Raw genomic sequence first — 56,824 nt, forward strand, 5'->3', positions numbered from 1 at the left:
ATGAATCACTTCATAAACCTGACTTACTTTAGTGTGAGACTCTTGATACTTTTGCTTTCTGATCCGAGGATCAGCTCGCTGCCATCAAGCGCCCACACTTATCGGCTGTTAATTTTTAAAGAGCATTCCTGCGAGGAACTTCGCGTTTCCCGGCAGCGCTGCGTTTTCAGCAGCAGAGAAGCGAGATTATGAACCGCCTTTCTTCGCTCGTCAACAACTTTCTGAACTGCTTCGTTGCGACCGCGAGGGGTTCAGCTTCGTGTGCCCAGGGCCGCTACCGCTGACCCAATCGCACCGCTTCCCTTCTTCCTCCGCGCCGCGTTTCCGTTGGCGCGAAAGAGGCGTGATTCTAGGCATCGTTCAGCGATCGCGCAAGGGGTTTCCGAAAAAATTTAAGGCCCCCGCACGCTGCCGCGTGCGGGGGCCTTAAATAGACACGGTTCAATCGTCAGGCCACACGCACCTGGCGCGCCACTATCTCCATATAGTGATCGAGACCGGGCGTCACCTTGCCGGCCTCCTTCGCCGCGTCGTCCCAGCGGCGCAGACGCAGCGCGTCTGCCGCGAACGGACGCCGCAGGAACGCCGCCGCTTCATCGTCACTATAGATGCCGCCCTGCAGCGCAAGGCTGCGCGCCGAATCCGCCGACAGGCTCTCGACATACCCGGCATCCGTACGGCACAGGCAACGCTTCGCGTCGACATGCAGCCGGATTGGCTCCAGCACCGCGTCGCCGAACAGCGGCCGCACGAACGGCAACACGTAATACTGATGCAGATCGTCGATCCCGCGCGCGCTCGGCGTCTCCCCCTGACAACTCAGCAGATGGCCGAGATCGTGGAGGAACGCCGCCGCGACCAGTGCGTCGTCGGCGCCCGATTCTTCCGCCAGCAAGCCGCTCTGCAACGCGTGCTCCAGTTGCGTGACCGGTTCGCCGCTATACGCGACGTGGCCGTGCTCGCGATACAGACCGTGAATCTCTTCCACTGTCAGTGCCATCCGCTTACTCCCACGGCAACGAAAACGTCTTCAGGTTCGTGAAGCTCTTCATCGCTTCCTGAACGCCCTCCTTATAGCCGAGCCCCGAATCCTTGATCCCGCCGAACGGCGACAGCTCGATCCGGTATCCAGGCACCTCCCACACGTTCACCGTCCCGACTTTCAATTCGTTCACGAACCGTACGACCGCGGCCGTGCTGTCCGTGCAGACGCCCGACGACAACCCGAACGCGGTGCCGTTGCTGATCCGGATTGCATCGTCGATCGTGTCGAACGCGATGATCGGCGATACGGGACCGAATGTTTCGTCGCGTACGATCGTCATCGACGGATCGACGTTGTCGAGCACGGTCGGCGCATACAGCGCACCACAACGTACGTTGCCGATCAGCAGGCGCGCGCCCCGCGCAACAGCGTCGTCGACTCGCGCTTCGAACAGCCGCGCCGCTGCATCGTCGATCACCGTCCCCATGTCGTTCGCGGGATCGAACGGATCGCCGTACTTCCATGCGCGCGTCTTCTCGACGAGCAACTCGGTAAACGCCGGCGCAATCGAGCGCTGTACCAGAATCCGCTTCACGGCCGTGCAACGCTGCCCCGAATTCCGATACGAGCCGAGTACGGCGAGCGACGCCGCACGTTCCAGATCGGCATCGTCGAGAACAATCAGCGGGTCGTTGCCGCCCAGCTCCAGCACGATGCGCCGATACCCGGCCCGCGCGGCGATCGCCTTGCCGATCGACACGCCGCCCGTAAAGGTAATCAGCGACGCATGCGGATGCGTAACGAGTTCATCGGCAATTTCGCGCGGATCGCCGGTCAGCACCTGCAGCATCGGTTCCGGCAAGCCGGCCTCGTAGAGCAGGTCCGCCAGATAAAACGCCGACAGCGGCACCTTCTCCGACGGCTTCACGATCACGCGGTTGTTGGTCGCGATCGCCGGCGCGATCTTGTGCGCAACCTGATTCATCGGGTGATTGAACGGCGTGATCGCGACGATCACGCCGTCGAGCGGCTGACGCTGCGAGAACACGCGCCGCGCTTTGCCGTGAAGCGTCAGGTCGCATGAGAAGCTCTGCGCGTCGTCGCGCAACGCCTCGGCCGACGCGAACTTCAGCACGTCGGCAACGCGGCCGATCTCGTAACGGGAATCCTGTTTCGACAATCCCGACTCGAGCGTGATCAGATCGGACGCTTCGTCGGCTCGCTCGCGCAGCAGCGCGGCCGCGCGCTCGAGGATCTGCGAACGCTCGTAACGCGTCAGCGCCGGCCGATACGCGATCGCGTAGTCGAATGCAGCGCGCACGTCCTCGACGCTCGCAAGCGGCGCCGTTCCGACGCGCGTGCCGGTGTACGGATCGGCGACGTCGAACACACGGTCGCGCAGCGCGCGCGTGCCGCACCACCGCAGCGCCTCGGCGCGGAACGCGGGGTGATCTTGCCGGGGATGAGCCATCATGTCGCGATCCGGTTCAACACGAAATCGAACACGTCGAAGTTGCGCGGACGGCGCACGGGATCGCCCCGCTCGATCCGACGATTGAACAGCAACGGCACTTCCTGCTCGGACACGCCGCCATGCGAGCGCAGCGGCACGGTCAGGCCGGACAGATCGTGTTCGCGCTCCCGCGTGCCGAGCGTCGTGTCCCGCCGAGCGATCACGACGAGATCGCCGATCCGGTCGGCCGGCAATTCGAAGCGCGCGGCGGCTTCCGCGTTGTCGAGCACGAGTTCGACGCCGTCGAGCCGGCCGATGCGCCACATCGCTTCGGCGCGGTCGGCGCCCGGCGCCAGATAAACCGTGGCAAACGAGCCGAGCGCGCCGTGATGCACGACGTACGGATCGGTGATCGGCAGGATCACGCGCGCGGCGCGCGCACCGAACCAGCCGTCGAACGCGTCCTGCAGGTAGATGACGTTCGGGCGTCCCGTCGCGGGATCGTGCTTCGCGTTCATCCCGTGGTCGGCGGTGAGCCCGATCGCCCAGCCGAGCCCGTCGAGCTGCGCCAGGTAGCCGTCCATCATCGCGTAGAACGCGTTCGCGCCCGCGCTGCCCGGCGCGCATTTGTGCTGCACATAGTCGGTGGTCGACAGGTACATCAAGTCGATCTGGCGTGTCTGCGCAAGGCGCACGCCGGCCGCGAACACGAACTCGGACAGCGCCGCGCTGTACACGTCCGGCGACGGCAGCCCGACCCAGTCGAGCACGTCGACAATCCCGTTCTCCGCGAGATTCGCCTGCGCAGCCTTCTCGGCGGAGAAGCAGATACCGTTCATCCGCCAGCCGAGCAGCCGCCGCAGCTTGTCCTTCGCGGTGACGACGGCCACGCGCGCGCCGGCGTCGGCGGCCGCCGCGAGCAGCGTGCCGGCACGCAAGTAGGCCGGGTCGTTCATCATCACTTCGGCGCCGCGTCCATCGTCGGCGGCCGGATCCCAGAAGTAGTTGCCGCAGATCCCGTGCACTGACGGCGGCACGCCGCATACGATCGACAGGTTGTTCGGGTTCGTGAAGGTCGGCACGACGCAATCGGCGCGCCATGCGGTGCCTTCGGCGATGATCCGGCCGATGAACGGCGCGACGCCCGCTTCGACCGCGCGCTCGAGATAGTCGTACTCGCAGCCGTCGACGCAGACGACGACGGTCGGTTCGACCGGCAGCCGGTAGCGCCGGCCATTGACGTCGACGCAGCGCCCGGCGAGACGGGTCGAATCCGTGCCGGCGTCTGGCTGCTCGCCGGGAAGCCGCAACGCGAACGCGGCGTTCATGATGCGGCCCGCTTGCCGCGCGGCACACGCGCGGCGATCAGCAGCAGCGCCGCGAGCGACGCGCCGAGCATCAGCAGCGACAACGCCGATGCGGGAAGGTAGTAGCCGCGCTCGACCTGGCCGATGACGACGATCGGCACAGTCGCGAACCCCGGCGGATACACGGTCAGCGTCGCACCGAGTTCGCCGAGCGACAGCGCGAAGCCGAGCGCAACGCTCGCGCGCAGCGCCGGCACCAGTTGCGGCAGCAGCACGCGGCGCAGCACCATCGCGGGCGGCGCGCCGAGGCTCGCGGCCGCTTCGCGCAGCACGGTCAGCTCCGGGCGCAGCGCGGCGGCCGCGCACCGATAGCAGAACGGCAAAATCAGCGCGAGCTGCACGAGCACCACGATCGCCGCGGAACTCGACAGGTCCAGCGGCTTCTGGTGATACGCGATCAGCACCGCGAGCCCGAGCACGACGCTCGGCATCCCGTTCGGCACCATCACGAGGGCGTCGACGAGCGCGCCGAGCCCGCGGCGGTCGCGCCCTTCGAGCGCGAGGGCGAGCCACAGCCCGAGAACCGTGCCGAGCGCCGACACGCCGAAGCCGATTTCGAGGCTCGTCAGCAACGCATCGTATTCCGGCGACCCGAGCCGCTCGAACCAGCGCAGGCTGTAACCGGCTGGCAGAATCGTGCCCGACCACTGCGTCGACACGCTCGACAGCGCGACCACGATCACCGGCAGCACGAACAGCCAGAAGCACGTGAATGCGGCCAGCGCGAGCGCCGCGCGCGACGCATGTTTGCGCAGCGTGTCGCCCCAGCCGATCTGGTGACGCGGCACGGCTTGTCCGATACGGAATTCAGCGGACATCGTTCCCTCCCATCGCGCGCCGGTTCACCCGGCGATAAACCGCATAGAGCGCCAGCGACAGCGCGAGCATCACGACCGCGCCGGCCGACGCGGTCGGCAGATCGAGATCGACGGTCGAGCTGCTGTAGATCGCGACCGGCAGTGTCACGAGCCGTGCGCTGCCGAGCACCAGCAGGATCCCGAATTCGTTCAGCGTCAGCAGGAAGCACAGCACGGTGCCGGCCGCGATGCCCGGCCACGCGATCGGCATCACGATGCGACGCGCGAGCATCCACCCGGATGCGCCGAGACTGCGCGCCGCCTCGACCAGACGCAGGTCGAGCGTCGCGAACGATGCCAGCGTCGGTCGAACCACGAACGGCGTGTAAAACACCGTCTGCGCAAGGATCACGCCACCGGTACCGAACAGGAAATCGAGCGGCGGATTCTCGAGATGGAGCAGATGCTGCAGCGCGATGCTGATCGAGCCTTGCGACCCGTACAGGAAAATCAGCGTGAACGCGACGAGGAACGACGGGAACGCGACGTACAGTTCCAGGAAACGCGTGACGAGCGACGCGCCCGGGAACGGTTTGAAGAACAGAAGCGCGGCGAGCAGCACGCCGAGCACGGACGCGCTGCCCGCGCTTGCGAACAGCACGCCGACGGTCGTCATCATCACGTTGCGCGTATCCGGGTTGCCGAAGAACGCGCGGTACGCGGCGAAGCTGAGCCCGTGATCGCCGGATACGCTCAGCAGCACAAGACGCACGAGCGGATAGATGACGAGCGGCCCCAGCACGACCATCGCGAGCGCGGCGATGTGCAGGTCGCTCATGCGCTGGCGGCGTCGCGCGGCCGCGGCATGCTCGGCGGCCGATGCGTGCAGCCGCGGCGTCAGGCCGGCTTCAGGGCTCGATAAGGACGACATCGTCTGCCTCGCAATGCAGGGACACGCGCGCGCCGCGCTCGGGGGCCGCGCCGCGGCCGCGTTGCATCGTCACACGCACGGGTTCGTCGGGCGCCGCGTCGATCACGACCGCGACCGACAGGTCGGCGCCCTGCCATTCGACGGACGACACCGTGCCGTGCAGCCCGCCCGCCGCGGGCGGCATCACGGTCAGCCGTTCGGGGCGCACGCACGCGACCTTGTCGCGCACGTCGTGGCGCGGATCGCCAAGCGGGAAAATCGCATGCGGCGGCAGCAGGTTCGCCGGGCCGAGATAGCGCGCGACGTAGCCGTCGCGAGGCGCGTCGTACAACTGTTGCGGCGTGCCGAGCTGCGCGATGCGGCCGTCGCGCATCAGCAGCGCGCGGTCGGACAGCACGAGCGCGTCGTCGCGATCGTGCGTCACGCAGACGACGGTCAGGTTCGGCAGCCGCTCGTGCAACGCCTTCAGTTCGCTGCGCACCGACGCGCGCAGATTCGCATCGAGCGCCGACAGCGGCTCGTCGAGCAGCAGCACGTCCGGCTCGATCACGAGCGCGCGGGCCAGCGCGACGCGCTGCTGCATCCCGCCCGACAACTGCGCTGGCAGGTGATGGCCGGTATCGCCGAGCTGCACGAGCTTCAGCGCGTCGGCGACGCGGCGCGTCACTTCCGGCGACGCCATCCTGCGCGCACGCAGCCCGAATGCGACGTTCTCGAACACCGACAGGTGCGGGAACAGCGCGTAATTCTGGAACAGCAGCCCGAGATTGCGCTTGTGCGGCGGCACATAGGTGAGGTCGCGTCCGGCTACGGTCAGCGTGCCGGTCAGGCCATCGGCCTTCACGAACCCGGCGATGAAGCGCAGCAGCGTGGTCTTGCCGCAGCCGCTCTTGCCGAGCACGGTCAGAAATTCGCCGGCGGCGATCGACAGCGACAGATCGTCCAGCACCGTGCGCGCACCGTAGCGCACGCTCAGGTGTTCGATCTGCACGCCGCCTGGCGCGCCGGACCGCAACGTCGCGTGCGGCCCGGCGGCGCCGAATGCGCCGGGATGGGTCAGGGTGGTGTCCACCGGGTTCATCCTCTTGCTTTCGAATTCAGGCGGCGTGCACCGGTCATTTCGGCTTGACGACGTCGAGCTGCTTGCCCGAGCTGCCGATCACGTCCTTCTTCCAGCGCTCGATCCACTGCGGCTTCTTCTCCATCACCTGCGCCCAGTCGACCGGAATCAGCTTCACGCCCGCGATCGCCTTCTTCACCGCTTCACCGTTCTTGCCGGCAAGCGGCACGTCAGTGCGGCCCGGAATCCCGTACATGTCGGGCACCTTCGACTGCACTTCGGTCGACATCAGGTAGTCGATCAGCTTCTTGCCGGCGTCCTGGTTCGGGCCGCTCTTGATCAGGCCGATGCCGTACGGCAGCTGGAACGTGGTCGGCTGGTCGCCGGCCTTCGCTGCCAGGAAGATCGGCTTGACGGACAGCGCGCCGTGGTCGGCATCGTCGAGGTCCATCTGCAGGTCGCCGTTCGCGACGCTGATTTCGTTGCGCGACAGCAGCACGTTCAGGTAACCCGTGCCCTTCGTGTGGAACTTCACGCTCTGCGACAGCTTCGCGAGGTAGTCGAACGCCTTGTCCTCGCCCATCAGCGTGGTCGTCAGGATCAGCACGGCCATCCCGTCGCCGGCGGTTGCCGGGTTGGAGTACGCGACCTTGCCGGCATAGCTCGGCGACAACAGGTCGGCGAATGTCTTCGGCTGGTTCTTCACGACGTCCGGGTTGATCGCGAACGAGAAGTAGTTGTTCACGAACGTCGCCCACGTGCCGTCTTCCGCCTTCGCGATCGCCGGCACGTTCTTGTAGTTGACGCTCTGGTAAGGCTGAAGCAGCCCCATCTGGCCGGCTTGCTGGATGAACGGCGGCAGCGTGACGATCACGTCCGCCTTCGGCGAATTCTTTTCGATGTTCGCGCGGTTGACGACCTCGCCGCTACCCGCCGTCACGATGTTGACCTTCACGCCTTCCTTCTTCTCGAACGCAGGCAGCACATCGCGGTAGAGGTTCTCCAGACCGTCCGCCGTGTACAGCACGACCGCATTCGCCGCATGCGCGGGCATCGACGCGGCTTGAAGCAGACCGGCGGCGCAAGCGGCCAGCGCGAACTTCAGGAACGCGCCGCGAGCGGCGCGCGAGGAATTCTGCAGTGTCATCTCACTTCTCCGTAGGCGGAACACCAAGCGGCCGGGGCACGATCCGGCTCCTTCCAGTCGGACAAGCCGCGAACCGGCCTGCCTCGCTGCCGCGCTGCAGGTGGCTTCGCGCGGCAACCGAAGGATCACAGCGTTCGATGACAACCCCGTGACGACTGCCACAATTGCCACAAAATGACATATTTTGCCAATATCCTGCAAGTCGCACAGGCTGCTGTCCCGGAATTTCTCCCGCCCTTTCCTGAGGAAAAACATGCCCGACCCGATTCTGCTCACGCCCGGTCCGCTCGCCACGACCGCCACAACACGCAACGCAATGCAACATGACTGGGGCTCGTGGGACGCCGCTTTCAATCAATTGACGGCCGGCGTCTGCGCGGATCTCGTCGCGATCGCGCACGGCGGCAACGAATACGTGTGCGTGCCGATGCAGGGTAGCGGCACGTTTTCCGTCGAGGCCGCGCTGGGCACGCTGGTGCCGCGCGACGGCGTCGTGCTGGTGCCGGACAACGGCGCGTATTGCGCGCGCATCCTGAAGATCCTCGGCCGGCTCGGCATCGACGCGATCGCACTGCCGTTCGGCGAGGACACGGCGGTCGACCCGGCCGCGGTCGACGCCACGCTCGCGCGCGAGCCGCGCATCACGCACGTCGCGCTCGTGCATCTGGAAACGAGCGCCGGCATCCTGAACCCGCTCGACGCGATCGCCGCCGTGTGCCGGCGGCACGGCAAGCGGCTGATCGTCGATGCAATGAGTTCGTTCGGCGCGGTGCCGATCGCGCTGGAGGACAGCGGCATCGACGCGCTGATCTCGGCGAGCGGCAAGTGCCTGGAAGGCGTGCCGGGGATGGGTTTCGCGATCGTGCGGCGCGACGCGCTCGACGCGTGCGCAGGCAACTCGCCGTCGCTCGCGCTGGACCTGCACGATCAGTACGCGTACCTGCGCAAGACCGGCCAGTGGCGCTTCACGCCGCCGACGCACGTCGTCGCCGCGCTGCGCGCCGCACTCGACCAGTACCTTGCCGACGGCGGCCAGCCGGCGCGCGGCGCGCGTTATGCGCAGAACTGCCGCACGCTCGTCGACTCGATGTGCGCGCTCGGCTTCGTGCCGTTCCTCGATGCCGCCGTGCAGGCGCCGGTGATCGTCACGTTTCACGCGCCGGATCATCCGGACTACGATTTCCGCCGCTTCTACGACGCGGTGCGCGATGCGGGATTCATTCTTTATCCGGGCAAGCTGACGCAGGTGGAAACGTTTCGCGTCGGCTGCATCGGCGCCATCGATGCCGACGTCATCCGGCGCGCGGTAGCAGCGATCGCAGGGGCGGTCGAATCGCTCGGGATTACGGTGCAACGCGCATGACTGCACGCGCATAAACCGGCCCGCGACCGGGCCCGCAAACAAAAACGCCCGGCGACCCACGGGCCGCCGGGCGAACGCACCGAGAGTGCGTGGAGCCGATGCTTAAAGCTCGATCCGCTTGATGTCGCCGACCACGAAGATGTAAGACAGCGCACCGATCAGGGCGATCACGCCGATGAACACCAGCGCGCCGACGAACGAACCCGTGGATGCGACGATAAAGCCGACGACGAGCGGCGTGATGATCCCCGCGAGGTTCGCCGCGAAGTTGAAGATGCCGCCCGTCACGCCGAGCAGGCCGTCCGGCGCGATGTCGGACACGAGCGTCCAGCCGAGCGCGGCCATCCCTTGCGCGAAGAACGCCACCGACATGATCGCGATCACCGCTTCGTTGCTCTGCACGTAGTTCGCGAGAATGATCGTCGACGCGAGCAGCAGGCCCGCAATGATCGGCAGCTTGCGCGCGAGGTTCGCCGACTTGCCGCGACGCAGCAGCCAGTCCGAGAAAATGCCGCCGAACATCACACCGACCGACGCGGCAATGAACGGCATCACCGCGAAGAAGCCGATCTTCAGCCAGCCCATGTGGCGCTCGGTCGCGAGATAGGTCGGGAACCAGGTCAGGAAGAACACGAGCGTCGAGTTGCCGGCGAACTGGCCGAGGCAAATACCCGCGAGCTGACGCTTCTTCACCAGCCGGCCAACCATCGACCAGCTGAACTTGGCCTGCGCCGACCTGGCGCCCGCGTCGCCGTGCTTGCGCGCACCATGAACGAGGCCGCCGCCTGCTTCGATGTACGCAAGCTCCTCCGAGTTCGCGGCCGGATGATTGCGCGGCTCGTGATAAAGCTTCCACCAGACCAGGCCGAACACGATGCCGACTGCGCCGACCACCCAGAACAGCGAGCGCCAGCCGAACGCGCCCATCAACGCGAACAGCACGGGGCTGAAGAACGCAAGGCCGATGTACTCGCCGACGGTATACGTGCCCGTCGCCATCGCGCGCTCGTTCTGCGGGAACCAGGTCGCGACCACGCGGCTATTGGTCGGAAAGCACGGCGCCTCGGTCACGCCGAGGCCGAGCCGGCACGCGAGCAGCGTTGCGACACCGGGCACGAAGCCTTGCAGGAACGTGCACAGCGACCACAGCGTCATCGACCAGTAATAGGTGACCTTGCTGCCGAAGCGGTCGAGAAACAGACCGCCGGGCACCTGCATCGCGACGTACGTCCACGAGAACGCGGAAAACATGATGCCCATCACCGCCGCATTGATGCCGAGCTCCTTGGTGAGCTGCGGCGCAGCCACCCCCAGCACCGTACGGTCGAGGTAGTTGATCATCGTGCCGATCGCGAGCAGCGCAAGGATCTTGTAGCGCGCCGATGTCCGCCGGACCGTGCCGGCCGCCTGCGCCGGCGCGGCGTTGGTATGGGTGGTGTGCTGCATGGTTGTCTCCTGGTCTCTTTTTCGAGCTAGTAGGTAGAAAGGTCAGCGCGCGACGAGCGACTGAAAGTGTTCGAACATCCGCTCGTCGTCGGGCGTGCGGCCGGTGAAGATTTCGAACGCATCGACGGCCTGGTACACGGCCATCCCGCCGCCCGGCAGCGTTGCGCAGCCAGCCGCGCGCGCCGCGCGGAGCAGTTCCGTTTCGAGCGGGAAGTACACGATGTCGGCGACCCACATTCCGGCGTGAAGCTGTTCGGCGGGCAGCGGCAAGCCCGGATGCTTGATCATGCCGGTCGGCGTTGCGTGGATCAGCCCGGTTGCGGCTTTCACCGCGGCCGCGAGGTCGTCGCCGGCCGTGACTCGCGCGGCCGGGAAGCGTTGCTGCAGTTCGCCCGCGAGCGTGACCGCACGCGTGCGGTCGACATCGAAAATCGTCAGTTCGGCCGCACCCATTTGCAGCGCCGCATGCGCGACGGCTGCACCCGCACCGCCCGCGCCGAGTTGCACGACACGCTCGAGCGACGCGGACGGCAGCCCGCGGCGGAACGATTTCGCGAAACCGGACCAGTCGGTGTTGTGGCCGATCCGCTTGCCGTCCCTGAACAACACGGTGTTCACCGCGCCGAGGGCGCGCGCGTCGTCCGACAATTCGTCGAGATGCTCGATCACGCGCTGCTTGCACGGATGCGTGATGTTCAGGCCGTTGTAGCCCATCCGCTGCGCGGCGTCGAGCAATTCGGGCAGCGCGTCGGCGGTCAGCCCGAGCACGTCGAGATCGATGCGGCGATAGACGTAGCCGAAACCCTGGCGGAATCCCTCTTCCTCATGCATCGCGGGCGACAACGAACCGCCGATGCCCTGGCCGATCAGGCCGATCAGAAAGGACGGGCGGCTCATTGCGCGGCTCGCTGGGCAAAAAGGGTCGACAGGCGCTGCAGCGCGAACACGTAGCCTTCGGTACCGCACCCGCAGATCACCGCTTCGGCAATGGCCGCTATATATGAGTGGTGACGGAATGCCTCACGGCGGTGCACGTTGGAAATGTGCACCTCGATCACGGGCTTCGCGATCGCGGACAGCGCATCGGCCAGCGCGACCGACGTATGCGTATAGGCAGCCGGGTTGATCACGATGCCGTGCGTGTCGTGACGCGCTGCATGCAGCCAGTCGATCAGCTGGTGCTCGGCGTTCGACTGGCGGAAGTCGATCTCCAGACCGAGGCCTTCGGCGGCGCTACGGCAACGCTGCTCGACGTCCGCAAGGGTCTCGGCGCCGTAGATATGCGGCTCGCGGGTGCCCAGCAGATTCAGGTTCGGGCCGTTCAGCACCAGCACCTTGTGCTTGCTCATGACGATTTCTGCTCCAAAAACGGGGGCGGAACGTTATCCGATCCGCCCCGTGACAATCAGGATGTGGCGCTAGTGTGCGCCGGCGCGAGCCCGCTGTCTTTTCGGGTTTTCGCTTATTTGTACCATCTAGTTAGTTTGTATAATCTACGTCACTTCCCTAGTAAATTGGGGATATGGCATCCGCAACGAATTCAACGACTGGTTCATTCCCGCCCCATTCGGCCGACGCCACATCCCGCTCACCCGCAGGATTCGCCCATGCAGCGCTCGATCGCCACGGTGTCACTGTCCGGCACGCTCGCCGAGAAGCTCGCAGCCATCAAGGCCGCCGGTTTCGACGGTGTCGAAATCTTCGAGAACGACCTCGTGTACTTCGACGGATCGCCCGCCGACGTGCGGCGCATGGCCGCCGATCTCGGCCTGGACATCGTGCTGTTCCAGCCCTTTCGCGACTTCGAGGGCGTGAGCGCGGCGCAGCTCGCGCGCAATCTCGACCGCATCCGTCGCAAGTTCGACGTGATGCACGCGCTCGGCACCGATCGCATCCTGGTATGCAGCAGCGTGTCGCCCGACGCGATCGCGGACGACGCGCTGCTGGTCGACCAGCTCGGCACGCTCGCCGAAGCGGCGCGGCAGGCCGGCGTGGTGGCCGCGTACGAGGCGCTCGCGTGGGGCAGCGTCGTGAAACGGTACGGTCACGCGTGGCAGCTCGTGAATGCGGTCAACAGCCCGCACCTCGGCCTCGCGCTCGACAGCTTCCATACGCTGTCGCTCGACGACTCGCCTGACGCGATCGCCGACATTCCGGGCGACCGGATCGCATTCGTTCAGATTGCCGATGCGCCCAAGCTCGCGATGGACGTGCTCGAATGGAGCCGCCACTACCGCTCGTTCCCCGGCCAGGGCGACTTCGACCTGGCGCGCTTCACGGCCCGCGTGATCGAGTCCGGTTATACGGGGCCGCTGTCGCTGGAGATCTTCAACGACGGCTTCCGCGCCGCGCCGACCGCGATCACGGCCGCCGACGGCCACCGCTCGCTGCTCTATCTGGAAGAACTGACGCGCGCGCGACTCGCGCAGGACGGCCGCACGCCGTCCGCCGGGCAACCGCTGTTCGCACCGCCGGCGCCGCCCGCGCACGTGGGGTTCCAGTTCATCGAATTCGCGGTCGACGCGCAGGCAGCGGCCACCGTCGGCGAATGGCTCGGCCGTATGCGGTTCCGGCTCGCGGGTCGCCACCGGTCGAAGGACGTGACACTCTTCCAGCACGGCGCGGCGTCGATCGTGCTGAACGCCGAGCGCGATTCGTTCGCCGATGCGTTCTTCCAGCAGCACGGGTTGTCGCTGTGCGCGTCGGCGTTCCGCGTCGACGACGCGAATGTCGCGTTCGAACGCGCGGCCGGCTTCGGCTATGCGCCGTTTTCCGGGCGCGTCGGCCCGAACGAGCGCGTGCTGCCGAGCGTGAAGGCGCCGGACGGCAGCCTCGAATACTTCGTCGACGAAGCGCCGAACGCGCCGACGCTGTACGAATCGGATTTCGTGCTCACCGACATCGACGGCCCGACCGAGGTCGGCCCGCTGACGGGTATCGATCATGTCTGCCTCGCGCTGCCGGCCGACGCGCTCGATACCTGGATCCTGTTCTTCAAGACCGCTTTCGGCTTCGAGGCAGAGCGCAGCTGGCTCGTACCGGATCCGTACGGCCTGATGCGCAGCCGCGCGGTGCGCAGCGCCGACGGCTCGGTGCGAATTGCACTGAATGCATCGGTCGACCGTCATACGGCCGTTGCCGAATCGCTCGACCGCTATCACGGCACGGGGCTGAATCACGTCGCGTTCCGCACCGACGACATCGTGAAGACGGTCGCCGCGTTCGCGGCCGACGGCGTGCCGTTCCTGCGGATTCCGCCGAACTACTACGACGATCTGGCCGCACGCTACGCACTGCCCGACGAGATGATCGACACGCTGAGCGCGCACCATCTGCTGTACGACCGCGACGAGAGCGGCGGCGAATTCCTGCACGCATACACGGAACTGGTCGACGGCCGGTTCTCGCTGGAAATCGTCGAGCGGCGCGGCGGTTACGACGGCTACGGCGCGGCGAACGCGGCCGTGCGCCTCGCCGCGCAGGCGCAGCGCAAGAAATAAGAGGGGTATGAATCGGATCGGGCGCAGGCGGAACCGGAACACCGGCAGACGCCACACCGCGCGGCGGGCAGACGCACCATCGTGCGCAACGCCGCCGCAGAGAGCCGCCCGGCAAGGCTCGGCGCGCGGGCGCGCGGAACGCGCCCCGCGCCGGCGTTACATCCGGTAACGGACGCCGCACCGCACCATTGGCCTGCCCGCCGCGCGTTTAAGAATCGCTTAAGTCTTCGACGGCACCATCCGGAACCAACCACCCGATGGATATCCCGAAAAGGAGGACAGCGATGAGCGCCGTAGATGCACCCGCGGGCCGCCCGGCCGCCCCCCCTGCGAAAAAGACGATGCTGCGCCGCTTGCTCAGCCATCACGAGATCGCGACGCTGCTCGTGCTGCTGCACGCACCGATCGGCGCGAATGCGAAGCCCGAATTGCCCGCGCTGCAGGAAGCCGGACTCGTCGAGATGATCAAGCTCGACGCCGACACCTCGCCGAGCTTCCGCCTGACGGAAGACGGCACGGCCGTCTTGAAAGGCCTCGGCTACCGCTGAGCCATCGCTTCCCCGTTCCCGCACCACCCCGATCATCCGATGCGCCGGCCCCAGGCCGGCGCATCGCGTCAACCTGCCCGATCCTGCAGCATCAGCCGGTATTCGGTCGGCGTCACGCCGACCGTCGCCTTGAACTGGCGCGTGAACGCGCTGTGATCCGTATAGCCGCATAGCGCCGCGACGTCCGTTACCTTGTCGTGCGTGACGAGCAGCGCCGTAGCCGCCTCGAGCCGCGTCTTCAGCAGCACCTGGCGCGGCGTCAGGTGAAACACCTTGTGGAAGTAGCGCTCGAGCTGCGCGACCGACATCCCCGCCATCTGCGCGAGGTGCTTCAGGTTCAGCGGCTGCACGTAGTGATCCTGGATGTGCTGCACGACGTCGGCAAGCTTGCTGTATGCCGGATGCGAACCCTCGTGCGCCTTCAGGTCGCGCGAGATCCCCGCGAGGCCGACCACCTTGCCGGCCGCGTCGCGCAGCGGCTCCTTGCAGGTCAGGCACCAGCCCGGCTGACGGCCCGGATACAGGTGCAGCTCAAGCTGATCCATCAACTGCTGGCCGGCATTGATCGTCGCCATGTCCTGCTCGAAATAAGTCCGGCCGAAGCGGCGCGGAAACACTTCGTCGGTCGTCTTGCCGAGCAGGTCGCGCTTGTCCTTGTAGCCGCAGCGCATTGCGAGCGTGCGATTGACGAGTGCGTAGCGGCCGTTCGCATCCTTCACGAAAAACGCGACGTCGGGCAGCGCGTCGAACACCGGCTCGAGCAGGCGGAAATGCGCAAGCATCGCACCAAGATCGGTGTTGTCGGGCTGGTAGCGCAACGTTTCGGACAGGGTCATGGGCGGTGCGGCAAGGAAGGTCGTCATCCCGGCGTGTGCGGAGGGAGTGGCTGATGGCGTCGATTATAGAAGCGCCCCGCGGACGCGGCGCGGCGTTCGTCGGAACGCGATCGGGTGCAGCGGGTAACGCCGCTCACGCTATCGCGCGGCCCGACGATCGTGCAATACGAGCGCTGCGCAGCCGATGGGCGATGCTCTGCTCCGTGCATACGGCGGTGCGCGATGTGCGCGCCGCCTTGCGGTTGCGCGCGCAACGACCGCAGTGCGCGTGTCCGGCGGGACGGCGTCGCGTCCGGCCGCCGCCTGTCACGCGCCTGGGCGGCCACGACGGCGTATCGCGCCGGCATCGCCATCGTCACGCCACGCCAGGCGCTCGGACCCGCCATCGTAAAAATGCCGCCGCGCCGCGTCTTGGCGGGTTTGCGCATTCAGGATGACGATTTGAGCACATATCAGGGTTATCGACGATATGCCGAAATCGTCGCCACCCGCGCACCGAACGCGCAAGACGCGCGTATTTTCGTTGCCTAGACTTCGCTCAACGGTCACGAGACGACATCCCGCCGCCGCCACGCACGCGGATTCCGGCACAACCCGCACGGCGCGCGGCACATGCGGCCCGGCTTCTGCGGGCGCCGCACAAGCGATACGTCTCGCCCGGTTTACCGCAGCGGCCCGCTGGCCGGCCGCGGCCCAACCACGCCATCAAGGGGAAGTGAAAGTGAAGCTGAAGGTATCGCACGTCGCGCTGGCTGCTGCCTGCGCACTGTCGGGCGCACACGCCATCGCCGCGGACGTCGTCAAGATCGGTTTCGCCGCACCGCTAACGGGGCCGCAGTCGAACTACGGCACGGACATGCAAAAGGGCGTACAGCTCGCGATCGCCGATTTCAACGCGACGCATCCGACGATCGGCGGCAAACCGGTCACGTTCCAGCTCGACTCGCAGGACGACCAGGCCGACCCGCGCACCGGCACGACGGTCGCACAGCGGCTGATCGACGACAACGTCAGCGGGATCATCGGCCACTTCAACTCGGGCACGAGCATCCCGGCGTCCGACCTGTACGATCGCGCAGGGCTGCCGCAGATCTCGATGGCGACGTCGCCGCAGTACACCGCGCGCGGCTACAAGACGACCTACCGGCTGCTGACGAGCGACGCGCAGGCCGGCCGCATCGTCGGCACGTACGCGGTGAAGACGCTGCATTTCAAGCGCATCGCGATCATCGACGACCGCACCGCCTATGGGCAGGGCATCGCCGACGAATTCGCGAAAGCCGTGCAGGCCGCGGGCGGCACGATCGTGAAGCGTGACTTCACGAACGACAAGGCGCTCGACTTCTCGGCGATCCTGACCAACCTGAAGGGCATCAATCCCGACGCGATCTTCTACGGCGGCGGAGACGCACAGTCTTCGCCGATGATCCGCAAGATGCGCCAGCTCGGGATGAAATCGGCGTTCGTGACCGGCGAGATGTCGCGTTCGCCGACGTTCCTGAAGGTCGGCGGCGAAGCGGCCGAAGGCGCGATCGTCTACATGGGCGGGCTGCCGAAGGAAAAGATGCCGGGCTACGCCGGCTACGCATCCCGCTACAAGGCGCGCTTCAACGAAGACGTGATCACGTATTCGCCTTATTCGTACGACGGCACGATCGCACTGCTCACCGCGATGAAGCAGGCGAACTCGACCGACCCGAAAGTCTATACGCCGTATCTCGGCAAGGTATCGATCAAGGGCGTGTCGGCGCCGAGCATCGCGTACGACGCGAAGGGCGACCTGAAGGATGCGCCGGTGACGATCTACAAGGTCGAGCGCGGCACGTTCAAGCCCGTCGACACGATCGCCGGCAACTGATTACGTCGCACCCCTGCCACGCGGCGCGGCATGCGGTTTCTCCGCCTGCCGCGCCGCGTCCGCATTGCGCGCGGCGAAGCGCCGAAGCTTTCCCCGGCCGCCTGCCGCATGCGCGCATTTCGCGCTCCTGTAGAATCCTCCCACCCGCTTCGACGCATCGTCTCCGTCGCGCCCCATCCTGGTGCGACGGCGCCTGTAACGTATTCCATCCGATACGCGACCCACGCTCGACGACGCAAGCCGCGCCTTGCCAGCCATGCCGAAAAGCGGGCCCTGGAGACGCAGCACCGACAACTACATTCGAAAACCGATCGTCCTGACCATGCAAGCTTCCGAATTGAGCGGCGTGCCTCGCGCCGCCGAACGCGCGCTCACGCGCAGCGATTACAAAACTCTTGGCCTTGCCGCACTCGGCGGCGCGCTCGAGTTCTACGACTTCATCATCTTCGTGTTCTTCGCGCCCGCGATCGGACAGCTGTTCTTCCCGCACGACATCCCCGACTGGCTGCGCCAGCTGCAGACGTTCGGCATCTTCGCGGCCGGCTATCTCGCCCGCCCGCTCGGCGGCGTGATCATGGCGCATTTCGGCGACCTGTTCGGCCGCAAGCGGATGTTCACGCTCAGCGTGCTGATGATGTCGGTGCCGACGCTGCTGATGGGGCTGCTGCCGACCTACGACACGATCGGCATCCTTGCGCCGGTGTTGCTGCTGCTGTTCCGCGTGCTGCAGGGCGCGGCGGTCGGCGGCGAAGTGCCGGGCGCATGGGTGTTCGTGTCAGAACATGTGCCGTCGCGCCACATCGGCTACGCATGCGGCACGCTGACCGCGGGACTCACGGCCGGCATCCTGCTCGGCTCGCTGGTTGCCGCCGGCATCAACAGCCGTTACTCGGGCGCCGAAGTCACCGCATTCGCGTGGCGCATTCCGTTCCTGCTCGGCGGCGTGTTCGGCCTGTTCTCCGTGTACCTGCGCCGCTGGCTGCATGAAACGCCGGTGTTCGCGGAGATGAAGGCGAAGAAGGCGCTCGCGGCCGAGATTCCGCTGAAGGCCGTGTTGCGCGACCACGGGCGCGCGGTGATCGTATCGATGCTGCTTACGTGGATGCTGTCGGCAGCGATCGTCGTCGTGATCCTGATGACGCCCGCGCTGCTGCAAAAGCAGTTCCACCTGACGCCCGCGACCACGCTGTTCGCGAACAGCATCGCGACGCTGTGCCTCACGGCCGGCTGCATCACCGCCGGCTCGCTCGCGGGCTGGATCGGCGCGAAACGCGTGCTCGGCATCGGCGGCCTCGTGCTCGCCGCATGCTACTACCTGCTGTTCGCGCAGGTGGCGGCCGACGCATCGACGCTGCCGCTGTATTACGGGATCGCCGGCTTCGCGGTCGGCACGATCGGCGCGGTGCCGTTCGTGATGGTGCGCAGCTTTCCGGCCGTCGTGCGCTTCTCGGGCATCTCGTTCTCGTACAACGTCGCTTACGCAATCTTCGGCGGCCTTACGCCGGTGATCGTGTCGCTGATGATGAAGTCGAATCCGCTCGCGCCGGTCGTGTACGTCGCCGCGATCTGCGTGCTCGGCGCGATCGCCGTGCAGTTCGCAAAGGACGCGAAAGACCTGAAGGACGCACGCTGAACGACGGCGCGCACGCGCCGGCCGGATGAACGAAGGGCCGAATTCCGCCGCGTGCGGGTTCGGCCCTTTTGCTTTGCGTCAGTGTCGCGGCGCGCGTGCGGCGCTTCGGTCGACTCGGTTCGACTCGGTTCGACTCGGTTCGACTCGGTTCGACTCGGTTCGACTCGGTTCGACTCGGCGAATCGCTGTTCGACTCAGCGCAGCACGCCGTACGACGAACTCGGCCGGCGCAGTGCGTCGATGCTCGCGCCGCCGGCACCGGTCACGAACAGCAGCAGGAACCCGCCGGCGATCGCGATGTTCTTCCAGAAGTGGATCACCATGTCGTGCTGGACCGCTGCGTCAGTCGCGTCCCAGAAATTGTGGCCAACCATTGCGGTCGCGACCGTATAGACCGCCATCAGCAATGCGAGCGGCTTCACCTTGTAGCCGACGATCAGCAGCAGCCCGCCCAGCGCCTCGATCGTGACGACGACCGGCCCCATCACCTGCGGATACGGGACGTTCACCCCGTGCAGATAGCCGATGAACTCGCCGTAGCCGAGCAGCTTCATCACGCCGCCCCACAGAAACAACGCCGCCAGCGCCAGGCGTGCGAAAAAAATGACGCCGGAATCGACGGAACGCGTCATGCCTCTCTCCTCGTATGCAAGTCGGCCGCCCGCGCGGGACGCTGCCCGTACGGTTCGTGCCGCGCGGCCCGGCGGGCGCGGCGGCAAATGGGCCAGCATAGAAGGACTTCGCGCAGCGTCCAAGAAAAAGGTTGTAGCAAATCTTTACACTGCGACGATGGCGACGCGCGACGGCGCCGCAGCGAGCCCGGCGCCCGCATCCGCGAAAAATAATGGGAACCGGCCCTAGCCCGCATCGGCCAGCAGCACGCCTTTCTTGAAGACGAAGCACCCGTAGCCGCGCAGTTCGCCGGTGACGATCACCGCATACGCTTGCTGCGCCCGCTCGTAAAACGCAAAGCGATCGATGCCCGCGAGCGGCACCGCGCGCCCTTCCGCGCGATCGATCTCCGCCTGCACTTCGCGTTGCACCGGCGGCACGGCGGCGGGATCGCCGACCACTTCCATCCGCCACACAGGCGTTTCGACGAACGTATCGAGGGGCAGCACGGACAGCACCGCGCGCGCGACTCGCGCCGAGCCGGCGCCGTCGATGCGTAGTGCCCGGCCGACGACCGTATGCTCAGCGACGGATTCCGCCGGAAAATTCGCATCGCAGATCACCACTTCATCTCCGTGGCCCATCGCGCGCAGCGCGTGCAGGATGTCGGCGTGCAGCAGCGGATCGAGGTTCTTCAACATGTCGGCAAGTCTCCGGGATCGGGAACGAACTGCGTAACGTTACCCGATCCCGGACGCCTGCGGTTGTGCGCGGCTCGCGTCACGACGCCGCTGCCGGCATTTCGTCGATGAAGCCCGTGACGGACTTCAGCCGGCCCGACGCATCTACGGTGCCGAAATCCGCGCCCCGCACGATCGCCGCGCCGTCGGGCGATACGAGCGCCCACGAGAAGCGCAGATGCTGGCCGAATCCGTCGACATCGGTCGTACGGTGAAAGCGATACGCGGGGAAGCGTTCCTGCACGGCCGCGATCATCGTGTCGATGCCCGCGTGGCCGTCGCCGGCCATCAGCGGATCGCGATAAGCGGCGTCGCTCGCGTAGACGGCCTCGATCAGCGCGCGCCGCGCGGCGGCATCCGGTTCGTTCCATGCGTCGAAATAGCGGTCGATCAGCTCGGCGTGGGCGGACGAGGCGGTTTGAGCGGTATTCATGCGAGGCTCCTTGGTTGGATTGACGGAAGACCATGCCGCGAACGTTTCGGGTTCGCGTGACGCTATCGTCGCCGGCCCCGCACCGCCGGTCGATTACGTGCGAGGTAAGCAGATCGCACCGCCCAACGAAAAGCGGGCGCCCGAAGGCGCCCGCGTCGCATGCCGTCGCGTGTTGCGGATCAGGTCACCGGCGCCGGATTGAACAGCGTCAGCGCATTCGCGAGCTTCCATTGCTCGGCCCACGTGCGGCGCTTGCCGCTCGCGACGTCGAGCATCAGGCGGAACAGTTCCCAGCCCACGTCCTCGATCGTCGCCGCGCCGGTCGCGATCCGCCCCGCGTCGAGATCCATCAGATCGTGCCAGCGGCGCGCGAGATCGCTGCGCGTCGCGACCTTGATCACCGGCACCTGCGCGAGGCCGTAAGGGGTGCCGCGGCCGGTTGTGAATACGTGCAGGTTCATCCCCGCCGCGAGCTGCAGCGTGCCGCAGATGAAGTCGCTCGCGGGCGTCGCCGCATACAGCAGCCCCTTCTGTCGCGCCCGGTCGCCGGGCCGCACGACGCCGGCGATCGGCGCACTGCCCGACTTCACGATCGAGCCCATCGCCTTCTCGACGATGTTCGACAGGCCGCCCTTCTTGTTGCCGGGCGTCGTGTTCGCGCTGCGGTCGACGCGGCCGCGCTGCAGGTAGCGGTCGTACCAGTCCATCTCGCGGATGATCTCGCGGGCGACGTCCTCGCTCGCCGCGCGCGACGTGAGCTGCGCGACGCCGTCCCGCACTTCGGTCACTTCCGAAAACATGATCGTCGCGCCCGCACGCACGAGCAGGTCGGCCGCGAAGCCGACCGCCGGGTTCGCGGTCAATCCGGAAAACGCGTCGCTGCCGCCGCACTGCACGCCGACGACGAGATCCGACGCCGGGCAGGTTTCGCGACGGCGGCGGTTCAGCCGCTCGAGATGCGCTTCGGCCATCTTCATGATCGAGTCGATCATCGAGTGGAAGCCGACGTGCGCAGCATCCTGCAAGCACACGACGCCGCCGTTGTCCGTCACGCCGGCGGCCGCAACGGGAATCGAGCCCGGCGGCAGCAGACGCTCGGGCTGCAGCTTCTCGCAGCCGAGGCTCACCGTCATCACCTCGCCGCCGAAATTCGGGTTCAGGCTGATGTTGCGCAGCGTGCGGATCGGGATGTCGGCGTCCGGCGCATCGATCGCAACGCCGCAGCCATACGTGTGCTCGAGCCCGACCACGTCGTCGACGTTCGGGTAGCGCGGCAGCAATTCTTCCTTGATCCGCTTCACCGCATGTTCGACGACGCCGGACACGCACTGCACGGTCGTCGTGATCGCGAGGATGTTGCGCGTGCCGACCGAGCCGTCGGGATTGCGGAAACCTTCGAACGTATAGCCTTCGAGCGGCGCCAGCGGCGGCGCGGCACGCGTCGCGAGCGGCAGATCGTCGAGGCCCGGCGGCTCGGGCATGCGCATCGTGCGTTCGTTGACCCAGCTGCCGCGGCGCAGCTCGGTGAGCGCGTAGCCAATCACCACGTTGTAGCGGACGATCGGGTCGCCGGCCGCGAGGTCGACCAGCGCGACCTTGTGACCCTGCGGCACGCCTTCGCGCAACGTCAGGCCGTCGGCGAACGTCGCGCCCTCCGGCAGGCCGCCGTCGTTGACGACGATCGCGACGTTGTCGTCCGGATGCACGCGAATGTAGAGAGGAGAAGCAGTCATCGGGATTCCTGGAGGCCCATCGTCAAATCGTTAGTCATCATACGACATTCGACGCTATCGTGCGACGCGCCGTAAACCCTGATCCGGAAAGACCCTACCCTCGGCCGACCCGCAAACCGCTTGCATCGCTCAACCTCGCGTTGTACGATGACATACAACGACATCGCCAATGTGGCCCGGATGCCGTGCCCGACGAACCCAGCACTCGCGCTAGACGGACGACCCAACCATGACCTCACCGCAAGAACTCAAACAGATCATTTCCGAAGGCCTTCTGTCGTTTCCGCTGACGGATTTCGACGCGGACGGCAGCTTCCGCCCGGCCACTTATGCCGAACGCCTCGAATGGCTGGCGCCGTATGGCGCGACCGCACTGTTCGCGGCCGGCGGCACCGGCGAATTCTTCTCGCTGACGCAGCGCGAGTATTCGGACGTGATTCGCGTCGCGACTGAAACCTGCAAGGGCAAGGTGCCGATCCTCGCAGGCGCCGGCGGCGCGACGCGCGTCGCGATCGAATATGCGCAAGAGGCCGAGCGCCTCGGCGCGAGCGGCGTGCTGCTGATGCCGCACTATCTGACCGAAGCGAGCCAGGAAGGCATTGCGGAGCACGTCGAGCAGGTGTGCCGCTCGCTGAAGATCGGCGTCGTGGTGTACAACCGTGCGAATTCGAAGCTGAACGCCGACATGCTCGAGCGCCTGGCCGATCGTTGCCCGAACCTGATCGGCTTCAAGGACGGCGTCGGCGAAATCGAAAGCATGGTCACGATCCGCCGCCGCCTCGGCGATCGCTTTGCCTATCTCGGCGGCCTGCCGACGGCCGAAGTCTACGCAGCCGCGTACAAGGCGCTCGGCGTGCCGGTGTACTCGTCGGCGGTGTTCAATTTCATCCCGAAGACGGCGATGGCATTCTACGAAGCGATCGCGAAGGACGACCACGCGACGGTCGGCCGCCTGATCGACGAGTTCTTCCTGCCGTACCTGCAAATCCGCAACCGGCGCGCCGGTTACGCGGTCAGCATCGTGAAGGCGGGCGCGAAGCTCGTCGGCCACGACGCGGGCCCGGTGCGCGCGCCGCTCGTCGACCTGACCGAAGCCGAACTCGCCGAACTCGACGTGCTGATCAGGAAGATGGGCCCGCAGTAAGCGAACGCGCAGCGGGCGCGGCATTCAGCCGGGCCGCCCGCCGTCGGCCGTTCGCGTTGTGATCGCTCGCGCATGCCGCGAGCGTTTTCATTTGCGCGCAACCACGCGCACATCCGCAGCGATGCATGCATGGTCTATCACGGCGCGGCTTCCTGCCACGCCGTTCCACGCGGCCGCCGTCACATCTGCGCGATGATCCCGACGATCCGGTGACGCACGATACCGAGCCTGATCCGCGTCGACTCGACCTGCACTTGCGTGCCAGCCCGTGCCCGTGCGGTCGATGCACCGTCGAGAATCTGCGCGAGCACGTCGCGATCGACGACCGCATCGAAGAACCGGCCGACCGTGATCGTCGCGGATTGCTTGGCGATGGTGAGCTGATTGTTCGCCTGCGTCAGTGCTTCGGTGCGCGCGCGCTGATCGTGTTCGTCGATGTCGCGGCGATATTTCAGCGCGTACACCAGTGCTTCCATGTCCTGCCGGAAGCGGCGAACGGCGTGGCCGAATGCGAGCGAATGCGCATCGGAATCGGTGACGACGCGCCCCTGGTTGATCGTGATGTCGAATTCGCTGCCGCCCAGGTCGCGCCGCAATTCGACAAGCGTGTCGGCGAGCACGCGCCCTTCGCTGTATTCGCCGATCTGGGTACGAACGGATTGGGCGACGTCGCCGATCGCCTTCCATAATCCGGCGGCGAACAGATGGTCGCCGCGCTTGCTGATGTTCATCGGATGGTTCCTTGTTGGATTTTTTCGTGCTCTCAGGCTCGCCAGCGGACCGGGCGGTCCGAGGCCTCGCTACTGTAGGAGAAATTCGGGAAACGGGGAAGCCGGAGCCGACACCTCATGGCTCATCCGCTTGCCTCGGCCAGGCTGGCCGCCGGCAGCAAGCGGTGGACTCGCGATCGGCGCGTGCTGGACGCACCCGAGCAGCTGCAACGCGTCGCGCCCCCTCGCCGGCCGCACGACAAGGGCGGCTCGACAGCCTGCCATCGACGAAAAACGGCGGACGCGCCCGTGGGCACCGTCCGCCGCCGTGTTCCAACGTACCGCAACGCGCCTCTGCCGGCGCGCGCCTTTAGCCGTTTCTCACCGTTACTCCGCCTTCCCGTCGCGCAATCGCGGAATGGCGAGCGGATTGCTTTCCTGCAACCCTTCCGGCAGCAGGTCGTCCGGGAAGTCCTGATAGCACACCGGCCGCAGGAAGCGGTCGATCGCGGTGGCGCCGACCGACGTCACCGCCGGGTTCGACGTCGCCGGGAACGGACCGCCGTGCACCATCGCATCGCATACCTCGACTCCGGTCGGGAAGCCGTTGACGAGCAGGCGGCCGGCCTTGCGCTCGAGGATCGGCAGCAGGCGGCGCGCGAGCGGCTTGTCGTCGGCGTCCATCTGCAGCGTGGCCGTCAGCTGGCCCTCGAGCGCGTCGAGCACGCGCGCAACTTCGTCGAGATCGCGGCAGCGCACGATCAGCGACGCCGGCCCGAACACTTCGTGGCCGAACGCCGGCTCGGACAGGAACGCCTGCGCGGCGACTTCATACAACGCGCCGCCTGCCTGGCATTCGGTCTGCGCCGCCTCGCCCGCGCCGATTTCACGCACGCCGGGCAGTTCGGCCAGCTTGCCGCGGCCGTTGCGATACGCGTCGGCGATGCCGCGCGTCAGCATCACGCCGGCCGGCTTCTTCGCGAGCGCCTGCGCGGCAGCCGCCTCGAAACGGTCGAGATCGGGGCCGTCGACGGCCAGCACGAGGCCCGGGTTCGTGCAGAACTGACCGGTGCCGAGCGTCAGCGAATCGACGAAGCCGGTCGCGATCGCGTCGGCACGTGCGGCCAGCGCGGCCGGGAACAGCACGACCGGATTGATGCTGCTCATTTCCGCATAGACCGGAATCGGCTGCGGACGCGCATTCGCAAGCTGCACGAGCGCCATCCCGCCCTGCCGCGATCCGGTGAAACCGACGGCCTGGATCGCCGGATGGCTGACGAGCGCGGCACCGATTACGCGACCGGGCCCGATCAGCAACGAGAACACGCCGGCCGGCATCCCGCATTTGGCGACCGCCGCCCGAATCGCGCGGCCGACCAGCTCGGACGTGCCGAGATGCGCCTCGTGAGCCTTCACGATCACCGGGCAGCCGGCCGCCAGCGCCGACGCGGTATCGCCTCCGGCCACCGAGAACGCGAGCGGGAAGTTGCTCGCGCCGAACACGACGACGGGCCCGAGCCCGATCTTCTGCAGCCGCAGGTCCGCGCGCGGCAGCGGCGTGCGCGCGGGCTGCGCGGGATCGATCGACGCGGCGAGGAAACGGCCGTCGCGCACGACGCGCGCGAACAGCCGGAGCTGGCCGACCGTGCGGCCGCGCTCGCCCTGCAGCCGCGCGACGGGCAGCCCCGTTTCCGCATGCGCACGTTCGATCAGGGTGTCGCCGAGCGCGACGATTTCATCGGCGATCGCTTCGAGAAACGCCGCGCGGGCCGAAAGCGGCTGCGTGCGATACGCGTCGAAGGCGTCGCGCGCGAGCGCGCACGCGCGCTCGACGTCGCCCTGCGTGCCGACGCCGAACGCCGGTTCGTCGATCGGCGCGCCTTTCGTCGGGTCGAACGCGCGCAACGCGCCGGCCGAGCCGGTCACCGCGTCGGCGCCGATCAGCATCTGTCCAGTCAGTTGCATGGGAATGCTCCGTGGGTCGGGAAGGGTCCGCACATTGTAGCTGAACAGATACGATGTCTGCCGACAGACTTGCACATTTATGCCGGCGCTATCGTTGCACGCGCCTTACCCTCCACCCCTTATTTGTCGGCATTTTCCGCGATGCTAGTGCATCGCCCCACGCCTTCACACCGAAAAGCCGAGGCTTCTGCTGGGCGACATTGCCTGTAAAATCCCATCTTATGTCATACGACAACATATGTTATAGCAAGTGACCGAATCCACCCGAATACCGCCTCGGCGGGGGCGAACGCTCGCGCACAAAATGCCGATCGCGGGGAAATGCTGCCGTCGGTGGGCGTCATCGGCGGCAATTGCGCCGACAGCGACGTGCTCGTGATCGTGCCGATGGCGTGGCGTTCTTCGGCAAGGCTCCGGGAGCAGGCGGGAAGACGACGGCGGCCGCGCATGAGCGGCCGCCCCCTTTTCACATCGCTCAGGCCGCCGAATGCGCGACGCGCAGCATGTCGTGCACGCCGGACGTCATCAGCGCGAGAAACGCGAGCAGGCCGACGTAGCACAGCGCGTAGGTCGTTTTCGTCTCGACCGACGTCGTGTAGTACGCGCGGTTCTCCGGCGCGTCGGGATCGTAGCGCCACGCGCGCTTCAACTGCGGCAGCGCGAGGATCGCCATCACGATCAGCAGCGGGCTCGGTCGGTACGCGAACAGCGCGATCAGCACGGGCACGCCCGCGAACCAGATGCGCGGCGACAGCACCGCCGTGATGCGTCCGCCATCGAACGGCGACAGCGGAATCATGTTGAACAGGTTCAGGAAGAAACCCGTATAGGCGAGTGCAAGCAGCAGGTTGCTGTCGTAGTGCCGCGCGGCCGCGTAGCAGGCCAGCGCGCCGAGCGTGCCGACGAACGGCCCGGCCAGCCCGACGTATGCTTCGGTTTCGGCGTCGTGCGGCATCTCCTTCAGCTGGATCCATGCGCCGACGAACGGGATGAACGTCGGCAGCCCCACATCGAGCCCGCGCCGCTGCGCGGCCACGTAGTGGCCGGCTTCGTGGACCAGCAGCAGCGCGACGAAGCCGGCCGCGAAGCGCCACCCGTAGAACAGCGCGTAGACCGCGATCGACGCCAGCATGGTGCCCGCCGACATCAGCACCTTGCCGAGCTTCAGGCCGCCGAAGATCAGCAACAGCAGCTTCGTCATTCCTTGCGCTCCGTGCCGGACACGGCGGCAGCGTCGGCGACGACCGGCACGGCCGCCGGCTTCGGCTTACGCCCGAAGAAGCGCTTTAGCGCCGCGCCGCCCGCCAGCAACGCGACCGCCCCGATCTTGAAGAACTTCACGGCGAATGCGCCGATCAGCGCGAGCAGCCCGAGCTTCTTCGCGCCGACGCCGACGATCAGCGCCGCAAGCCCGTACTCGGCAACGTGGTCGGTCGACTTGTTGAAATCGGCGTAGCGCTTGCCGTCGTTGAAGCGGATGTTCGCGAGCAGGTCGTCGGCCGATGCCTTGTACTTCGGCAGATCGGCGAGCGTGGATGCCATCGTCAGCGACAGGTAGCCGTCGCGGCCGAGCACGAGCGTCCGGTAGTTCACGCCGTCGCTCTGCGGATTCGCGGGCGCGCCCTTGTCGCGGATGATCGCTGACCACACGAGTCGGTGCGTGGCGGCGTCGTACGCGGGCGGCTGCGCCCAGCCGACCACCTCCGTCTCGGGCAGCCCGCGTTCCTTGCGCGCCGGGTTGTTTTCCTCGGTGCCGGCCTGCAGGCTCTTCAGCAATTCGTCGCGTTTCCAGTCCTTCGCGTCGTCGTCGCGGATGTAGCCGCTCGGCTCGAACGACACGACCGAGATCCAGTCGGCGTCCGGGTCCTGGGGCAGCACGAGGCCGACCAGCTTCGATTCGTCGATCGAGTTGCCCATCGAACGCAGGTAGCGGCCGGCTTCGGCGGCCGGCACGAACGACTCCCCGGCCTTCAGCTTCAGCACGGCTTCGCGCTTGACGTCGATATCGGCGGGACCGTTCACGACGGCCTTGTTGGCGGCCGCGGCGGCCGCTCTCATTTCGACCTGCGCGGCTTCGGTTTGCGCGTGGCTGCTGGTCGCGGCGAGCGCGAGCATCGCCACGCATGCGACGCGGACGGCGAGTTTTTTCATTGTTGGATTCCCCCGGAATGCCTTGTTGTGAATGTGCGCGGCATACGGCCCGGGCGCTGCGGTCGCGGGTCCGATGTCGCCTCTCAGGTGGCACGGGGGTTATGGTAACGCAGCGTCGGTCCGCATCCGGGAACGAAATGCGGGGGCGCAACGGAGCGTCGCGCGGCACCGGCGACGCCCGCCGATCCGGAATGCTTACCTCGCAGGTAATGCCCGATGCGCGCGGGATTGCCTATCATCCTCGTCATGAACTCGACCGCCACCCTTCAATCGCTTCCCCCGTCCGCCGGCCGCGTGTCCGGTATCGGCTCCCTGTTGCGCACGTGGCGTCAACGCCGGCGCCTGAGCCAGATGGCCCTCGCACTGGAAGCCGAGGTGTCAGCGCGACACCTGAGCTTCGTCGAATCGGGGCGCGCGCAGCCGAGCCGGGAGATGGTGCTGCATCTGGCCGAGCGCCTCGACGTGCCGCTGCGCGAGCGCAATGCGCTACTGGTCGCCGCAGGCTATGCGCCGCTGTTTCGCGAGCGCCCCTTTTCCGATCCTCAACTCGATGCGGCGCGGCACGCGGTCGAAGCCGTGCTGCGCGGCCACGAACCGTACCCGGCACTCGCGGTGGATCGCCACTGGACGCTGCTCGCGTCGAACCGGATGCTCGGCGCGCTGGTCGCGCAGGCCGATCCGGCGCTCTTGCAGCCGCCCGTCAACGTGCTGCGCCTGAGCCTGCATCCCGACGGCCTCGCGCCGCAGATCGTCAACTGGCACGAATGGCGTGCGCATATCCTGCACCGGCTGCAACGACAAATCGACGCGAGCGGCGACCGCGCGCTGCATGCGCTGCGCGACGAACTCGCTGCCTATCCGGCACCGGGCGGCCGGTCCGACGACACGCACGCACGCGCCGACTACGCGGACATCGCGGTGCCGCTGCGGCTGCGCACGGCCGCCGGCGAACTGACGTTCTTCAGCACGACGACCGTGTTCGGTACGCCGGTCGACGTCACGCTGTCGGAACTCGCGATCGAGGCGTTTTTCCCGGCGAACCCGGAAACGGCGGACGCGATGCGCACGCTGGCGGAGACGATGCCGGCGCAGTGAACATGATCAGCGACGCTCGAACGCCAGCTTCACGCCCAGCGCGAGAAGCACCGCGCCGCTCACACGGTGCATGCGGGTCAGGATGCGCGGATTGCGCCGGATCGACGTCGAAAGCAGGCCGGCGAACAGCGCGACCGGCCCCTTGACGAGAAACGTCAGGCAGGCAAACGTCGTGCCGAGCACGAACAGCGACAGCATCGGACGTGCGGCGCCCGCCGGGACGAATTGCGGCAGAAACGCGAGATAGAACAGCGCGACCTTCGGATTCGACACGTTGGACAGGCATGCGCTCGAGCAAACGGAACCGGCCGGCACGCCCACGGTAAGCGACACCGGGCCGCGCAGCGTCGCCGGACAATTTGCCGACGCTACGTATACAGCGACGCCTGCGGCAATTCCCCCGTCAACGCGAACCGGCCCACATCGCGCAGCCGATAGTCGAGGGGATCGTGCAGCGTATGCGTGCGCGCGTTGCGCCAGAAGCGGTCGAGGCCGAGCGACGCAGCCGTCGCTCTCGCGCCGCACGCATCGAACAGCGCCTCGCCGTTGTCGAGTGCCGCGCGCTGCGCGACGATCTTCGCATCCGACACCGCGAGCGCGGCCTGCGCACGCTCCTCGGCCGTCAGCGCGTCGCGCCGCGACCACGCGCGCTGCAACGCCGCGGCCGCACGATCGGCGAGCGATGCGGCGGCCACCGCTTGCACGCGCATGTCGCCGAAGCGCTGCAGCGTATAAGGATCGTCGCTCGCCTGTGCCACACCAGCAGCGATCCACGGCCGCCCGTGCTTCAGCACGTAGTCGCGAGCCTCGGCCAGTGCGCCTTCGGCGAGCCCGACGAACAGGTTCGTCAGCACGAGCTGCGACACGAGCGTGCGCAGCGTCGCGCGCGGCGTCGGCGGTGTCTCCGACCGGTGCAGCACTTCGTCGGGTGCAAGGATCACGCCGTCGAAACGCACGCTGCCGCTGTCGGTCTGGCGCTGACCGATCGGATCCCAGTCGTCGTTGACCGTGATCCCGTCGCGATCGGTCGGCACCACGCCGAACACCGCGCGGCCGGTTTCCGGGTCGTGCGCGGACACGGTCATCCGCTGCGAGCCGCGCGTACCCGAGCAGAAGCCCTTCACGCCATCGAGCCGGTAGCCGCCGTCCGGCGTCGCGGTCGCCGCGACGCGCGTGTCGAGCGGGTTCACCGCATTGCCCCACCACCAGCGATGCTCGACGGTGCCGCGCAAGTAGCGCTCGCGCTGCGCCGCGTTGCCCCACACATCGACGCTCACGACCTGCAGCGCCTGAAACCCGACCAGATGCGCGAGCGCGCTGTCGACCCGTGCGATGCGCCGGATCGCGTCATAGACCGTCGGCCACGCCGCTTCCTGCCCGCCGAATTCGCGCGGCACCGCGAGCGTGAGCAGGCCCGCATCGGCGAGCCACTGCTTCTCGGCCGCTGCATGACCGCCCTTGCGATCGCGTTCGGCAGCCGTCGCGCGGAGTGCGTCGATCGCGCGCGCGAGCGCGTCGTCCGTGGCGGCCGGCGCATCCGTATCCGGCACCAGCGTTGCCGGCCCGCGGGGATCGTTCATGCGACCGCTTCCCGTGTAACCGCTTCCCGCGCGATCGTTGCGTGCTCAACGACTTGGCCCGACAGCGGCACCAGCGCATCGAGCTGCCGGCCGGTCAGCGCCGACAGCATCTCGCGCCGCCAATCGTCGTAGATCGCGCGGTATTCGGCGATGTCCGCGCCAAAGACATGCGCGGTGTGCGCGTACTCGTCGTGCAGATAGCCGTCGAGCCGTGCCTGAGTTTCCTCGTCGGCCGCGATCACGCGGTCGATCAGCGCGTCGCGCTCCACGGCCGGCAGCACGTTCAACGTGTCGAACCACCACTGGACGATTTGCACGCGATGCCATTCCTCGTCCGGGCGAATCCGGTTCTCGCCGTGCTCGCGCATCGCGCCGTCGGCGATGCTGCCGGTCTTGCGCTGGATCCACAGCTTCGCGAGGATGTGCAGCTCATAGTGCCATTCGAATGCGAGGAAGCCGGCGACGTCGCGCACCGCGATGTCGCCGATCCGCTCCCAGTGCGCGGCGACGAGCCGCTCGATTTCCGGCAGCGGATCGCGGCCCGTCAGTTCGGTCACGCGTTCGCGACCGATCACCGCGTGGGCGCCGTCATCGCCGAGTTGCCGCGACAGGATCAGCTGGAAATGCGGGTCGTCGCGAAACAGCGTGTCGATCGCCTTCGCGACGACCTGCACGATGAACAGGTCGTGCGACGCCATCTTCGTGTAGTAGTCCGCGACGGCGGCGAGCTCGTGTGCGCCGCGCGGCTCTCGCGGCGGCGTTGCGAGCTTGGCCGGAAAGCCGGGACGATGACGCCGCGCGACGTCCAGAAACAGCGCTTCCTCGAATTGTCCGTTCCACTCGCGCTGTGCGCCGATGGGCAAGGTCATGGGTATCGTTCTCTCAGGTCTTCAATGAAAAAGAGCCGGCGCTCGTGGCGCCGCTCAGGTACGCCGGGTCACGCGTCGGACCAGGCGGTCGCCCGTGATTTGCACGGCCGAAACGAGTGCGATCAGGATCACGATCACGGTCGCCATGACGGTCGTGTCGAAGCGCTGATAACCGTAGCGGATCGCGAGATCGCCGAGTCCGCCCGCGCCGACGGCGCCCGCCATCGCGGTCGAGCCGATCAGCGCGACGACGGTGATCGTAAAGCCGCCCAGCATGCCGGGCAGCGCTTCCGGCAGCAGCACGTGCCATACGATGTGGCGTCGTTTCGCCCCCATCGCGAGCGCGGCCTCGATCAATCCGCGATCGACTTCGCGCAGGCTCACTTCGGCGATCCGCGCGAAGAACGGAATCGCGGCGATCGACAGCGGCACGACGGCCGCCCATACGCCGATCGTCGTGCCGATCAGGATGCGCGTGAACGGCAGCAGCGCGACGAGCAGGATGATGAACGGCGTCGAGCGGAACACATTGACGAGCGCGCCGAGCACCGTGTTCACGCCGCGCCGTTCGTAGATGCCGCCGGGCGCGGTCGTCACGAGAATCACCGCGAGCGGGATGCCGAGCAGCGCGGCAATCGCCGCGGATGCGGCAACCATCGACAGCGTGTCGCGGATCGCGTCGAGCAGTTCCGGCCACCAGAGCTCAAACATAGCCGAGCACCTCCGCACGGTTCGCATGCCGGCGCGCGCGTTCGAGCAATGCCGCAACGGCGCCGCGTGCATGCTCTGCACCGCCTGCGCTCGCGGCGGGCGCGGCCGCGATCACGAGACGCCCCTGCGCATGCCCCTGAATCCGTTCGATTCCGCCGTGCAGGAATCGCACCGAGCCGCCGAGCGCCGCGGCAAGCGCGCCGACGTCCGGCTCGCCGCCGCTTTCGCCCGTATAACGCACGTCGAGCACGACATGCGCGCCGTCGGGCAGCGGCGCGTGCTCGGGCAGCGGCTGCACGCGTGCGGCAAGTTCCGCAGGCAGATCGTGCACGAGCGTGCTCAGCAGCGCGCGCGTCGCACCATGACGCGGATCGCCGAAAACGCGCCACACCGGGCCCGTTTCGACGACTTCACCTTGTTCGATCACCGCAACCGTGTCGCACACCGCGCGAATCACTTCCATCTCGTGCGTGATCAGCACGATCGTCAGCCCGAGGCGGCGATTGATGTCGGCGAGCAGCGCGAGGATCGACTGCGTCGTCTCGGGATCGAGCGCCGACGTCGCCTCGTCGCATAGCAGCACCTCCGGGTCGTGCACCAGCGCGCGTGCGATGCCGACGCGCTGCTTCTGGCCGCCGGACAGGCTTGCCGGATACGCATCGCGCTTCGCGGCGAGTCCGACGAGATCGAGCAGCGCATCGACCTTGCGCGTGCGCTCGGCCTTCGGGACGCCCGCGATCTTCAGCGGCAATGCGACGTTCTCGAACACCGTTTTCGCGTGCAGCAGGTTGAAATGCTGGAACACCATGCCGGTGCGGCGACGCAGTGCGACGAGCCCGTTCTCGTCTAACGTGCCGACATCGATGCCGTGCACGCGCACGCTGCCCGAGCTCGGTCGCTCGAGGCCGTTGACGAGCCGCAGCAGCGTCGACTTGCCGGCACCGCTGCGGCCGATGATGCCGAACACCTCGCCGCGCCGCACGTCGAGCGTCACGTCGCGCAGCGCGGCGGCCTGCCCGTGCGGCGTCGCGAATACCTTGCCGACGTGCGCGAACGACACGGCGGCGGCGCCGTCGGCGCGCGCGGCCGCTTCGTCATGTGCCGCCGGCGCGCCGGCGTCCACGGCCGCGCCGACCCGCACGGCCGATGCGTCGACGAAACCCAGCGTATCGAACAATTGCGTCATCGCTTCGCTCCGTCACGTTCACGCATGCGCAGGGTGCGCACGCTCGGTCGCCGACGCGGCAGTCGGCCGATGCTGCGCGCCCGTATGCCAGGCCGGCAACCGCGCGCCGGCGCCGAACAGCTTCTCGCGCAACGTCGGCGCGGCGTCGTAGTCTTCCTTGTAGACGCCACGGTTCTGCAGTTCGGGCACGACCCAGTCGACGAAATCCTCGAACGACTCGGGCATCACGGTGCGTGTCAGGTTGAAGCCGTCGATGCCCGTTTCATCGATCCACGACTGCAGTTCGTCCGCGACCTGCGACGGCGAACCGACGATCGGCGCATAGCGGCCGCCAAGCGACATCTGTTCGAGCATCCGGCGCACGGTCCACGTGCCGGTCGTGCTCTTCTTCGAAATCGCGTCGACGGCCGACTGGATCGAATCGGTCTTCACGTACGAGATCGGCTCGTCGAGGCCGTACTTCGCGAAGTCGATGCCGGTCGAGCTCGCGAAATGCGCGAGGCCCGCTTCCGGGCTTGCATGGCGCCGGTATTCGTCGAACTTCTCGCGCGCGAGCGTTTCGGTCTCGGCGGTCACGACGCTCACGCCGGCGAAGATCCTGATCGACGCCGGGTCGCGCCCCTGCCGCGCGGCGGCGGCCCGAATGTCGAGCACGGCCGCGCGCGCGGCGGCCTTGCTCTGCCCGTTGACGAACACACATTCCGCATGACGCGCCGCGAATTCGACGCCGCGCGCCGACGAACCGGCCTGGTACAGCACCGGCGTGCGCTGCAGCGAGGGTTCGCTCAGGTGGATCGCGTCTACCGAATAGAACGGCCCGTCGTGCTTCACGCGCCGCACCTTGCCCGGCTGCGCGAACACGCGCGCGCGCGCGTCGCGGATCACCGCATCGTCGTCCCAGCTCTGTTCCCACAGCTTGTAGACGACGTCCATATAGTCGTCCGCGCGTTCGTAGCGGTCGTCGTGGCCGATCTGCTGCGCGAGGCCCATCCCGCGCGCGGCGCTGTCGAGATAACCGGTCACGATGTTCCAGCCGACGCGCCCCTTCGTCAGATGATCGAGCGTCGACATCCGGCGTGCGAACAGATACGGCGGCTCGTACGTCAGGTTCGCGGTCACGCCGAAGCCGAGATGCCGTGTGACCTGCGCCATCGCGGGCACGAGCAGCAGCGGATCGTTGACGGGCACCTGCACCGATTCGCGCAGCGCGACGTCAGGGCCGCCGCCGAACACGTCGTACACGCCGACGATGTCCGCCAGAAAGATGCCGTCGAACTTGCCGCGCTCCAGCGTCCTTGCGAGATCGGCCCAGTAATCGAGATCGGTGTAATGCGCGGAGCGGTCGCGCGGATGCGTCCACAGCCCGTGATTGATGTGCCCGACGCAGTTCATGTTGAACGCGTTGAGCAGGATTTTCTTGCGGTTTGCGGTCGTCATGTCGCCCCCCGTCACCACGCGATCGCGTACAGCGACCCGAACGCGTTGTCGAGTGCACGGCGCACCGCCGGCGAGTGCTGGTAGATCGAAATGAACTTGCGGATGCGCGGATCGTTCGCGCTCTCCGGCCGCACGACCCACTGGATCGCAAAGTTCTTGTTCTCCGTGCCGTCGAACAGCAGCGCGCTGTTCGGATCGGTCGTGCCGGCGAGCTTGATGAAGCTCGGATAGCCCTGCGCGAGGTCGACGTCGTCGAGCGAGCGCGCAAGCTGCGACGCCTCGAGCGCGATGATCTTCAGGTGCTTCGGGTTGGACACGATGTCGTGCGTCGTCGCGCGATAATCGGCGCCCGGCGTCAGCGTGATGAGTCCCGCGCGCTGCAGCAGCAACAGCCCCCGACCGCCGTTCACCGGATCGTTCGCGATCGCGACGCGCGCGCCGTCCTTCAGCTCGGCAAAGCTCTTCACCTTCTTCGAATAGAGGCCGATCTTCATGATCGTGCCCGGCGCGATCGAGATGAAGTTGTAGCCGCCCTGCTTCTTCGCGTTCTCGAGAAACGGAATGTGCTGAAAGTAGTTGACGTCGATGTCCCTGTTCGCGAGCGCGGCGTTCGGCGTATTCCAGTCGGTGAACTCGACGATCTTCACGTCGAGCCCCTGCTCCTTCGCCTCCTTCGCGGCGATCTTCAGCGCGTCGATCTGCGGGCTGGTCGAGATGCCGACCTTCAGCGGCGCGGTGTCGGCGCGCGCGGCGTTCAGCAGCGCGACGCCGAGCAGCGTGGCCGCCAGTACGCGCGCGAGCGTCGCGAACCGGCGGAGCGAAAAGCGGGCGGAAAAAACGGGATGCAGCATCGGAACCACTCTCCTGTCCAAAGACGGTATCGACGGATGAGCGACGCCGCGGCGAACGCGCGGGCGTTCTCCGGACAGTCGTCATCGCATCGGAAAAGGATCAGCCGATGATAGTGAGCGGCGGCAGGGCGGTCTACGAAGCGATTGTGCGAAGAAAATCGCGTGCGGCGATATGGCGCGCGGATCAGTGCAGGGACGGTGCGACGGCCGGCGGCCAGGCCGAAATCTCGGCCTGGCCGCCGCGCGAATTCCGAAATCTCGGCCTGCCGCCCGCGGCAACCTTTTCCGCAGACGAAACAAATCCGTTATGAATCAATGCACTAAAAATATTCCGGCTGGCCGGATTTCTGGCATGGGGGTTGCGTAATAGACGGCACACGATGCCGCGAAGCGATGCAGGCATTCCATACATCAGGAGACACGTCTTGCAGACCTCTATCCATACCCCAACCCGACCCGAGGCCGTTGCAGAAGCCGGTCCAGTCGCGCGCGAACGATTCTGGCCGCACGGCTGGTGGAAGCTGATGGAAATCCGCATCGGCATCATTCCGTTGCCGGTCTACGTGATCCTGTTCGGGCTGATCGTCGGGTTTGCCGTTACGGGCAAGGTGCCCGGCGAGATCTCGATGGCGATCGCGGTGCTCGCATTCTTCGGCTTCACGTGCGCGGAACTCGGCAAGCGCCTGCCGCTCCTGCGCAACATCGGCGCGGCCGCGATCTTCGCGACCTTCGTGCCGTCCGCGCTGACTTACTACCACGTGCTGCCGAAGCCGGTGCTGAACCTGACGGTCGAGTTCACGAAGTCGACGAACTTCCTGTACCTGTTCATCGCGTCGATCATCGTCGGCAGCATCCTGAGCATGGACCGTCGCGTGCTGATCCAGGGCTTCGTGAAGATCTTCATTCCGCTCGCCGCCGGATCGGTCGCGGCCGCGATCGTCGGCACCGCGGTCGGCACCGCGCTCGGCCTCGGCGCGCGCCACACGCTGCTGTACATCGTCGTGCCGATCATGGCCGGCGGTGTCGGCGAAGGCGCGATTCCGCTGTCGATCGGCTATTCGGAACTGATGCACCTGCCGCAGGGCGAGATGTTCGCGATGGTGCTGCCGCCGGTGATGCTCGGCAGCCTGACCGCGATCATCCTGTCGGGCGCGCTCGACATGCTCGGCAAGCGCCTGCCGCATCTGACCGGCAACGGCCGCCTGCAGGTCGGCGAAAGCGGCGACATGGCGCCGGAAAGCGAGGAAATCCGCGGCCACGTCGACGTCACGCACATCGCCGGCGCCGGCATCACGGCGATCACGCTGTACCTCGTCGGCCTGATGGCGCACAAGCTGTTCGGCCTTCCCGCGCCGGTCGCAATGCTGTTCCTCGCGGTGCTCGTGAAGCTCGCACGGGCGGTGTCGCCGCCGCTGCAGGAAGGCGCGTTCGTCGTCTACAAGTTCTTCTCGACGGCCGTCACGTATCCGCTGCTGTTTGCGATCGGTGTCGCGATGACGCCGTGGGACAAGCTGACCGCCGCATTCACGATCGTCAACGTGGTCACGATCGTGTCGACCGTCGCGACGCTGATGGGCACCGGTTTCGTGGTCGGCCGCCTGCTGAAGATGTACCCTATCGACACCGCAATCGTGAACGCCTGCCACAGTGGCCAGGGCGGCACCGGAGACGTCGCGATCCTGACCGCCGCGAACCGGATGCAGCTGATGCCGTTCGCGCAGATCGCCACCCGCATCGGCGGCGCGATCGTCGTCACGGTGACGCTGATCCTGGTCGCGCACTTCGGATAACGCACGGCCGCACGCATCGTCGCGCACGCTGCTTCGCACGCGCCGCCCCCGGTTCAGCCGGTGCGCGGCGCGTGTCGTTGCGGCGCGCGGTGGCTGACGGGTTGCGGTGGCTCACCGGCCGCGCGGACGGCCCGTAGCGGCGGGAGATGGCGGCCGGCCGATAGCGGGCTTCGATGAGGGCGAACGTGCAGAAGAGCTTCAAGGGAATCCCGTGGTGGGGTTGGGCGGCAGCGGCCGTGCTGTATGTCGGCGTGGCCGGCGCGGCCGTCGATTTCGCGTGGGAGCGAGCGATCGATGCGCTCGAGGAAACCGGCGCGCACCGGCTCGACCTGTATGCGTCGAGCCTGAAAAGCGAGCTCGGGCGCTTTGAGATCCTGCCCGGCCTGGTCGCGCGGCAGGACAGCGTGCGCGCATTGCTGAAGGCCGCGCCGCACGACGCACCCGAACTCGTGCATTCGGTCGATACCTATCTGGAAGCCGTGAACCGCGACGCCGGCAGCGGCGCGGTCGACGTGATCGACCTGCACGGCGAAGTGATCGCCGCGAGCAACTGGAACGAGACGATCAGCTTCGTCGGCACCAACGTGTCGTACCGTCCGTATTTCAAGGACGCGCTCGCGCACGGCAGCGGCCGCTTCTTCGGAATCGGCACCAACACGGGCGTGCCCGGCGTCTATTTCGCGAGCGCGGTGCGCGACGACGGCGTGCCGGTCGGCGCGGCCGCGGTGAAAATCAGCGTCGATCCGCTGGAATCCGCTTGGCGCGCGCCGGGCGTCGCCGCGATGGTGGTCGACAGCAACGGCGTGATCGTGATCTCGACCGAGCCCGCGTGGAAGTTCACCGCGCTGCGGCCGATCACCGCGCAGCAGCAGCGCGACATCCAGGCGTCGCGCCAGTATGCGGGCCGCACGGTGGACGTGCTGCCGTATCGCCGCATCGGCGATCGCGGCGCCGCCGCGTGGTTCGGCACGTTCCCGGATACGCGCCACGCGGGTCGCAGCACACGCTATCTGGTGATGTCGCGCCCCGCGCCGCAGGCCGGCGATTCGCTGATGGTGCTGCTCGACATCGCCGGCGCGCGGCGCCAGCAGCAGACCGCGTTCGTGTTCGTCACCGGCGCGTTCCTGATTGCCGCGCTGCTGGTCGGCTACGCGATCCAGCGCCGCCGGGCGATCGTCGCGCGGCTGAACGCGCAGGACGCGCTGCGCCGCGCGAACGACCGGCTCGAGCTGACCGTCGCGCAGCGCACGGCCGCGCTGACCGCCGCGAACGAGCGGATGCAACGCGAGATCGTCGAGCGCGAACGCACCGAGCAACGGCTGCGCGATTCGCAGCAGGAAGTCGTGCACGCGGGCAAGCTCGCGGTGCTCGGGCAGATGGCAGCCGGTCTCACGCACGAGCTGAACCAGCCGCTCGTCGCGATCCGCACGCTGTGCGACAACGCGCGCACGTTCTTCGAGCGCGGGCAGCCGGCGCCGGCGTACGCGAATCTCGAACGGATCGGCAAGCTCGTCGACAGCATGGCCGTGCTCACCGGCGAGCTGAAGACGTTTGCACGCAAGCCCGACGTCGAGCGCGTCGCGGTATCGCTGAACGAAGCCGTCGCGCACGCGCGGCTCATCTACGATGCGCGCATCCGCGACGAAGGCGTGCAGCTCGACGTGAACATCGCGCCCGGCACGACAGTGTCCGCGGAATCGAGCCAGCTGCAGCAGGTGATCGTGAACCTGCTCGGCAACGCGCTCGACGCGGTGCACGACGCGCCGCTGCGGCGCATCGTCATCGAGGCGGCCGACGCCGACGAAACCGGCCGCATACGCTTGAGCGTCGCAGACAGCGGCGCCGGCATCGCGCCCGACGTGCTGCCGCACCTGTTCGAGCCGTTCGTGACCACCAAGCCGCGCGGCCAGGGGCTCGGGCTCGGCCTCGCGATCACGTCGCGCATCGTCGAGGCGTTCGGCGCGAAGATCGCCGCGACGAACCGTGACGAAGGCGGCGCGGAGTTCACCATCGAATTCGCGGCGGCGACGCCGCAACAAAGGACAGAGCATGGAAGATGAGATTCGGGTGCTGGTCGTCGAGGACGATGAAAACGTCCGGATCGGCGTCGAGCAGGCCGTCGCCCTCGCCGGATTTCCGGTCGACGCATTCGCGTCCGCGTCCGACGCGCTCGCGCACGTCGCGCCCGGCGCGCCCGTCGTGATCGTGTCGGACGTGCGGATGCCGGGCATCGACGGGCTGCAGTTGCTCGAACGGGTGATGGCCGTCGATCCGCAGATCCCGGTCGTGCTGATCAGCGGGCACGCGGATATTTCGACGGCCGTCGGCGCGATGCACGACGGTGCGTACGACTTCATCGAGAAGCCGTTTTCGTCGGACGTAATCGCCGGCCGCGTCGCGCGCGCCGTCGAGAAGCGCCGGCTGACGCTCGAGGTTCAGGGGCTGCGCGCGGCCCTGAACAACTGGCATGGCATCGACGCGTTCGTGCTCGGCAAGTCGCCCGCGATGGCCGACGTGCGCAAGAAGATCCTGCGTCTCGCCGATACGTCGGTGTCGGTGCTGATCACCGGCGAGACGGGCACCGGCAAGGAGCTGATCGCGCGCAGCCTGCACGATTTCGGCGGCCGGCGCGATGCCCACTTCGTCGCGCTGAACTGCGGCGGCCTGCCTGAACAGGTGTTCGAGAGCGAGCTGTTCGGCCACGAGGCCGGCGCGTTCACCGGCGCGATCAAGAAACGGATCGGCAAGATCGAATGGGCGCACGGCGGCACGCTGTTCCTCGACGAAATCGAGACGATGCCGGTTTCGCTGCAGATCAAGATGCTGCGCGTGCTGCAGGAGCGTGTGGTCGAGCGGCTCGGCGCGAACGAGCTGATTCCGGTCGACTGTCGCGTGGTGGCCGCGTCGAAGGCCGATCTGGCGGAACTCGCGGCCGAAGGGCGGTTCCGCGCGGACTTGCTGTATCGGCTCAACGTCGCGCAGATCGAGCTGCCGCCGCTGCGCGAGCGGCGCGAGGACGTGCCGCTGCTGTTCGAGCATTTCGTGCTCGCGGCCGCACGGCGCTTCGGGCAGCCGGCGCCGGTCGCCACGGCTGCGCAGGTATCCGAACTGATGACGCACGCGTGGCCCGGCAACGTGCGCGAACTGCAGAACGTGGCCGACCGCTTCGTGCTCGGGCTGACCGGCGACAGCCTGCTGTCGTCGGGCGGCACGGCGACGGCCGGCGGCACGCTCGCGGAACAGCTCGCGTATTTCGAGCGGATGCTGATCGAGGACATGCTGCGGCGTCACAACGGCAACGTTGCGGACGCAAGCGTTGCACTCGGCATGCCGAAGAAGACGCTGTATCACAAGCTGCGCCACCTGCGGATTCCCGCGCGCGGCGACACGGCCGCCGACGGCGGCGAATGACGCGAACGAGAACACGCATACCGGCATGGATCGCATCGACATCACCGAACGCGGCCGCATCGACGGCCACCTGATCCGCGGCGTCACGCGCGCGCAGAAGACCTTCCGCCCGAGCGACTGGCCCGAACGGCTCGCGGGCGTGATCACGCTGTTCGTCGGCGAACGCCGGCCCGGCTATCCGTGTGCGCTGTCGCGGCTCGCAATGCCGGTCGTCGACGGCGGCGTCAAATGCCTGTTCGTGTCCGACGAACTGCGCGAAGTCTGTGCCGATGCGTTCGATTTCGCGATGCAGTTCGCGGCCGACAACGATCTTGCGGTCGAGCTTCGGACCGCGCCGGCGCTCGCGGTGCGGTAATGCGCCGGCCGCGCTCGGCGGCCGCCCCTTCGCCTTTTCCCGCTTCCCCGCCGCTTCGACGCGCGATTGCGCGGGTGTCCGCCCGTGCCGTACGTCGCACCATCAATCGTCAGACGATTGAAAGACTCGCCCGGTCGCCTCGCCACGACAAGGCTTTCCGGCCGATCCATCAATAAAATTGATCGTCACGATGAAAATTATGCGTTTTCCTCGCAGCTCGCCGTCAGGCATAGTTGCGGCGTGATGACGCACCCAATGAGTTTTCAGTCATGAACATGCGAATCGAGCCTTCGGTGCTCGCGAACCCCGACCTGCAATTTGCGACGCTTTCGTCAGGCATCAGCCTGCCGTATGTCGAGCGGGGCAGCGGCGCGCCGATGGTGTTCGTGCACGGGTCGTTGTGCGATTACCGCTACTGGGATCCGCAACTCGCATCGCTGTCGGATCACTACCGCTGCATCGCGCCGAGCCTCAGCCACTACTGGCCGGCGGTCGAAGCAGGCATCCAGGACGAGTTCAGCTGGCAAAACCACGTCGACGAACTCGCTGAATTCATCGACGCACTCGATCTCGGCCCCGTGCATCTCGTCGGCCATTCGCGCGGCGGCAACGTCGCGTTCAACGTCGCGCGCCAGCATCCGCACCTCGTCGACACGCTGACGCTCGCCGATCCGGGCGGCCCGCTGCAACAGCCGGGCGTGCGCGAAGCCGCGCTGCCGGCCGCCGCGATCGCGCTGCGCACGAAGGCCGTGGACCTGATCGATCGGGGCGACGTCGAAGCGGGCCTCGAAATGTTCGTCGACTCGGTAAGCCTGCCGGGCGCGTGGAAAAAGAGCACGTCCCGCTTCCGCACGATGGCGATCGACAACGCAAGCACGCTGCCGAAGCAACTGCGCGATCCGCTGCCCGCGTATTCGCAGCAGGCCGCGGCGGATATCGCATGCCGCACGCTGCTGATCGACGGCCAGCGCAGCCCGAAGATGTTCCGCCACAACGTCGATACGTTGTCGCAGTGGATCGGCGACGCGCAACGGCAGACCGTAGCAGGCGCATCGCACGGGATGAACGCGGCGAGCCCCGCGGTGTTCAACCGTTACGTGCACGAGTTCGTCGCTGCGTAACGTTCGCGGGCGGCATGCGCACCGCCCGTTACCGCAATTCCCTTTTCTGCACGATGCGATACGCGGTGGTGTTCGCGGAGCGCGCCACCGAACATCCTGAGTTTCCTCCGGAGTCGCACACGTAAAAAACCCCGATCCGCGTCGCCACGGATCGGGGTTCTTCCGGCTTCGATCTTTCTTCGTCGATCGAGCGCGGCGCCGGCACGCCGACGCCCGCCGATCTCTCACCGCACGGCGACGTCCTGCTTGCCCGCCGCCGCATCGCCAACCGCGGCCGACGCCGGCGCATCGCCCCATCCGCCGCCGAGCGCACGAATCAGGTTCACGGTCGATACCGCCTGCGCACCGGTCAACTGGTTCGCTTGCAACTGCGACTGCAGCACCGATCGCTCGCTGTCGATCACGTCGAGATATGCGACCTCGCCTTCCTGATACTGCGTGCGCGACAGCGTTGCCGAGCGACGCGACGCGTTGACGGCCGCCTCCTGCGCGCGGATCTGGTCGTCGAGCAGGCGCAGATCGGCGAGATTGTCCTCGACCTCGCGGAACGCGACGAGCACCTGCTGCCGGTAATTCGCGACCTGCTCGTCGTACTGCGCGCGCGCCTGCTGCACGCCGGCCGCACGACGGCCGCCGTCGAACAGCGGCAACGTCAGCGCGGTGCCGGCGAACGGCCCGAGCAGGAACGTGCGGCTCGACCACAGGAACAGGTTGCCGAGCGTCGACGCTTCATACCCGAACGCGCCGGTGATATCGAGCTTCGGGAAATACGCGGACTTCGCGAGCCCGATCCGCGCATTCGCGGCGGCCATCGCTCGCTCGGCCGCCGATACGTCCGGACGGCGTTCGAGCAGCGCGGACGGCAGGCCCGGCGGAATCTTCACCGCGACCGGCACGATCGGCGTTTCCTTGAACGCGAAGTCCGCGGGCGCCTTGCCCAGCAGGATCGCGAGCGCATGCTCGGACGCCGCGCGCCGGCGTGCGACGCCGACCGCATCGGCCTGCGCGCTCGCCAGTTCGTTCTTCGCGCGCGCCACGTCGAGCTCGCTGATGTCGCCTTCGTTGAAGCGGCGCTGCACGAGCTTGAGCGCCTCTTCACGCAGTTCGACCGTACGGCGGTACAGATCCTGGTCCGAATCGAGCTGACGCAGTTCGAAGTAGTTCTGCGCGACGTCGGCCTGCAGCGCGAGCTGCACCGAACGGAACAGTGCTTCGCTCTGCGCCTGGTCGGCGCGCGACGCTTCGACGTTGCGGCTCACGCGGCCGAACAGGTCGGCCTCGTACGACACCGTGCCCTGTGCGCGCCACAGCGTCGCGGTGGTCGGGCCCGTGCCCTGCGGCTGGAACTGCGACGCCGACGACACCCCTTCGCGCGTCGGCCCGAACCCCACGCCGACCTGCGGGAACCATTGCGAACGCGCGGTGCGGGTTGCCGCACGCGCTTCCTCGACACGCGCGGCCGCGGCCTTCAGGTTCTGGTTCGCTGCGAGCGCCTGCGCTTCGAGCGAATCGAGCACGGGGTCGCCGAACACCTTCCACCATTCGCCGCGATGCTCGCCGTCCGCCGGCTCGGCCGTCTTCCACGTGCCGGCCTGTTCGCCGGGCGCGAGCGTCGGCGCTTCCTTGAACGCCGCGGGCGTCGACACGTCCGGGCGCTTGTAGTCGGGCCCCACCGCGCACGCGGCGAGCAGCGTCGCGAGCAGGGTGCTCGCGGCCGCCACCTTCGCGAAGCGCATCAGGCCATTCGAGTTGTGCATGTTGTCCATCTTCTTGTCCTCAAGCATCCGAAGCCGACGCATTCGGCGGCGATACGCCATAACCGGCCGAATCCTTGCCCGCGACGTGAATCTTGCCGCCCGCGAGCGTACGCAGCACGACGTAGAACACCGGCGTCAGCATCAGTCCGAACAGCGTCACGCCGAGCATCCCGAAGAACACCGCGACGCCCATCGCATGCCGCATCTCCGAGCCCGCGCCCGTCGACGTGACGAGCGGCACGACGCCCATGATGAACGCAATCGACGTCATCAGAATCGGACGCAGCCGCAGCCGGCTCGCCTCGATCGCGGCCTCGAGCGGCGTCCTGCCGTCGTGCTCCAGCTCGCGTGCGAATTCCACGATCAGGATCGCGTTCTTCGCGGACAGCCCCACCAGCACCATCAGGCCGATCTGCGTGAAGATGTTGTTGTCGCCCTGCGTGAGCCACACGCCCGTCAGCGCCGACAAAATGCTCATCGGCACGATCAGGATCACCGCGAGCGGCAGCGTCAGGCTTTCATACAGCGCAGCGAGCACGAGGAACACGAGCAGCACGCTGATCGGGAACACGTACATCGCCGAATCGCCCGCAAGGATCTGCTGGTACGTGAGGTCGGTCCATTCAAACCGCACGCCGCGCGGCAGCGTTTCATGCGCGATGCGCTCGATCGCGGCCTGCGCCTGCCCCGACGAGAAGCCAGGTGCGGGGCCGCCGTTGATGTCGGCCGCCGTGTAGCCGTTGTAGCGCACGACCATTTCCGGGCCGAACGTCGGCGTCACCGTCACCAGCGACGACAGCGGCACCATCTCGCCCTTGTCGTTGCGGGTCTTCAACTGCAGGATGTCGTCCGCGCGCTGGCGGAACGGCGCATCGGCCTGCACGCGCACCTGGTACACGCGTCCGAAGCGGTTGAAGTCGTTCACGTACAGCGAGCCGAGATACACCTGCATCGTATTGAACACGTCGGTCACCGGCACGCCCAGTTGCTTCGCCTTCACGCGGTCGAGATCGACGTTCAGCTGCGGCACGTTGATCTGGTAGCTCGTGAAGAGCGGGCCGAGTTCCGGCGCCTGCTGCGCGCGCTTGATGAAGTCGTTGGTCGCATCCGACAGCTTCGCGTAGCCAACCGCGCCGCGATCCTCGATCTGCATCTTGAACCCGCCCAGCGTACCGAGGCCGAGCACCGGCGGCGGCGGGAACACCGCGACGAACGAATCCTTGATCGCGCCATACTGCTGGTTCAGCGCACCGGCGATCGCACCGGCCGACAGCGCCTTGCCGTGCCGCTCCGCGAACGGCTTCAGCGTGACGAACACGATGCCCGCGCTCGAGCTGTTCGTGAAGCCGTTCACCGACAGACCCGGGAACGCGACCGCGCTCTCGACGCCCGGCTGCTTCAGCGCGATCGAGCCCATGTCGCGGATCACCTTCTCGGTGCGATCGAGCGACGCGCCGTTCGGCAGTTGCGCGAACGCAATCAGGTATTCCTTGTCCTGCGCGGGCACGAAGCCGCCGGGCACGATCTTCGACACGAGGACCGTCGCACCGACCAGCACGAGGTACACCCCCAGCATCAGCGTCTTGCGCGACAGCACGCCGCGCACGCCGCGGCCGTAGTTCTCCGCGCCGCGATGGAACACCTTGTTGAAGCGCTTGAAGAAGCCGCCGAGCACGCGGTTCATCACGCGCGTGAGCCAGTCCTCCTTGTCGCCGTGGCCTTTGAGCAGGATCGCGGACAGCGCCGGCGACAGCGTCAGCGAGTTGAACGCCGAGATCACCGTCGAGATCGCGATCGTCATCGCGAACTGCTTGTAGAACTGGCCGGTCAGGCCCGACATGAACGCGAGCGGCACGAACACGGCGACGAGCGTCAGCGCGATCGCGATGATCGGCCCGCTCACTTCCTGCATCGCCTTGTAGGTCGCCTGGCGCGCGTTCATCCCGCTTTCGATGTTGCGCTCGACGTTCTCGACGACCACGATCGCATCGTCGACGACGATCCCGATCGCGAGCACCATCCCGAACAGCGACAACGCGTTGATCGAATACCCGAACGCGAGCAACAGCGAGAACGTGCCGACGATCGACACCGGCACCGCGATCAGCGGAATGATCGATGCGCGCCACGTCTGCAGGAACACGATCACGACGATCACGACCAGCGCGATCGCCTCGAGCAGCGTGTGCACGACGGCCTTGATCGACGAACGCACGAACTGCGTCGGGTCATAGACGATCTTGTAGTCGACGCCGGCCGGCATGTCCTGCTTCAGCTCGGCCATCGTCTTGCGCACTTCGTCCGAGATCTGCAGCGAGTTCGCGCCCGGCGACTGGTTGATCGCCATCGCGACGGCGGGCTTGTTGTCCAGCAGCGAGCGCAGCCCGTATTCGGATGCGTCGAGCTCGATTCGCGCGATGTCGCGCAAGTGCGTGACGCCGCCGTCCGGCGTCGTCTTCACGACGATGTCGCCGAACTCGTCTTCCGTCTGCAAGCGGCCGCGCGCGTTCACCGACAGCTGCAGCGGCGTACCGGGCAGCGACGGCGATGCGCCGATCACGCCGGCCGCGACCTGCACGTTCTGCTCGCGGATCGCCTGCACGACGTCCTCGGCCGACAGCCCGCGCTGCGCGACCTTCTGCGGATCGAGCCACACGCGCATCGCGTAGTCGCCCGAACCCCACAGCTGCACCTGGCCGACGCCCTGGATCCGCGACAGGCGATCCTTCACGTTGATCAGCGCGTAGTTGCGCAGGTAGGTCATGTCGTAGCGGTTGTCCGGCGAGATCAGGTGGACCACCATCGTCAGCGTCGGCGAGCTCTTCACCGTCGTGATGCCGAGCCGCTGCACGTCTTCCGGCAGGCGCGGCAGCGCCTGGTTCACGCGGTTCTGCACGAGCTGCGTGGCCTTGTCCGGATCGGTGCCCAGCTTGAACGTGACGGTGATCGTCATGTTGCCGTCGCTGTTCGCCTGCGACTGCATGTAGAGCATGTCCTCGACGCCGTTGATCTGCTCTTCGAGTGGCGACGCGACCGTCTCGGCGATCACTTTCGGGTTCGCGCCCGGATACTGCGCCTTCACGATCACCGAAGGCGGCACGACTTCCGGATATTCCGAAATCGGCAGCAGGAACATCGCGATCACCCCGCCGAGCAGGATGACCACCGATAGGACTCCTGCAAAGATCGGTCGGTCGATAAAGAATTTGGAAATGTTCATCTGTAGCTCTGTCTGGTTGAACGCGGAAATCGAAGCGGCACGCCGCTTACGATTCCGCCTTCGCCGATGCGGCCGGCTTCGCTTCGTTCGCGAGCGGCGCTGACGGCTCGTCGCCGCCCGTCATCGGGACCATGTGCGGCTTCACTTGCTCGCCGGGGCGCACGCGCTGCGTGCCGTTCACGATCACGCGATCGCCGGCGGCCAGGCCGCTCACGATCACGCGCCGGTTGCCGTGCTGCATGCCCGGCTGCACCTCGCGATACGACACGCGACCCTGCTGGTCGACAACGAACACGAACTTCTTGTCCTGGTCGGTGTTGATCGCCGCATCGTCGACGAGCAATGCCGGGTGCGGCGCGCTGCCGCCCACCTTCACGCGCGCGTAGAGGCCGGGGACCAGCGTGCCGTCCGCGTTGTCGAAGCGCGCGCGCACGCGGATCGTGCCCGACGACGTGTCGAGCCGGTTGTCGACCGAATCGATTTCGCCGCTGCGCGAATAGCCGGTTTCGTTCGCGAGGCCGAGCTCGACCGGCACCTTGCGGCCGTTGCGTGCGCCGTTGATGTATTGCAGGTAGGTCTGCTCGTCCGCGTCGAACGATGCGTAGATCGGCGACACCGACACCAGCGTCGTCAGCGGCGCGGCCGACGCGCCGGCCGATACGACGTTGCCGAGCGTGATTTCCGCACGCGACACGCGGCCCGATACCGGCGCGGTGATCCGCGTATAGCCGAGATTGATGCGCGCCGTTTCAAGCGCGGCTTCAGCCGCCTTGAGATTCGCGCTCGCTTCGCGCGCGGCATTCTGCTTCTCGTCGTAATCGCGCTTCGCGATCGCGTTGTCGCCGATCAGCCGCTGCGCGCGCTGCCAGTCGCTCTGCGCGTAGCCGTTGCGGGCCTGCGCGGCTGCGAGCTGCGCGGCCGCGCGGTCCACTTCCGCCTGGTACGGACGCGGATCGATCACGAACAGCACGTCGCCCTTCTTCACGAGCGCGCCGTCCTTGAAGTTCACTGCGACGATCGTGCCCGACACCTGCGGGCGCACGTCGACTTTCTCGACCGCCTCGAGGCGGCCCGAATAGCTTTGCCAGTCGGTGACGGTCTGCGGGACGACGGTCGCGACGTCCACTTCAGGCAGCGGCGCAGCCGCCTTCTCGGGCGCGTTCGCGTTCACGCGCATCGCGCCGAACGTGCCGAGACCGATGACGGCGAGCGTCGCGATCGCCGCGGTCGCAATTCGTGAACGGGTGGTGCGTAGGATGGCCATGTAGATCTCCGGTAAGCGTGGCGTGGTCTGGTTATTCGGATCGATTCGGCTGGCGCGCCTGGAAACGGCACTGGAAGAAGCGCACGGCTTCCTCCAGCGCGGCCTCGTGCGTCGCGAGCGCCGCATGCGTGACGTCGGGGTAGCGGATCACCTGCGTGAGCACGCCCGATGAAATCAGGCAGCCCGCATATTTCTCCGCCTCGACGTGCAGCACGTCGTTCTGTGCGGTGACAACCAGCGTCGGCGGCAAGCCCGCGAGGCGCACCGATTCGAGCGGGGCCGCATACGGGTGCATGCGCTGCGCCGCCTGCGGCAGGTACGCGCGATAACAGGCCGCGCATTCGCGCGCGGTGATGTCCGACGAAAGGCGTTCGGCGTCGCCGATGCGCGTCATGCTCGGGTCGAGCATCGGCCCGAACAGCGCCTGCGCGGCGATCGGCACTTCGCCGCGATCGCGCGCGATGAACGCGAGACAATTCGCGAGCTGGCCGCCCGCGTCATGACCCGCGACGCCGATCTTCTTCGGATTGCCGCCGAACGAGCGGGCGCGCGTCGCGGCCCATACGGCGGCGCGATACGCATCCTCCGGCGCGGCCGGAAACGGAAAGGCCGGTGCGAGCGAATAATCGACCGACACTACGAGAGCTGGTAAGCGTTCTGCTAAAAAGCGCGCGGCGAAGTCGGCGTCGTCGAGCGTTCCGCGCACGAAACCGCCGCCGTGGAAATAAAGCACTACCGGCAATCCGGTCTTGTCCGCGCGCCGATAGAGACGCAGCGCAATGTCCTGCGCGTAGCCGGGGATTTCCACCTCCGCGACCGTCAACGCCGCGCCGGCTCTGGCTTCGGCGGGCAATGCGGCTTTCAGGAATTTGCTGAATTCAGAAGCGTCCATGACGATGCAGCATCCATTTCGAGATGGAACGAATTCTGGGTCCGGCAGACATCCGGATAAATGCCTATAATCCGGCAACACAATTCAACGCCCCCGAACAATCCCAGGCTGCGCTTACCCATCAGGTAGCGCAGCCTCTTTGTTCGGGGGCTCATTAGATTGCGGAGGTTGTGATGGACCGGCTTCAGGCCATGCAGGTGTTTACTCGCGTCGTCGATACAAGCAGCTTCACCAAGGCAGCAGAAACGCTCGGCCTGCCGCGGGCATCCGTCACGACGATCATCCAGAATCTGGAAGCATTCCTCGGCGTGCGGCTGATGCACCGGACGACGCGCCGGCTGTCGCTCACGCCTGACGGCGCAGCGTACTACGAACGATGCGTGCGGATCCTCGCCGACGTCGAGGAAACCGAAGCAAGCTTCCAGGCCAACAACCGGAAGCCGCACGGAAAGTTGCGTATAGACATGCCGGGGTCGATCGGCCGGCTCCTCGTGATTCCGTCTCTGTGTGAATTCCATACGCGCTACCCGGACATCGATCTGCAACTCGGCCTGTCGGACCGGCCGGTCGATCTGCTGCAGGAAGGCGTCGACTGCGTGATCCGCGTCGGGGCGCTGCAGGATTCGTCGCTCGTCGCGCGCCGCGTCGGCCTGTTCGAGTGCGTGTCGGTCGCCGCGCCCGCGTATCTGGAGAAGTATGGCGAACCGCACACGATCGAGGAACTGAGCGATCACAAGGCGGTGAACTATTTCTCGAGCCGCACGGGCCGCACGATCGACTGGACGTTCCTGACCGACGGCAAGGAAGTCGAGGTCAAGATGAACGCGATCGTGTCGGTCAACGACGCCGATGCATACGTGACCTGCGGGCTCGAAGGTTTCGGGCTGATTCAGCCGCCGCTGTTCATGGTGCTGCCGCACTTGCGCGACGGCCGGCTCAAGGAAGTGCTGCCCGGCCTGAAGCCGCTGCCGATGCCGATCTCGGTGGTATATCCGCACAGCCGGCACCTGTCGCCGAAGGTGCGCGTGTTCGTCGACTGGATCGCCGAAGTGTTCGACCGCTGCCCGCTGCTGAGCGGCAAGGGCAGCCTCGACGCGACGTGCAGCAAGCGCACGTTCGAGGAAGCCGAGCGCGCGCCGGCGCTCGACACGCCGGTCATCAACGAATGGGTCGCATAATCGTCTGATTCGCGGCGCGCGGGCTGTTCTGCCCGCGCGCCGTCCTGCCTTCGCGCCGCTTCGGTGTCACTTCGCGTGACCGCTGCCGCCACACGCTGTCTTTCCCGAATCCGCATCACACCTTTGCACCACGCGCGGCAATCGCCCGGTCGCGGCGTCGCGCGCACCGCCCCGCATCGCCGCGAGCCCCGCTGCACGCCGCTGTGCGCGAGGGTCGAATAACCCTGATGAAGGTACGTATCGCGATTGTTCCTCCATCGCGACAATTCAATTCGCATCGGCGGCATTTATCGAGCCGGCACGGACACCTAGAGTAAACCCTGTCGCGCACCTCGTTGCGCATCGAATAGCCCCGCTTGACGGGACCGGAGCGAGCGCCCACGCGCCAACTCCGACCAACACAGGAGTTACGTCATGAACCGCCGCCATCTTCTCTCCGCCGTCGCCGTCGCACTCGCCGTGTCCGCACCGGCCTTCGCCGATACGACCACCCCGCACGCCGGCGACTACGGCAACACGTCGTGGTACACGCAGCACAACAACGGCCCGCGCACGCGCGCCGAAGTCAGCGCCGAAGTCGAACAGGCACGCCGCGACGGCACGCTCGCATGGCTGCGCAAGGCGAATTCGTATCCGCAAGGGCTCGAACTCGCGCAAGGCCCGTATCGCTCGATGCCGGAGAGCAATCAGCTCGCAGGCGGCGCGCGATAAACGTCGGTAAACGAGCAACGCCGCGCAGAGCATGATCGTCTGCGCGGCGTCGCGATACCGCCGTCGAACACTCGATTAGTTAGTTAGTTGCAGGAGTCTGTGATGAACGACCAACTTCCTTCGCCGCTCGATCATTGGGACGACACCACGCCGGTGTGGACGCCGTTCCGTTCCGCGCCGCAATCGCATTGACCTTCGCGGCGACGTGTCGCCGACAGCGGTCGGCCGTCAGCGGCGCGGCACCCCGTCGCGCCATTCGCCCCAGTGCGTGACGATGTCCTGCACGAGCGGATCGCCGGCGCGGTACAGGTTTTCCGTCGCCGGCGCGAAGCCGCCCTGATCCGCGTAGTTCAGCAGGTTGTCGGCGCTCGTCTGCCCGGCGTACGGGCGGTCGAAATCTGAGCCCGTGCGCAGCACCGCGACACGCGACAAGTCGACGCGCTTCACGCTCGCCGCGCGCTTCAGCGCTTCATATGTCGCATTGTCTTCCTGCGCGGTCATGCAATAGGTGCCCTTGCCGTCGGTGAGGATCTTCGTCCACTGGCGCGCGCGCTCGCCTATCAGCGTGCCAGAGAACCACGTGTTCCCCGACGACGTGTCGCACTGGATCACGGTCGGCGGCCGGTTCGCCGGCGCGTACGTGAACTTCGCGCGCGCCGCCTGCGCCTGTGCGCTGTCCGCGAGTACGACGTTGCGTGACAGCGCGTACGCGGCGTCGGCCAGCTGCGGGTTCAGCTGGAACACTTCGGTGCGGTAGTCGAGCGGCGGCTTGTCGTTCGGGCTCTTCGTGTTGATGCCGAGGAAGCCGGTGTTCCAGCCGGCCGGAATCTCGCGCGCATCGAGTTCCCACTGCAGGCTGAAATCGACCAAATATTTCGACCAAGCGGCCGAGCCGACCGTGCCTTGTGCCGGGTCGACGCCTGCAATGCCGGAAACCAGGAAATACGTGCGACGCAGATCGAAGCGCGACGAGAACGTGAGCGCCATGATCGTCGCGGACGCGTTCGCGTAGCCCATGCCGGTCGTCACCACGCATACGTCCTGCTTGTTGCAGTGAACGGCCGGATAATCGGGCGACAGGCCGGGCACAGTGATGTCGCGCCACGGGCCGAGCCGGTCGAGCCATGCCTGGCCTTCCGGCCCGAACATCGTGATGATCATGACCTTGACCGGGCGGCCATGTGAGCCGGCCTCGGCGAATGCCGCGTTGACCGCGTCGCTGCCCGGGTTGTCCTGCGCGATCGACGGCGCGGTTGCACAGGCTGCGAGCGAAAATGCGGCGGCGGAAAGAATGGAGCGAGTCAGCATCGGCGTTCCTTGTTTCGGTGAGTGAGTGAGAACGGCTGTCGGAGACTGCGCGACGGAGTATAGAACGCGCGGGCGCGGGCGGGAACCCGACTACGAAACGGCCGGGACTGCTCGAGCGCGCGTCTGTGGACATCGAACGCACGGCAACACGACGCGCATGTCTCGTTACAACGTCAGGAATGCTATTCGTTTTAGCCGGCACTCACGCCGGCCACGATGCGGACCATGCAACGCGAACCAAGACAAGTGTGGCCTGGTTCGCACTCCATTCGCCGAACAGAAGAACGGTCATCGATCATCGATGCCGGCGAGTACCGGCATCGACTCCCGCGACAGTCAGCGATCGGCGCGGGAGAAAGCCGCATCAGCCCACATCGACGCGTGCCGGCCCGTCCACCATCTCGCCGATCACGGCGGCACGGTCGAAACCGTCGGCGCGGAAGCAAGCGAGCACGTCGTCGACTGCGTCCGGCGCGCATGCGACCAGCAGGCCGCCGGATGTCTGCGGATCGGTCAGCAGCGCCTGCGCGACCGGCGGCAGCCCGTCGGCGAGCCGCACGTCGGCGCCATACGCGGCCCAGTTGCGGCCCGATGCGCCGGTGAACACGCCGTCGGCGACGAACGCCTCGACGCCCGCCAGCCACGGCAGCGACGCGTAATGCACGCGCGCGGTGAGATTCGCGCCGCGCGCAAGCTCGAGCGTATGGCCGAGCAGCCCGAAGCCCGTGACGTCGGTCAGCGCATGCACGCCCGGCAGCGCCGCGAGTTCGGCGCCCGGCCGGTTCAGCTTCGTGGTCGTCGCAACCATCTGCGCATAGCCATCGGCATCGAGCTGGTTTTTCTTCAACGCGGCCGACAGTACGCCGACGCCAAGCGGCTTGCCGAGCACGAGCACGTCGCCCGCACGCGCGGCCGCGTTGCGCTTCACGCGCGACGGATGCACGACGCCGATCGCCGCGAGTCCGTAGATCGGCTCGACCGAATCGATCGAATGGCCGCCAGCAACCGGAATGCCGGCGTCCGCACACACCGACTCGCCGCCGCGCAGCACGGCCGCGATCGTCTCGTGCGGCAACACGTTGATCGGCATTCCAACCAGCGCGAGCGCGAGAATCGGCTTGCCGCCCATCGCGTAGACATCGGACAGCGCGTTCGTGGCCGCGATCCGGCCGAAGTCGAATGGATCGTCGACGATCGGCATGAAGAAATCGGTGGTCGCGACGATCGCCTGCTCGTCGTTGAGCCGGTAGACCGCCGCGTCGTCGGAGGTTTCGGTGCCAACCAGCAGATCGGGAAACAACGCCGGCGGCGTCGCGCGTTTCAGCAGTTCGGACAGCACGCCCGGCGCGATCTTGCAGCCGCAGCCGCCGCCGTGCGACAGGCTCGTGAGGCGTGGAACGGCGGGCGGGGTAAGGGTGGCTTCGGTCATCGTCGGCATCCGGTGAATAACAACGTTCCATTATCGACAATTCCGCGCGAGCGCGCCCGATACCCATGCAAGCGACAGCGCGTGCCAGCCCTCGCTCGCGACCTTTGCGATCGTGATCTTCGCGTACCGGCGCCTGCCGGACGCGACCGTGTCCGCACTGCGCGAACGCATCCGATCTTTGCGATCGCAATCGGCCGGTTCGCGATGCGCGAGCAGAGCCGGCGCGGGCGGCCCGGCACGCAGCGGCTTGTCTCATACGCACGGGTAGTGCCCGGCGCCGCGTTGATCAAAGCGCGAACAGCCAGCTTGCCCGCGGCACCGCGCGCGCCGTTACGCCGCCGCCACGACCTTGTCGAACGCGCGCTCGTCGATTGCCTCGGCGAGCGTCGAGAACGCAGCCGGAATCTCGTCCTCCGGCACGCACGCGTAGCCGAGCAGCAAACCCGACGCCGCGCGCTCGCGCTCCGCGTAATACCCGGACAGCGGCCGCACGACGATGTTGCGTTCGAGCGCGGCCTGCGCGACCGCGCGATCGTCGACACCATCCGGCAACCGCGTGACGAGATGCAACCCCGCATCGCTGCCGAGCGCGTGCAGCGTATCGCCGTAGCGGCGCGCGACCGCATCGAGCAGCACCTCGCGGCGCTGCCCGTACAGCGTGCGCATCTTGCGGATATGCGACACGAAGTGTCCTTCCGCGATGAACTCGGCGAGCACCGCCTGCTGCAGCAGCTGACCTTCGCGGTACAGCTCGGCGCTCGCGGTCGCGAAGCTCTCCGCGAGCGGCTCCGGCGCAACGAGGTAGCCGACCCGCAGCCCCGGGAACAGCGTCTTGCCGAAACTGCCGACGTAGATCACCTGCCCGGCGGTGTCGAGCCCCTGCAACGATGCGAGCGGCCGGCTGCCGTAGCGGAACTCGCTGTCGTAATCGTCCTCGATGATCCAGCAGCCGTGCTGGCGCGCGTATTCGAGCAGCATCCGGCGGCGCGCGAGGCTCATCACCATCCCGAGCGGATATTGATGCGACGGCGTGACGAGCATCAGCTTCGGCGGCTCGGCGAGATCGGCGGCCGACGGCGCGATCCCTTCGTCGTCGACCGGAATCGGCCGCGTGGTCAGCCCCGACACGTTCAGCACACTGCGCACGCCCCAGTAGCACGGATCTTCTGTCCAGATCGCGTCGCCCGGATCGGTCAGCAGCCGCACCGCGAGGTCGATCGACTGGTGGATGCCCGTCGTGATCACGATCTGCTCGGGCGTGCAGCGCACCGAGCGCGACGTGCGCAAGTAGTCGGCGAGTGCCTCGCGCAGCAGCGCGAGCCCGCCGCCAGGCGCGTAGGTCAGCAGATCCGGGCGCAGACGCCGCCAGTACTTGTTGTGCAGCCGCGTCCACACGCGCGCCGGAAAACGGGACACATCGGGCACGCCCGGCATGAACGCGCCGCCCTGTCGCTTCGACACACCCGCGCCGTCGACAAGCCGCGTACCGCGCTCGGACAGCCGCCGCGCGGGCGACTGCACGACCGCCGGCCCGGCCGCCGGATCGGCCGGCGCACCGACGATCTCGTCCGGCGCGCTGTCCGCGACGAACGTGCCGCGGCCCGTCGCCGAGTTCACATAGCCTTCGAGCGCCAGTTGTTCGTAAACCTGCGTGACCGTGTTGCGCGCGATCCCGAGCTCGGCTGCGAGCAGCCGCGACGACGGCACGCGCGTGCCGGCCGGCAGTTCGCGCGACAGGATCGCCTGCTGCAGCAGCCGGTGCAGCTGCCGGTAGATCGGCTGATTGCCGCCGCGCACGAGGCGCTGCGCCAGCCAGTCCGACAACACGCTTGCGCGCATGATTGGCTCCTGAATATTTATTGAAATGGCTCTGATTGTCGGAGCCAAATGTGATTATAGTCGCCTCCATGGGCTGCCAACGCGGCCGTTTTTATCCCACCGGACAGAACATCAAGGAGATGACCGTGAAGAATGCCGACCTGCAGGCCCGCAAGAACGCCGCCACCCCGCGCGGCGTCGGCGTGATGTGCGATTTCTACGCAGCCCGCGCCGAGAACGCGGAGCTGTGGGATGTCGAAGGCCGCCGCTTCATCGATTTCGCCGCCGGGATCGCGGTGCTGAACACGGGCCACCGCCACCCGAAGATCGTCAAGGCGATCTCGGATCAGCTGAACAGCTTCACGCACACCGCTTACCAGATCGTCCCGTACGCGTCGTACGTCGAGCTCGCGGAAAAGATCAACGCGC

At 67.0% G+C, this 56,824-nt stretch carries 49 protein-coding genes and 1 pseudogene (1 of these 50 cut by a window edge); 17 read left to right on the forward strand and 33 right to left on the reverse strand.

What is annotated here, in order from left to right; genetic code table 11:
* Nucleotides 1-448: 448 nt before the first annotated feature.
* From KDW55_RS16515 to phnS, 7 genes are read right to left on the reverse strand one after another with little or no spacing between them, the layout of a single operon-like run.
* On the reverse strand, nt 449-1,000 hold the full coding sequence (locus tag KDW55_RS16515; RefSeq protein ID WP_040138720.1) for a phosphonate degradation HD-domain oxygenase: 552 nt from the start codon (nt 998-1,000) through the stop codon (nt 449-451).
* Between the two features lie 4 nt (nt 1,001-1,004).
* A complete protein-coding gene (gene phnY / locus KDW55_RS16520) occupies nt 1,005-2,459 on the reverse strand; it encodes a phosphonoacetaldehyde dehydrogenase (RefSeq protein ID WP_212161431.1) in 1,455 nt (484 codons plus the stop codon).
* Nucleotides 2,456-3,766 carry a phosphonoacetate hydrolase gene (phnA, locus tag KDW55_RS16525; protein WP_059548275.1) on the reverse strand — a complete coding sequence of 437 codons (1,311 nt, stop codon included), beginning with the start codon at nt 3,764-3,766 and terminating at the stop codon, nt 2,456-2,458. The genes phnY and phnA overlap by 4 nt, the downstream gene beginning before the upstream one ends.
* A complete protein-coding gene (gene phnV, locus KDW55_RS16530; protein WP_040138723.1) occupies nt 3,763-4,623 on the reverse strand; it encodes a 2-aminoethylphosphonate ABC transport system, membrane component PhnV in 861 nt (286 codons plus the stop codon). Before phnV ends, phnA begins: the two co-directional genes overlap by 4 nt.
* A complete protein-coding gene (locus KDW55_RS16535; RefSeq protein WP_212161432.1) occupies nt 4,613-5,533 on the reverse strand; it encodes a 2-aminoethylphosphonate ABC transporter permease subunit in 921 nt (306 codons plus the stop codon). Before KDW55_RS16535 ends, phnV begins: the two co-directional genes overlap by 11 nt.
* Nucleotides 5,511-6,614 (reverse strand): 2-aminoethylphosphonate ABC transport system ATP-binding subunit PhnT, encoded by a 1,104-nt coding sequence (gene phnT / locus KDW55_RS16540; RefSeq protein ID WP_212161433.1) that lies wholly within the window; start codon nt 6,612-6,614, stop codon nt 5,511-5,513. The genes KDW55_RS16535 and phnT overlap by 23 nt, the downstream gene beginning before the upstream one ends.
* 34 nt (nt 6,615-6,648) lie before the next feature.
* Nucleotides 6,649-7,740 carry a 2-aminoethylphosphonate ABC transporter substrate-binding protein gene (gene phnS / locus KDW55_RS16545; RefSeq protein WP_040138726.1) on the reverse strand — a complete coding sequence of 364 codons (1,092 nt, stop codon included), beginning with the start codon at nt 7,738-7,740 and terminating at the stop codon, nt 6,649-6,651.
* A gap of 253 nt (nt 7,741-7,993) precedes the next feature.
* On the opposite strand from phnS, the gene KDW55_RS16550 reads away from it, so the two are divergent.
* On the forward strand, nt 7,994-9,103 hold the full coding sequence (locus KDW55_RS16550) for a 2-aminoethylphosphonate--pyruvate transaminase (RefSeq protein ID WP_212161435.1): 1,110 nt from the start codon (nt 7,994-7,996) through the stop codon (nt 9,101-9,103).
* 102 nt (nt 9,104-9,205) lie between these two features.
* On the opposite strand, the gene KDW55_RS16555 is transcribed toward KDW55_RS16550, so the two are convergent.
* From KDW55_RS16555 to aroQ, 3 genes are read right to left on the reverse strand one after another with little or no spacing between them, the layout of a single operon-like run.
* Nucleotides 9,206-10,549, reverse strand: coding sequence for an MFS transporter (locus KDW55_RS16555; protein WP_212161436.1), 1,344 nt, complete (start codon nt 10,547-10,549; stop codon nt 9,206-9,208).
* A 42-nt stretch (nt 10,550-10,591) separates the two neighbouring features.
* Nucleotides 10,592-11,446 carry a shikimate dehydrogenase gene (locus KDW55_RS16560; protein ID WP_212161437.1) on the reverse strand — a complete coding sequence of 285 codons (855 nt, stop codon included), beginning with the start codon at nt 11,444-11,446 and terminating at the stop codon, nt 10,592-10,594.
* A complete protein-coding gene (aroQ, locus tag KDW55_RS16565) occupies nt 11,443-11,898 on the reverse strand; it encodes a type II 3-dehydroquinate dehydratase (protein ID WP_059548284.1) in 456 nt (151 codons plus the stop codon). The genes KDW55_RS16560 and aroQ overlap by 4 nt, the downstream gene beginning before the upstream one ends.
* 258 nt (nt 11,899-12,156) lie before the next feature.
* Between aroQ and KDW55_RS16570 the strand changes: the two genes are divergently transcribed.
* Both KDW55_RS16570 and KDW55_RS16575 read left to right on the forward strand, forming a co-directional pair.
* A complete protein-coding gene (locus tag KDW55_RS16570) occupies nt 12,157-14,049 on the forward strand; it encodes a sugar phosphate isomerase/epimerase and 4-hydroxyphenylpyruvate domain-containing protein (RefSeq protein ID WP_059548285.1) in 1,893 nt (630 codons plus the stop codon).
* Between the two features lie 284 nt (nt 14,050-14,333).
* The gene (locus KDW55_RS16575; protein ID WP_040138732.1) at nt 14,334-14,597 is read left to right on the forward strand and encodes a hypothetical protein; all 264 of its coding nucleotides are present in this window, start codon (nt 14,334-14,336) and stop codon (nt 14,595-14,597) included.
* 68 nt (nt 14,598-14,665) lie between these two features.
* Here the strand turns inward: KDW55_RS16575 and KDW55_RS16580 are convergent, their stop codons facing one another.
* Nucleotides 14,666-15,460 (reverse strand): AraC family transcriptional regulator, encoded by a 795-nt coding sequence (locus KDW55_RS16580; RefSeq protein ID WP_040138733.1) that lies wholly within the window; start codon nt 15,458-15,460, stop codon nt 14,666-14,668.
* 195 nt (nt 15,461-15,655) lie between these two features.
* Here KDW55_RS16580 and KDW55_RS16585 point away from each other — a divergent pair, with 195 nt between their 5' ends.
* From KDW55_RS16585 to KDW55_RS16595, 3 genes are all read left to right on the forward strand, one after another.
* Nucleotides 15,656-15,964 carry a hypothetical protein gene (locus KDW55_RS16585; RefSeq protein WP_069243359.1) on the forward strand — a complete coding sequence of 103 codons (309 nt, stop codon included), beginning with the start codon at nt 15,656-15,658 and terminating at the stop codon, nt 15,962-15,964.
* A gap of 190 nt (nt 15,965-16,154) precedes the next feature.
* The gene (locus KDW55_RS16590) at nt 16,155-17,291 is read left to right on the forward strand and encodes a branched-chain amino acid ABC transporter substrate-binding protein (protein WP_212161438.1); all 1,137 of its coding nucleotides are present in this window, start codon (nt 16,155-16,157) and stop codon (nt 17,289-17,291) included.
* 322 nt (nt 17,292-17,613) lie between these two features.
* Nucleotides 17,614-18,924 (forward strand): MFS transporter, encoded by a 1,311-nt coding sequence (locus KDW55_RS16595; protein WP_040138735.1) that lies wholly within the window; start codon nt 17,614-17,616, stop codon nt 18,922-18,924.
* A 194-nt stretch (nt 18,925-19,118) separates the two neighbouring features.
* On the opposite strand, the gene KDW55_RS16600 is transcribed toward KDW55_RS16595, so the two are convergent.
* From KDW55_RS16600 to garD, 4 genes are all read right to left on the reverse strand, one after another.
* Nucleotides 19,119-19,556, reverse strand: coding sequence for a DoxX family protein (locus tag KDW55_RS16600; protein WP_040138736.1), 438 nt, complete (start codon nt 19,554-19,556; stop codon nt 19,119-19,121).
* Between the two features lie 225 nt (nt 19,557-19,781).
* A complete protein-coding gene (locus tag KDW55_RS16605; RefSeq protein ID WP_212161440.1) occupies nt 19,782-20,237 on the reverse strand; it encodes an RbsD/FucU domain-containing protein in 456 nt (151 codons plus the stop codon).
* 79 nt (nt 20,238-20,316) lie between these two features.
* The gene (locus tag KDW55_RS16610) at nt 20,317-20,709 is read right to left on the reverse strand and encodes a nuclear transport factor 2 family protein (RefSeq protein ID WP_059548287.1); all 393 of its coding nucleotides are present in this window, start codon (nt 20,707-20,709) and stop codon (nt 20,317-20,319) included.
* A 179-nt stretch (nt 20,710-20,888) separates the two neighbouring features.
* A complete protein-coding gene (gene garD, locus KDW55_RS16615; RefSeq protein ID WP_059548288.1) occupies nt 20,889-22,442 on the reverse strand; it encodes a galactarate dehydratase in 1,554 nt (517 codons plus the stop codon).
* Between the two features lie 229 nt (nt 22,443-22,671).
* Between garD and kdgD the strand changes: the two genes are divergently transcribed.
* Nucleotides 22,672-23,586, forward strand: a complete 915-nt coding sequence (gene kdgD / locus KDW55_RS16620) for a 5-dehydro-4-deoxyglucarate dehydratase (RefSeq protein ID WP_040138740.1) — start codon at nt 22,672-22,674, stop codon at nt 23,584-23,586.
* A 179-nt stretch (nt 23,587-23,765) separates the two neighbouring features.
* Here the strand turns inward: kdgD and KDW55_RS16625 are convergent, their stop codons facing one another.
* The 4 genes from KDW55_RS16625 to KDW55_RS16640 form a co-directional block, all read right to left on the reverse strand.
* The gene (locus KDW55_RS16625) at nt 23,766-24,317 is read right to left on the reverse strand and encodes a hypothetical protein (protein WP_069243361.1); all 552 of its coding nucleotides are present in this window, start codon (nt 24,315-24,317) and stop codon (nt 23,766-23,768) included.
* Between the two features lie 366 nt (nt 24,318-24,683).
* On the reverse strand, nt 24,684-26,261 hold the full coding sequence (locus tag KDW55_RS16630; RefSeq protein WP_212161441.1) for an aldehyde dehydrogenase (NADP(+)): 1,578 nt from the start codon (nt 26,259-26,261) through the stop codon (nt 24,684-24,686).
* Nucleotides 26,262-26,736: 475 nt separating this feature from the next.
* Complete coding sequence (locus tag KDW55_RS16635) at nt 26,737-27,462, reverse strand: site-2 protease family protein (RefSeq protein ID WP_040138743.1); 726 nt, start codon at nt 27,460-27,462, stop codon at nt 26,737-26,739.
* Nucleotides 27,459-28,412 carry a DUF2167 domain-containing protein gene (locus KDW55_RS16640; protein WP_040138744.1) on the reverse strand — a complete coding sequence of 318 codons (954 nt, stop codon included), beginning with the start codon at nt 28,410-28,412 and terminating at the stop codon, nt 27,459-27,461. Before KDW55_RS16640 ends, KDW55_RS16635 begins: the two co-directional genes overlap by 4 nt.
* 246 nt (nt 28,413-28,658) lie before the next feature.
* On the opposite strand from KDW55_RS16640, the gene KDW55_RS16645 reads away from it, so the two are divergent.
* Nucleotides 28,659-29,507, forward strand: a complete 849-nt coding sequence (locus tag KDW55_RS16645) for a helix-turn-helix transcriptional regulator (RefSeq protein WP_040138745.1) — start codon at nt 28,659-28,661, stop codon at nt 29,505-29,507.
* 6 nt (nt 29,508-29,513) lie between these two features.
* On the opposite strand, the gene KDW55_RS16650 is transcribed toward KDW55_RS16645, so the two are convergent.
* The 7 genes from KDW55_RS16650 to KDW55_RS16680 are packed head-to-tail and all read right to left on the reverse strand — an operon-like array spanning nt 29,514 to nt 36,141.
* Nucleotides 29,514-29,840, reverse strand: a complete 327-nt coding sequence (locus tag KDW55_RS16650) for a LysE family transporter (RefSeq protein ID WP_349252602.1) — start codon at nt 29,838-29,840, stop codon at nt 29,514-29,516.
* A 35-nt stretch (nt 29,841-29,875) separates the two neighbouring features.
* Nucleotides 29,876-31,087 (reverse strand): acyl-CoA dehydrogenase family protein, encoded by a 1,212-nt coding sequence (locus KDW55_RS16655; RefSeq protein ID WP_212161442.1) that lies wholly within the window; start codon nt 31,085-31,087, stop codon nt 29,876-29,878.
* Nucleotides 31,084-31,956, reverse strand: coding sequence for a hypothetical protein (locus tag KDW55_RS16660; RefSeq protein WP_212161443.1), 873 nt, complete (start codon nt 31,954-31,956; stop codon nt 31,084-31,086). Before KDW55_RS16660 ends, KDW55_RS16655 begins: the two co-directional genes overlap by 4 nt.
* A 54-nt stretch (nt 31,957-32,010) precedes the next feature.
* A complete protein-coding gene (locus KDW55_RS16665) occupies nt 32,011-32,667 on the reverse strand; it encodes a methionine ABC transporter permease (protein WP_040138748.1) in 657 nt (218 codons plus the stop codon).
* The gene (locus KDW55_RS16670) at nt 32,660-33,853 is read right to left on the reverse strand and encodes an ATP-binding cassette domain-containing protein (RefSeq protein ID WP_212161444.1); all 1,194 of its coding nucleotides are present in this window, start codon (nt 33,851-33,853) and stop codon (nt 32,660-32,662) included. The genes KDW55_RS16665 and KDW55_RS16670 overlap by 8 nt, the downstream gene beginning before the upstream one ends.
* Before the next feature lie 18 nt (nt 33,854-33,871).
* On the reverse strand, nt 33,872-35,290 hold the full coding sequence (locus KDW55_RS16675) for an LLM class flavin-dependent oxidoreductase (protein WP_209825358.1): 1,419 nt from the start codon (nt 35,288-35,290) through the stop codon (nt 33,872-33,874).
* Between the two features lie 11 nt (nt 35,291-35,301).
* Nucleotides 35,302-36,141 carry a MetQ/NlpA family ABC transporter substrate-binding protein gene (locus KDW55_RS16680; protein WP_040138751.1) on the reverse strand — a complete coding sequence of 280 codons (840 nt, stop codon included), beginning with the start codon at nt 36,139-36,141 and terminating at the stop codon, nt 35,302-35,304.
* Between the two features lie 425 nt (nt 36,142-36,566).
* Here KDW55_RS16680 and KDW55_RS16685 point away from each other — a divergent pair, with 425 nt between their 5' ends.
* The 5 genes from KDW55_RS16685 (at nt 36,567) to KDW55_RS16705 (ending at nt 42,818) form a co-directional block, all read left to right on the forward strand.
* On the forward strand, nt 36,567-37,931 hold the full coding sequence (locus tag KDW55_RS16685; RefSeq protein WP_040138752.1) for a 2-hydroxycarboxylate transporter family protein: 1,365 nt from the start codon (nt 36,567-36,569) through the stop codon (nt 37,929-37,931).
* A 173-nt stretch (nt 37,932-38,104) separates the two neighbouring features.
* Nucleotides 38,105-39,991: an ATP-binding protein gene (locus tag KDW55_RS16690; RefSeq protein WP_040138753.1), complete on the forward strand. Its 1,887-nt coding sequence runs from the start codon at nt 38,105-38,107 to the stop codon at nt 39,989-39,991.
* Nucleotides 39,981-41,342: a sigma-54 dependent transcriptional regulator gene (locus KDW55_RS16695; protein ID WP_069243364.1), complete on the forward strand. Its 1,362-nt coding sequence runs from the start codon at nt 39,981-39,983 to the stop codon at nt 41,340-41,342. Before KDW55_RS16690 ends, KDW55_RS16695 begins: the two co-directional genes overlap by 11 nt.
* 25 nt (nt 41,343-41,367) lie before the next feature.
* On the forward strand, nt 41,368-41,697 hold the full coding sequence (locus tag KDW55_RS16700) for a DUF3579 domain-containing protein (RefSeq protein WP_040138755.1): 330 nt from the start codon (nt 41,368-41,370) through the stop codon (nt 41,695-41,697).
* 269 nt (nt 41,698-41,966) lie between these two features.
* Nucleotides 41,967-42,818, forward strand: coding sequence for an alpha/beta hydrolase (locus tag KDW55_RS16705; protein WP_209821998.1), 852 nt, complete (start codon nt 41,967-41,969; stop codon nt 42,816-42,818).
* A gap of 224 nt (nt 42,819-43,042) precedes the next feature.
* Here KDW55_RS16705 and opcM read toward each other — a convergent pair whose 3' ends face one another.
* The 4 genes from opcM to KDW55_RS16725 are packed head-to-tail and all read right to left on the reverse strand — an operon-like array spanning nt 43,043 to nt 49,951.
* Nucleotides 43,043-44,584 carry a multidrug efflux transporter outer membrane subunit OpcM gene (opcM, locus tag KDW55_RS16710; RefSeq protein ID WP_069243577.1) on the reverse strand — a complete coding sequence of 514 codons (1,542 nt, stop codon included), beginning with the start codon at nt 44,582-44,584 and terminating at the stop codon, nt 43,043-43,045.
* 10 nt (nt 44,585-44,594) lie between these two features.
* Complete coding sequence (gene ceoB, locus KDW55_RS16715; RefSeq protein WP_059548303.1) at nt 44,595-47,795, reverse strand: multidrug efflux RND transporter permease subunit CeoB; 3,201 nt, start codon at nt 47,793-47,795, stop codon at nt 44,595-44,597.
* Between the two features lie 46 nt (nt 47,796-47,841).
* Nucleotides 47,842-49,059 carry a multidrug efflux RND transporter periplasmic adaptor subunit CeoA gene (gene ceoA, locus KDW55_RS16720; RefSeq protein WP_040138758.1) on the reverse strand — a complete coding sequence of 406 codons (1,218 nt, stop codon included), beginning with the start codon at nt 49,057-49,059 and terminating at the stop codon, nt 47,842-47,844.
* A 31-nt stretch (nt 49,060-49,090) separates the two neighbouring features.
* The gene (locus KDW55_RS16725; RefSeq protein ID WP_040138759.1) at nt 49,091-49,951 is read right to left on the reverse strand and encodes an alpha/beta hydrolase; all 861 of its coding nucleotides are present in this window, start codon (nt 49,949-49,951) and stop codon (nt 49,091-49,093) included.
* A gap of 173 nt (nt 49,952-50,124) precedes the next feature.
* Here KDW55_RS16725 and ceoR point away from each other — a divergent pair, with 173 nt between their 5' ends.
* Both ceoR and KDW55_RS16735 read left to right on the forward strand, forming a co-directional pair.
* On the forward strand, nt 50,125-51,129 hold the full coding sequence (ceoR, locus tag KDW55_RS16730; RefSeq protein WP_040138760.1) for a putative multidrug efflux transcriptional regulator CeoR: 1,005 nt from the start codon (nt 50,125-50,127) through the stop codon (nt 51,127-51,129).
* Nucleotides 51,130-51,543: 414 nt separating this feature from the next.
* Entirely contained in the window at nt 51,544-51,840 is a 297-nt protein-coding gene (locus tag KDW55_RS16735; RefSeq protein ID WP_040138761.1) for a DUF4148 domain-containing protein, read from the forward strand.
* A gap of 228 nt (nt 51,841-52,068) precedes the next feature.
* Here KDW55_RS16735 and KDW55_RS16740 read toward each other — a convergent pair whose 3' ends face one another.
* Nucleotides 52,069-53,148 (reverse strand): purine nucleoside permease, encoded by a 1,080-nt coding sequence (locus KDW55_RS16740; protein WP_209822001.1) that lies wholly within the window; start codon nt 53,146-53,148, stop codon nt 52,069-52,071.
* Between the two features lie 364 nt (nt 53,149-53,512).
* On the reverse strand, nt 53,513-54,577 hold the full coding sequence (gene selD / locus KDW55_RS16745; protein ID WP_040140831.1) for a selenide, water dikinase SelD: 1,065 nt from the start codon (nt 54,575-54,577) through the stop codon (nt 53,513-53,515).
* Between the two features lie 91 nt (nt 54,578-54,668).
* On the opposite strand from selD, the pseudogene KDW55_RS29760 reads away from it, so the two are divergent.
* Nucleotides 54,669-54,868: pseudogene (locus KDW55_RS29760) on the forward strand (EamA family transporter); the annotation flags it as partial.
* A gap of 39 nt (nt 54,869-54,907) precedes the next feature.
* Here the strand turns inward: KDW55_RS29760 and KDW55_RS16750 are convergent.
* Entirely contained in the window at nt 54,908-56,416 is a 1,509-nt protein-coding gene (locus tag KDW55_RS16750) for a PLP-dependent aminotransferase family protein (protein WP_040138763.1), read from the reverse strand.
* Nucleotides 56,417-56,541: 125 nt separating this feature from the next.
* On the opposite strand from KDW55_RS16750, the gene KDW55_RS16755 reads away from it, so the two are divergent.
* Nucleotides 56,542-56,824, forward strand: partial view of a 4-aminobutyrate--2-oxoglutarate transaminase gene (locus KDW55_RS16755; RefSeq protein ID WP_156789119.1) — the 5' end (the start) only. It continues 1,001 nt past the right edge of the window; the window shows 283 of its 1,284 coding nt (coding positions 1-283); its start codon is at nt 56,542-56,544; its stop codon lies beyond the right edge, outside the window.

The organism is Burkholderia sp. AU19243 (genome assembly GCF_018148075.1).
Classification (GTDB): Bacteria; Pseudomonadota; Gammaproteobacteria; order Burkholderiales; family Burkholderiaceae; genus Burkholderia; species Burkholderia latens_A.

What these genes read in the sequence shown, in the direction of transcription:
- KDW55_RS16515 (WP_040138720.1), bottom strand. Translation starts at nt 1,000, where the DNA reads ATGGCACTGACAGTGGAAGAGATTCACGGTCTGTATCGCGAGCACGGC.
- phnY (WP_212161431.1), bottom strand. Translation starts at nt 2,459, where the DNA reads ATGATGGCTCATCCCCGGCAAGATCACCCCGCGTTCCGCGCCGAGGCG.
- phnA (WP_059548275.1), bottom strand. Translation starts at nt 3,766, where the DNA reads ATGAACGCCGCGTTCGCGTTGCGGCTTCCCGGCGAGCAGCCAGACGCC.
- phnV (WP_040138723.1), bottom strand. Translation starts at nt 4,623, where the DNA reads ATGTCCGCTGAATTCCGTATCGGACAAGCCGTGCCGCGTCACCAGATC.
- KDW55_RS16535 (WP_212161432.1), bottom strand. Translation starts at nt 5,533, where the DNA reads ATGTCGTCCTTATCGAGCCCTGAAGCCGGCCTGACGCCGCGGCTGCAC.
- phnT (WP_212161433.1), bottom strand. Translation starts at nt 6,614, where the DNA reads ATGAACCCGGTGGACACCACCCTGACCCATCCCGGCGCATTCGGCGCC.
- phnS (WP_040138726.1), bottom strand. Translation starts at nt 7,740, where the DNA reads ATGACACTGCAGAATTCCTCGCGCGCCGCTCGCGGCGCGTTCCTGAAG.
- KDW55_RS16550 (WP_212161435.1), top strand. Translation starts at nt 7,994, where the DNA reads ATGCCCGACCCGATTCTGCTCACGCCCGGTCCGCTCGCCACGACCGCC.
- KDW55_RS16555 (WP_212161436.1), bottom strand. Translation starts at nt 10,549, where the DNA reads ATGCAGCACACCACCCATACCAACGCCGCGCCGGCGCAGGCGGCCGGC.
- KDW55_RS16560 (WP_212161437.1), bottom strand. Translation starts at nt 11,446, where the DNA reads ATGAGCCGCCCGTCCTTTCTGATCGGCCTGATCGGCCAGGGCATCGGC.
- aroQ (WP_059548284.1), bottom strand. Translation starts at nt 11,898, where the DNA reads ATGAGCAAGCACAAGGTGCTGGTGCTGAACGGCCCGAACCTGAATCTG.
- KDW55_RS16570 (WP_059548285.1), top strand. Translation starts at nt 12,157, where the DNA reads ATGCAGCGCTCGATCGCCACGGTGTCACTGTCCGGCACGCTCGCCGAG.
- KDW55_RS16575 (WP_040138732.1), top strand. Translation starts at nt 14,334, where the DNA reads ATGAGCGCCGTAGATGCACCCGCGGGCCGCCCGGCCGCCCCCCCTGCG.
- KDW55_RS16580 (WP_040138733.1), bottom strand. Translation starts at nt 15,460, where the DNA reads ATGACGACCTTCCTTGCCGCACCGCCCATGACCCTGTCCGAAACGTTG.
- KDW55_RS16585 (WP_069243359.1), top strand. Translation starts at nt 15,656, where the DNA reads ATGTGCGCGCCGCCTTGCGGTTGCGCGCGCAACGACCGCAGTGCGCGT.
- KDW55_RS16595 (WP_040138735.1), top strand. Translation starts at nt 17,614, where the DNA reads ATGCAAGCTTCCGAATTGAGCGGCGTGCCTCGCGCCGCCGAACGCGCG.
- KDW55_RS16600 (WP_040138736.1), bottom strand. Translation starts at nt 19,556, where the DNA reads ATGACGCGTTCCGTCGATTCCGGCGTCATTTTTTTCGCACGCCTGGCG.
- KDW55_RS16605 (WP_212161440.1), bottom strand. Translation starts at nt 20,237, where the DNA reads ATGTTGAAGAACCTCGATCCGCTGCTGCACGCCGACATCCTGCACGCG.
- KDW55_RS16610 (WP_059548287.1), bottom strand. Translation starts at nt 20,709, where the DNA reads ATGAATACCGCTCAAACCGCCTCGTCCGCCCACGCCGAGCTGATCGAC.
- garD (WP_059548288.1), bottom strand. Translation starts at nt 22,442, where the DNA reads ATGACTGCTTCTCCTCTCTACATTCGCGTGCATCCGGACGACAACGTC.
- kdgD (WP_040138740.1), top strand. Translation starts at nt 22,672, where the DNA reads ATGACCTCACCGCAAGAACTCAAACAGATCATTTCCGAAGGCCTTCTG.
- KDW55_RS16625 (WP_069243361.1), bottom strand. Translation starts at nt 24,317, where the DNA reads ATGAACATCAGCAAGCGCGGCGACCATCTGTTCGCCGCCGGATTATGG.
- KDW55_RS16630 (WP_212161441.1), bottom strand. Translation starts at nt 26,261, where the DNA reads ATGCAACTGACTGGACAGATGCTGATCGGCGCCGACGCGGTGACCGGC.
- KDW55_RS16635 (WP_040138743.1), bottom strand. Translation starts at nt 27,462, where the DNA reads ATGACGAAGCTGCTGTTGCTGATCTTCGGCGGCCTGAAGCTCGGCAAG.
- KDW55_RS16640 (WP_040138744.1), bottom strand. Translation starts at nt 28,412, where the DNA reads ATGAAAAAACTCGCCGTCCGCGTCGCATGCGTGGCGATGCTCGCGCTC.
- KDW55_RS16645 (WP_040138745.1), top strand. Translation starts at nt 28,659, where the DNA reads ATGAACTCGACCGCCACCCTTCAATCGCTTCCCCCGTCCGCCGGCCGC.
- KDW55_RS16655 (WP_212161442.1), bottom strand. Translation starts at nt 31,087, where the DNA reads ATGAACGATCCCCGCGGGCCGGCAACGCTGGTGCCGGATACGGATGCG.
- KDW55_RS16660 (WP_212161443.1), bottom strand. Translation starts at nt 31,956, where the DNA reads ATGACCTTGCCCATCGGCGCACAGCGCGAGTGGAACGGACAATTCGAG.
- KDW55_RS16665 (WP_040138748.1), bottom strand. Translation starts at nt 32,667, where the DNA reads ATGTTTGAGCTCTGGTGGCCGGAACTGCTCGACGCGATCCGCGACACG.
- KDW55_RS16670 (WP_212161444.1), bottom strand. Translation starts at nt 33,853, where the DNA reads ATGACGCAATTGTTCGATACGCTGGGTTTCGTCGACGCATCGGCCGTG.
- KDW55_RS16675 (WP_209825358.1), bottom strand. Translation starts at nt 35,290, where the DNA reads ATGACGACCGCAAACCGCAAGAAAATCCTGCTCAACGCGTTCAACATG.
- KDW55_RS16680 (WP_040138751.1), bottom strand. Translation starts at nt 36,141, where the DNA reads ATGCTGCATCCCGTTTTTTCCGCCCGCTTTTCGCTCCGCCGGTTCGCG.
- KDW55_RS16690 (WP_040138753.1), top strand. Translation starts at nt 38,105, where the DNA reads ATGAGGGCGAACGTGCAGAAGAGCTTCAAGGGAATCCCGTGGTGGGGT.
- KDW55_RS16695 (WP_069243364.1), top strand. Translation starts at nt 39,981, where the DNA reads ATGGAAGATGAGATTCGGGTGCTGGTCGTCGAGGACGATGAAAACGTC.
- KDW55_RS16700 (WP_040138755.1), top strand. Translation starts at nt 41,368, where the DNA reads ATGGATCGCATCGACATCACCGAACGCGGCCGCATCGACGGCCACCTG.
- KDW55_RS16705 (WP_209821998.1), top strand. Translation starts at nt 41,967, where the DNA reads ATGAACATGCGAATCGAGCCTTCGGTGCTCGCGAACCCCGACCTGCAA.
- opcM (WP_069243577.1), bottom strand. Translation starts at nt 44,584, where the DNA reads ATGGACAACATGCACAACTCGAATGGCCTGATGCGCTTCGCGAAGGTG.
- ceoB (WP_059548303.1), bottom strand. Translation starts at nt 47,795, where the DNA reads ATGAACATTTCCAAATTCTTTATCGACCGACCGATCTTTGCAGGAGTC.
- ceoA (WP_040138758.1), bottom strand. Translation starts at nt 49,059, where the DNA reads ATGGCCATCCTACGCACCACCCGTTCACGAATTGCGACCGCGGCGATC.
- KDW55_RS16725 (WP_040138759.1), bottom strand. Translation starts at nt 49,951, where the DNA reads ATGGACGCTTCTGAATTCAGCAAATTCCTGAAAGCCGCATTGCCCGCC.
- ceoR (WP_040138760.1), top strand. Translation starts at nt 50,125, where the DNA reads ATGGACCGGCTTCAGGCCATGCAGGTGTTTACTCGCGTCGTCGATACA.
- KDW55_RS16735 (WP_040138761.1), top strand. Translation starts at nt 51,544, where the DNA reads ATGAACCGCCGCCATCTTCTCTCCGCCGTCGCCGTCGCACTCGCCGTG.
- KDW55_RS16740 (WP_209822001.1), bottom strand. Translation starts at nt 53,148, where the DNA reads ATGCTGACTCGCTCCATTCTTTCCGCCGCCGCATTTTCGCTCGCAGCC.
- selD (WP_040140831.1), bottom strand. Translation starts at nt 54,577, where the DNA reads ATGACCGAAGCCACCCTTACCCCGCCCGCCGTTCCACGCCTCACGAGC.
- KDW55_RS16750 (WP_040138763.1), bottom strand. Translation starts at nt 56,416, where the DNA reads ATGCGCGCAAGCGTGTTGTCGGACTGGCTGGCGCAGCGCCTCGTGCGC.